General features: G+C 47.4%; 51 protein-coding genes and 1 tRNA gene. 19 read left to right on the forward strand and 33 right to left on the reverse strand.

The window, feature by feature from the left end:
* Positions 1 to 163: 163 nt before the first annotated feature.
* The 3 genes from ACTTKA_RS05665 to ACTTKA_RS05675 all read right to left on the reverse strand — a co-directional run bounded on the left by ACTTKA_RS05665 (position 164) and on the right by ACTTKA_RS05675 (position 1,984).
* Positions 164 to 517, reverse strand: a complete 354-nt coding sequence (locus ACTTKA_RS05665; protein ID WP_442724271.1) for a hypothetical protein — start codon at positions 515 to 517, stop codon at positions 164 to 166.
* 45 nt (positions 518 to 562) lie between these two features.
* Positions 563 to 985 (reverse strand): hypothetical protein, encoded by a 423-nt coding sequence (locus ACTTKA_RS05670; protein WP_442724272.1) that lies wholly within the window; start codon positions 983 to 985, stop codon positions 563 to 565.
* A gap of 261 nt (positions 986 to 1,246) precedes the next feature.
* Entirely contained in the window at positions 1,247 to 1,984 is a 738-nt protein-coding gene (locus tag ACTTKA_RS05675) for a DNA alkylation repair protein (RefSeq protein ID WP_442724273.1), read from the reverse strand.
* Between the two features lie 345 nt (positions 1,985 to 2,329).
* Here ACTTKA_RS05675 and ACTTKA_RS05680 point away from each other — a divergent pair, with 345 nt between their 5' ends.
* The 8 genes from ACTTKA_RS05680 (at position 2,330) to ACTTKA_RS05715 (ending at position 16,784) form a co-directional block, all read left to right on the forward strand.
* Positions 2,330 to 3,007, forward strand: coding sequence for a GOLPH3/VPS74 family protein (locus ACTTKA_RS05680; RefSeq protein ID WP_442724274.1), 678 nt, complete (start codon positions 2,330 to 2,332; stop codon positions 3,005 to 3,007).
* Positions 3,008 to 3,235: 228 nt separating this feature from the next.
* A complete protein-coding gene (locus ACTTKA_RS05685) occupies positions 3,236 to 4,063 on the forward strand; it encodes a CPBP family intramembrane glutamic endopeptidase (protein ID WP_442724275.1) in 828 nt (275 codons plus the stop codon).
* Between the two features lie 411 nt (positions 4,064 to 4,474).
* Positions 4,475 to 7,129, forward strand: a complete 2,655-nt coding sequence (locus ACTTKA_RS05690; protein ID WP_442724276.1) for a glycoside hydrolase family 2 TIM barrel-domain containing protein — start codon at positions 4,475 to 4,477, stop codon at positions 7,127 to 7,129.
* 225 nt (positions 7,130 to 7,354) lie between these two features.
* Positions 7,355 to 10,183, forward strand: coding sequence for a TonB-dependent receptor (locus ACTTKA_RS05695; protein ID WP_442724277.1), 2,829 nt, complete (start codon positions 7,355 to 7,357; stop codon positions 10,181 to 10,183).
* A 41-nt stretch (positions 10,184 to 10,224) separates the two neighbouring features.
* Complete coding sequence (locus ACTTKA_RS05700) at positions 10,225 to 11,826, forward strand: hypothetical protein (protein ID WP_442724278.1); 1,602 nt, start codon at positions 10,225 to 10,227, stop codon at positions 11,824 to 11,826.
* A 37-nt stretch (positions 11,827 to 11,863) separates the two neighbouring features.
* The gene (locus ACTTKA_RS05705; protein WP_442724279.1) at positions 11,864 to 13,411 is read left to right on the forward strand and encodes a hypothetical protein; all 1,548 of its coding nucleotides are present in this window, start codon (positions 11,864 to 11,866) and stop codon (positions 13,409 to 13,411) included.
* A 71-nt stretch (positions 13,412 to 13,482) separates the two neighbouring features.
* Entirely contained in the window at positions 13,483 to 14,742 is a 1,260-nt protein-coding gene (locus ACTTKA_RS05710; protein ID WP_442724280.1) for a metallophosphoesterase, read from the forward strand.
* Between the two features lie 2 nt (positions 14,743 to 14,744).
* Positions 14,745 to 16,784 (forward strand): alpha-galactosidase, encoded by a 2,040-nt coding sequence (locus tag ACTTKA_RS05715; protein WP_442724281.1) that lies wholly within the window; start codon positions 14,745 to 14,747, stop codon positions 16,782 to 16,784.
* A gap of 105 nt (positions 16,785 to 16,889) precedes the next feature.
* Here ACTTKA_RS05715 and ACTTKA_RS05720 read toward each other — a convergent pair whose 3' ends face one another.
* Complete coding sequence (locus tag ACTTKA_RS05720; protein WP_442724282.1) at positions 16,890 to 17,723, reverse strand: alpha/beta fold hydrolase; 834 nt, start codon at positions 17,721 to 17,723, stop codon at positions 16,890 to 16,892.
* Between the two features lie 253 nt (positions 17,724 to 17,976).
* Here ACTTKA_RS05720 and ACTTKA_RS05725 point away from each other — a divergent pair, with 253 nt between their 5' ends.
* From ACTTKA_RS05725 to ACTTKA_RS05740, 4 genes are all read left to right on the forward strand, one after another.
* The gene (locus tag ACTTKA_RS05725; protein WP_442724283.1) at positions 17,977 to 18,501 is read left to right on the forward strand and encodes a TetR/AcrR family transcriptional regulator; all 525 of its coding nucleotides are present in this window, start codon (positions 17,977 to 17,979) and stop codon (positions 18,499 to 18,501) included.
* Positions 18,502 to 18,516: 15 nt separating this feature from the next.
* A complete protein-coding gene (locus tag ACTTKA_RS05730; protein WP_442724284.1) occupies positions 18,517 to 19,227 on the forward strand; it encodes a hypothetical protein in 711 nt (236 codons plus the stop codon).
* 206 nt (positions 19,228 to 19,433) lie between these two features.
* Positions 19,434 to 20,273 (forward strand): CPBP family glutamic-type intramembrane protease, encoded by an 840-nt coding sequence (locus ACTTKA_RS05735; protein ID WP_442724285.1) that lies wholly within the window; start codon positions 19,434 to 19,436, stop codon positions 20,271 to 20,273.
* Positions 20,274 to 20,306: 33 nt separating this feature from the next.
* Entirely contained in the window at positions 20,307 to 21,287 is a 981-nt protein-coding gene (locus tag ACTTKA_RS05740; protein WP_442724286.1) for an alpha/beta hydrolase, read from the forward strand.
* Between the two features lie 298 nt (positions 21,288 to 21,585).
* Here ACTTKA_RS05740 and ACTTKA_RS05745 read toward each other — a convergent pair whose 3' ends face one another.
* From ACTTKA_RS05745 to ACTTKA_RS05755, 3 genes are all read right to left on the reverse strand, one after another.
* The gene (locus ACTTKA_RS05745) at positions 21,586 to 23,106 is read right to left on the reverse strand and encodes a DUF4301 family protein (protein WP_442724287.1); all 1,521 of its coding nucleotides are present in this window, start codon (positions 23,104 to 23,106) and stop codon (positions 21,586 to 21,588) included.
* 105 nt (positions 23,107 to 23,211) lie between these two features.
* Positions 23,212 to 24,522 carry an LVIVD repeat-containing protein gene (locus tag ACTTKA_RS05750; protein ID WP_442724288.1) on the reverse strand — a complete coding sequence of 437 codons (1,311 nt, stop codon included), beginning with the start codon at positions 24,520 to 24,522 and terminating at the stop codon, positions 23,212 to 23,214.
* A gap of 13 nt (positions 24,523 to 24,535) precedes the next feature.
* Positions 24,536 to 25,339 (reverse strand): hypothetical protein, encoded by an 804-nt coding sequence (locus tag ACTTKA_RS05755; RefSeq protein WP_442712931.1) that lies wholly within the window; start codon positions 25,337 to 25,339, stop codon positions 24,536 to 24,538.
* 291 nt (positions 25,340 to 25,630) lie between these two features.
* Here ACTTKA_RS05755 and ACTTKA_RS05760 point away from each other — a divergent pair, with 291 nt between their 5' ends.
* Together ACTTKA_RS05760 and ACTTKA_RS05765 are read left to right on the forward strand one after the other, a co-directional pair.
* On the forward strand, positions 25,631 to 26,707 hold the full coding sequence (locus ACTTKA_RS05760; RefSeq protein WP_442724289.1) for a C40 family peptidase: 1,077 nt from the start codon (positions 25,631 to 25,633) through the stop codon (positions 26,705 to 26,707).
* A complete protein-coding gene (locus ACTTKA_RS05765) occupies positions 26,704 to 27,858 on the forward strand; it encodes a dipeptide epimerase (protein ID WP_442713017.1) in 1,155 nt (384 codons plus the stop codon). The genes ACTTKA_RS05760 and ACTTKA_RS05765 overlap by 4 nt, the downstream gene beginning before the upstream one ends.
* A 159-nt stretch (positions 27,859 to 28,017) precedes the next feature.
* Here ACTTKA_RS05765 and porE read toward each other — a convergent pair whose 3' ends face one another.
* The 14 genes from porE to ACTTKA_RS05835 form a co-directional block, all read right to left on the reverse strand.
* Complete coding sequence (gene porE, locus ACTTKA_RS05770) at positions 28,018 to 30,009, reverse strand: PorE family type IX secretion system protein (RefSeq protein WP_442724314.1); 1,992 nt, start codon at positions 30,007 to 30,009, stop codon at positions 28,018 to 28,020.
* A gap of 36 nt (positions 30,010 to 30,045) precedes the next feature.
* Positions 30,046 to 31,266 carry an S-adenosylmethionine:tRNA ribosyltransferase-isomerase gene (locus ACTTKA_RS05775; RefSeq protein ID WP_442724290.1) on the reverse strand — a complete coding sequence of 407 codons (1,221 nt, stop codon included), beginning with the start codon at positions 31,264 to 31,266 and terminating at the stop codon, positions 30,046 to 30,048.
* Positions 31,267 to 31,638: 372 nt separating this feature from the next.
* On the reverse strand, positions 31,639 to 32,268 hold the full coding sequence (locus ACTTKA_RS05780) for a hypothetical protein (protein ID WP_442724291.1): 630 nt from the start codon (positions 32,266 to 32,268) through the stop codon (positions 31,639 to 31,641).
* 1 nt (position 32,269) lies between these two features.
* The gene (locus ACTTKA_RS05785; RefSeq protein ID WP_442724292.1) at positions 32,270 to 33,199 is read right to left on the reverse strand and encodes a hypothetical protein; all 930 of its coding nucleotides are present in this window, start codon (positions 33,197 to 33,199) and stop codon (positions 32,270 to 32,272) included.
* Positions 33,186 to 34,160 carry a hypothetical protein gene (locus ACTTKA_RS05790; RefSeq protein WP_442724293.1) on the reverse strand — a complete coding sequence of 325 codons (975 nt, stop codon included), beginning with the start codon at positions 34,158 to 34,160 and terminating at the stop codon, positions 33,186 to 33,188. Before ACTTKA_RS05790 ends, ACTTKA_RS05785 begins: the two co-directional genes overlap by 14 nt.
* Positions 34,157 to 35,149, reverse strand: coding sequence for a hypothetical protein (locus tag ACTTKA_RS05795; RefSeq protein ID WP_442724294.1), 993 nt, complete (start codon positions 35,147 to 35,149; stop codon positions 34,157 to 34,159). Before ACTTKA_RS05795 ends, ACTTKA_RS05790 begins: the two co-directional genes overlap by 4 nt.
* Positions 35,150 to 35,153: 4 nt before the next feature.
* Positions 35,154 to 35,624 (reverse strand): type VI secretion system tube protein TssD, encoded by a 471-nt coding sequence (gene tssD / locus ACTTKA_RS05800; protein ID WP_442724295.1) that lies wholly within the window; start codon positions 35,622 to 35,624, stop codon positions 35,154 to 35,156.
* 5 nt (positions 35,625 to 35,629) lie between these two features.
* A complete protein-coding gene (tssD, locus tag ACTTKA_RS05805) occupies positions 35,630 to 36,073 on the reverse strand; it encodes a type VI secretion system tube protein TssD (protein WP_442724315.1) in 444 nt (147 codons plus the stop codon).
* Positions 36,074 to 36,389: 316 nt separating this feature from the next.
* Positions 36,390 to 36,836 carry a hypothetical protein gene (locus ACTTKA_RS05810; protein ID WP_442724296.1) on the reverse strand — a complete coding sequence of 149 codons (447 nt, stop codon included), beginning with the start codon at positions 36,834 to 36,836 and terminating at the stop codon, positions 36,390 to 36,392.
* A 357-nt stretch (positions 36,837 to 37,193) separates the two neighbouring features.
* Positions 37,194 to 37,712 (reverse strand): ClbS/DfsB family four-helix bundle protein, encoded by a 519-nt coding sequence (locus ACTTKA_RS05815; protein ID WP_442724297.1) that lies wholly within the window; start codon positions 37,710 to 37,712, stop codon positions 37,194 to 37,196.
* A gap of 14 nt (positions 37,713 to 37,726) precedes the next feature.
* On the reverse strand, positions 37,727 to 38,569 hold the full coding sequence (locus tag ACTTKA_RS05820; protein ID WP_442724298.1) for an AraC family transcriptional regulator: 843 nt from the start codon (positions 38,567 to 38,569) through the stop codon (positions 37,727 to 37,729).
* Positions 38,570 to 38,782: 213 nt separating this feature from the next.
* A complete protein-coding gene (pfkA, locus tag ACTTKA_RS05825; RefSeq protein WP_075588946.1) occupies positions 38,783 to 39,766 on the reverse strand; it encodes a 6-phosphofructokinase in 984 nt (327 codons plus the stop codon).
* A gap of 109 nt (positions 39,767 to 39,875) precedes the next feature.
* Positions 39,876 to 41,282, reverse strand: coding sequence for a glucuronate isomerase (uxaC, locus tag ACTTKA_RS05830; RefSeq protein ID WP_442724316.1), 1,407 nt, complete (start codon positions 41,280 to 41,282; stop codon positions 39,876 to 39,878).
* Positions 41,282 to 43,087, reverse strand: a complete 1,806-nt coding sequence (locus ACTTKA_RS05835) for a Na/Pi cotransporter family protein (RefSeq protein WP_075588947.1) — start codon at positions 43,085 to 43,087, stop codon at positions 41,282 to 41,284. The genes uxaC and ACTTKA_RS05835 overlap by 1 nt, the downstream gene beginning before the upstream one ends.
* 65 nt (positions 43,088 to 43,152) lie before the next feature.
* Between ACTTKA_RS05835 and ACTTKA_RS05840 the strand changes: the two genes are divergently transcribed.
* Positions 43,153 to 44,832 carry a nucleoside kinase gene (locus ACTTKA_RS05840; RefSeq protein WP_442724299.1) on the forward strand — a complete coding sequence of 560 codons (1,680 nt, stop codon included), beginning with the start codon at positions 43,153 to 43,155 and terminating at the stop codon, positions 44,830 to 44,832.
* Here the strand turns inward: ACTTKA_RS05840 and deoC are convergent.
* The 3 genes from deoC to ACTTKA_RS05855 all read right to left on the reverse strand — a co-directional run bounded on the left by deoC (position 44,829) and on the right by ACTTKA_RS05855 (position 48,066).
* Positions 44,829 to 45,743, reverse strand: coding sequence for a deoxyribose-phosphate aldolase (deoC, locus tag ACTTKA_RS05845; RefSeq protein WP_442724300.1), 915 nt, complete (start codon positions 45,741 to 45,743; stop codon positions 44,829 to 44,831). The two genes, ACTTKA_RS05840 and deoC, sit on opposite strands and share 4 nt — an antisense overlap.
* Before the next feature lie 6 nt (positions 45,744 to 45,749).
* Positions 45,750 to 46,088: a nucleotide pyrophosphohydrolase gene (locus ACTTKA_RS05850; RefSeq protein ID WP_442724301.1), complete on the reverse strand. Its 339-nt coding sequence runs from the start codon at positions 46,086 to 46,088 to the stop codon at positions 45,750 to 45,752.
* Between the two features lie 424 nt (positions 46,089 to 46,512).
* Complete coding sequence (locus ACTTKA_RS05855) at positions 46,513 to 48,066, reverse strand: sulfatase (protein ID WP_442724302.1); 1,554 nt, start codon at positions 48,064 to 48,066, stop codon at positions 46,513 to 46,515.
* A 77-nt stretch (positions 48,067 to 48,143) separates the two neighbouring features.
* Here ACTTKA_RS05855 and ACTTKA_RS05860 point away from each other — a divergent pair, with 77 nt between their 5' ends.
* Entirely contained in the window at positions 48,144 to 48,533 is a 390-nt protein-coding gene (locus ACTTKA_RS05860) for a rhodanese-like domain-containing protein (RefSeq protein WP_442724303.1), read from the forward strand.
* A gap of 28 nt (positions 48,534 to 48,561) precedes the next feature.
* On the opposite strand, the gene ACTTKA_RS05865 is transcribed toward ACTTKA_RS05860, so the two are convergent.
* The gene (locus tag ACTTKA_RS05865) at positions 48,562 to 49,572 is read right to left on the reverse strand and encodes an aspartate-semialdehyde dehydrogenase (RefSeq protein WP_442712916.1); all 1,011 of its coding nucleotides are present in this window, start codon (positions 49,570 to 49,572) and stop codon (positions 48,562 to 48,564) included.
* A gap of 163 nt (positions 49,573 to 49,735) precedes the next feature.
* Here ACTTKA_RS05865 and ACTTKA_RS05870 point away from each other — a divergent pair, with 163 nt between their 5' ends.
* A complete protein-coding gene (locus tag ACTTKA_RS05870; RefSeq protein WP_442724304.1) occupies positions 49,736 to 51,178 on the forward strand; it encodes a lamin tail domain-containing protein in 1,443 nt (480 codons plus the stop codon).
* On the opposite strand, the gene dusB is transcribed toward ACTTKA_RS05870, so the two are convergent.
* From dusB to ACTTKA_RS05905, 7 genes are all read right to left on the reverse strand, one after another.
* Positions 51,172 to 52,176 carry a tRNA dihydrouridine synthase DusB gene (dusB, locus tag ACTTKA_RS05875; protein ID WP_442724305.1) on the reverse strand — a complete coding sequence of 335 codons (1,005 nt, stop codon included), beginning with the start codon at positions 52,174 to 52,176 and terminating at the stop codon, positions 51,172 to 51,174. The two genes, ACTTKA_RS05870 and dusB, sit on opposite strands and share 7 nt — an antisense overlap.
* Positions 52,177 to 52,262: 86 nt before the next feature.
* Positions 52,263 to 52,997 (reverse strand): RDD family protein, encoded by a 735-nt coding sequence (locus tag ACTTKA_RS05880; RefSeq protein ID WP_442724306.1) that lies wholly within the window; start codon positions 52,995 to 52,997, stop codon positions 52,263 to 52,265.
* A 23-nt stretch (positions 52,998 to 53,020) separates the two neighbouring features.
* Entirely contained in the window at positions 53,021 to 53,374 is a 354-nt protein-coding gene (locus tag ACTTKA_RS05885; RefSeq protein WP_074451669.1) for an EamA family transporter, read from the reverse strand.
* The gene (locus ACTTKA_RS05890) at positions 53,368 to 54,396 is read right to left on the reverse strand and encodes a beta-ketoacyl synthase N-terminal-like domain-containing protein (protein WP_442712913.1); all 1,029 of its coding nucleotides are present in this window, start codon (positions 54,394 to 54,396) and stop codon (positions 53,368 to 53,370) included. The genes ACTTKA_RS05885 and ACTTKA_RS05890 overlap by 7 nt, the downstream gene beginning before the upstream one ends.
* A 6-nt stretch (positions 54,397 to 54,402) precedes the next feature.
* Entirely contained in the window at positions 54,403 to 55,602 is a 1,200-nt protein-coding gene (locus ACTTKA_RS05895) for a beta-ketoacyl-[acyl-carrier-protein] synthase family protein (RefSeq protein WP_074451667.1), read from the reverse strand.
* Positions 55,603 to 56,014: 412 nt separating this feature from the next.
* On the reverse strand, positions 56,015 to 56,122 hold the full coding sequence (locus tag ACTTKA_RS05900) for a hypothetical protein (protein WP_442712912.1): 108 nt from the start codon (positions 56,120 to 56,122) through the stop codon (positions 56,015 to 56,017).
* 210 nt (positions 56,123 to 56,332) lie between these two features.
* Positions 56,333 to 56,665: a hypothetical protein gene (locus ACTTKA_RS05905; protein ID WP_442724307.1), complete on the reverse strand. Its 333-nt coding sequence runs from the start codon at positions 56,663 to 56,665 to the stop codon at positions 56,333 to 56,335.
* Between ACTTKA_RS05905 and ACTTKA_RS05910 the strand changes: the two genes are divergently transcribed.
* A complete protein-coding gene (locus tag ACTTKA_RS05910; RefSeq protein WP_442724308.1) occupies positions 56,664 to 57,026 on the forward strand; it encodes a hypothetical protein in 363 nt (120 codons plus the stop codon). The two genes, ACTTKA_RS05905 and ACTTKA_RS05910, sit on opposite strands and share 2 nt — an antisense overlap.
* A gap of 8 nt (positions 57,027 to 57,034) precedes the next feature.
* Positions 57,035 to 57,193: a transposase gene (locus tag ACTTKA_RS05915; protein ID WP_442724309.1), complete on the forward strand. Its 159-nt coding sequence runs from the start codon at positions 57,035 to 57,037 to the stop codon at positions 57,191 to 57,193.
* A 320-nt stretch (positions 57,194 to 57,513) separates the two neighbouring features.
* Here ACTTKA_RS05915 and ACTTKA_RS05920 read toward each other — a convergent pair.
* Positions 57,514 to 57,587 (reverse strand) — tRNA-Arg (locus tag ACTTKA_RS05920).
* Between the last annotated feature and the right edge of the window lie 84 nt (positions 57,588 to 57,671).

Consider the following 57,671-nt stretch of genomic DNA (forward strand, 5'->3'; position numbering starts at 1 on the left):
AGGGCTTCGAGTAAGATGATTTTGTCTTTTTGAGTTTTACCGGACAGCAATAATCAATATTCATTCAGGCTTTCAGCCCTCCACTGAGAGGATAGCTTGTTTTTTCAATCTTCCGATTTAATTACTGAAAAAATTAGGAACTGTTGTTGTTGCCAAGTAACGGTTACTTCTTCAATCGTTTTAACAGAACGTACCGCATGGAGTTGTAGAAAACAGCGGTAGATAGATGTCCCGTGTTCCAGATTTCTACTTCCAGATTTCCATAGGCGGGAGCGTGCTCGTGAAGTGGTAAAAACGCGTCGTAGCGAGCCATAACCAGAAACGCATTGGGAGATTGATTTTTTTGCCATTGGGCTGAGAAATTTAAGTGTTGTGTAATGATTTTGTTCCGTTGGATTTCGTTTTCGGTAGTATTTTTCTTTGGGAAAATAAAAAACTTTTCGTGAGCCACCGTTCCTACTATCGGGACATAAAAGTCGGCCGAATTATACGTTACCCGATGTCTGTTTGCTATCACAGCTCCCAAGCTGAATCCGCCAATTTCAACGATCTGTACTCCTTTTTATCGTAAAGTACGGATCAGCATTTCGGTCAGTTTTACACTTGTTGCCATCGTTGCCATAAAGGTCGATAGGGTTGTCGTTCCCTGTTTCAATGCTCCTCTTTGCTTGTGAAAAGGAGTTCGGATTGCAATCAGGTTTACTTCCAAATCATTGAGTTTTTCTTTTTTGAAGATGTTCGAAAAAATTCCGTAAAAGGGATGTTCCGATGCTCCATGGTGGAAAATAAGAGTGTTGGAAGTGTTTGAATGCCATTTGTATACTAAAAATGCAGGGTCTAAAGTACCTGCTTTGGTAGAAGCCTTTACCTCGTATAATCCTTCGCTGTCCCAGTCGGGAATTTCCAAGTTTATGGCCTCCACATGTTCCGTAAAATCGACCGTTTCCACTCCATCCGGGAAATAAACAGGTTCGGAATAGGCCACTCTGTCTGCCCAAAAGGATAAATTAAACGCCGGAATTTCTTTTTTAATTGCGGGATCCGATGCTCGTACAACTGTTTTATCTATTCTTTCGTAAGGCGGATTCTGAAAAAGCCATAGGAGACCGATTGCGAAGCAAATAACAATTGGCAACAAGAACAAATAAGCCATTTTTTTGATTTTCATTTTTTGTAAGTTCTGAACTTTTAAGCAAAGTTAGCGCAGGAAGTCAAGCCCGGACAGGAACAAAGGGACAAGGAGAACTTATTGTATTTTGCGTGTGGCTCTTTTTATAATCCATTGAGTATGCGGATTCGCGGAGGTTTTCCAGCGTTCAATCAGAGGCAGAACAGCTTCTCGATTCACTTTCAACCAGTCGGTGAGATGGTTGGCAACCGATTTTTTCACGAAGAGTATTTCGTCTTCTTTCAGCCATTCCAAAATCCGGAAGACAGGTGCAGGATTTTCTATAAACGTATCCAGTTTAGTTGCCCAGGGCAATTTCGGGCGAAGTCCTTCACTGGCCAACCTGCGTAAATGGAAATTGGGCGATTTTGCCCATTTTTCGATGATTTTGAGCGAAGCTTCGGGATATTTCCGGATGTAAGGCCGGACGGCGTACTCTCCCGTATTCCTTTTGGTTATCTCTTCGATGGCTTTCATTGAAAGCTCGAAATGCTCGATGCCGTATTCCTGCACAAATTTTCCAATGGGCAAAATCCAATAATAGTGGGTAAACATCCCTGTTTCGTTGGGGTTTTCCTTGCCCAAAACAGCCATCAGGAGAGGCAAAGCCTTTTTGTAATCTGCCGGGAGGTAGTTTTTCAGAAGCTCGGCAAACGTAGCTACCCGTTGGGTGTAGGTTTGTCCAACGGTTCTTTTGTCGGTGTCTTGTATAAAACGGTCTGCATTAAACTCAGGATAAGCCTTGCCGATTTTTTCGGCTAACAATTGAGCGAGGTTTGCTCCGAACTTTTCAGTAATGCTGTAATCGGTTCCCATTTTTTTCGGTTTTTGAGACAAAAGTAATCTATTTTTTTAAGAGGAGAGAGAGGATTGTATTATGGCATTAGTTCTCTAATGTATTAAGCATAAAAAGGATTTGTCATAAACTTTTAAATGAATGTCCGCATATATGTCTAAAATTAATTATATATTACTGATATACAGAAATTTATTTCTTACTCCAATCCATACATCCAAATTATTGTTATTAAATAGTTTAATGGAGCTTTTAGATAAAAAAACGGATCCTCATAAACTTTTAATTAAAAAATAGATGAAAGAATCATGTATTAAATAAATAAAATGCGTATATTTGCCCGTGTATGGCATAAATAAACGACCATGAAACAAAATACAGCGGAACGATTTCTGATTTTAATTCAGCATCCTGAAAAATCACGATTTTTAGTTTCAGATCAAGTTAAAAATGTTGGCTTAATAGAGGCAATTTTACTTGACTTATCACTTGAAGGCACAATTAATCTAGAAGCAGGGAAATTGATACTTAAATCGACTGAAACGAAATTATCACTAGTGCATAAGAAGGTACTTAAGCAATTTGAAAAGTCCACAAAAACAAGAAAAATAAAAACGTGGATTTCAAGGTTATTAAAGTATAGTACGAGATATCAAAAAGAGATATTGTTGGCGCTTGAAAGAAAAGGATATGTAAAAATAGAGCAAAGGAAGTTCTTGTTTTTCAACTATTATAAAACACGTCTGACCAATACTACAGTTAGAGAGCAAATTATTAATGAGGTTAGAGATGTAATTTTTTATGCGAAACAAATAGATCATGATAAATCAATGATTATAGGCTTAATCAACGCGTGCAAAATGTATAAAGTCATTGGTAGAGATAGAAGAGAATTAAAAATTTGTAAGACAAAATTGCGAGAGATGATCATTCAAGCCAATTTGATATTCCAAGGAGTTGACAAGGTGATTAAAGAAATGGACGCGGCTATTCTTGCAGCTGTAGTTGCATCGACTGTGGCTGCTACGTCAACTTCAAATTAATTGATTTTTAATAATTAAATACGCTACAGAAAGCATTTGTGAAATATTACACCGATTGAAGATGAATAATTTATGTCATAAGACATAGGGTGTTTACCAGATGGGGTTCAGAGCAATTGGTAAGTTCATCGCTAACTGACAAGGGCAAAGACGTTTGACAATAGGCAAGCAAGAAATCCCATACGGCATATACCTTCACCGTTGTGTATTACCAAAAAAGTAAAACAAATGATAGAGTCGACAACAAAAAGTTATCCGAGCGTATCTCAAAGTTTTGGAATTACAGGAATACTCATCTTAGGAGTATTATTGTTTAGTCCTGTAGATTTACTATTAAACAAATTTATCGGAAAAGAAGCTTCAATGCTAATCTGTTATCTTTTATCCATTGGAATACCTTCCTGGATAGTGTATTTAATTAGAAAAAGAAAGACCGATGCTCATTCGTTTAATTTGACCGTTAAAAACAAGCGAATAATTCCATTCATAATTATAGCAGCAATAGTATTGCTTATGGGAGTAGTCGGACCAATTACGAGTTTAATACCGATTCCGGAAAGTTTTAAAAAGGCACTCATAGGCCTTGTAAGCCAGAGAGGCGTTTTTACTTTCATGTTAATGGTCATTGCTGCTCCGGTTTTAGAGGAATTCATATTTAGAGGAATAATCTTAGACGGGTTATTAAAAAGATATTCTCCAACAAAGTCTATTTTAGTTTCTAGTTTGCTTTTTGGATTGGTACATTTGAATCCTTGGCAATTTGTAACCGGATTCATAATAGGAATTTTTTCAGGATGGGTTTATTACAGAACCAGAAGTTTATCGTTTTCTATTATAATACATGCTGCAGCCAATTTGACTGGATTCTTGATGAGATTCTTTATAGATGTCGACTCATCCATGAATGCAAGCTTATTGGATATGTATAGTAGATTGATAAACTTGATATTAGTAATTGCAGGTTCGGTATTAATTGTGTCAGTCTGCGTCTATTTCTTACGTAAGGAATTTGAGAGATTAAAAGATAGGAATGGATGCATAGAAGATACAATATAGAGCCAATAGGTTTCAGTGGTATGCAAAGGTTTTTCGTATACCTTGGCGAGAATCGCCCAGATGGTGATTCTTCAAGCTGTTTCCACTTCCCTTAAACAATCCATCAAATAAAGTATATCACCTCCTGGTCCGTCCGAAGAGAGGTGCATTTTTACTCATTGGAACTTCCGTTTTGTTTGGATAAAACAAAGCGACAATATAGAGCTGATTCCACCTTCCGGAATCAGCCCTTACTTTTATCCTACGAAAAAAGTTTTATCGGACAACGATGAATTCTCTGATAGCTTTTTGTACCGCCCCTTTCTGCCCCATTTCATCCGAAAATGTAACATAATCGCTCTTTTTCGTAACATCGAAACAAGCAACTGTTGAATGGATCATCTAATTTCGCATCCGAAAAACAGATTGGATATGATACGTCGTGCATTGCTTCTTTTTGCTCTTGTTTATTGTTTGCCGGATGTAGTATTGCCTGCAGGTCAATCGACCGACGGGGGGCGCTGCCAAATCTCGTTCAACTCCGGATGGTTGTTTTCGAAGAATGAAGCCGACGCCGCCTTGCCGGATAGAACGACGGCCGGATGGCAAGCAGTACAGCTTCCTCATACCTGGAACGATAAGGATGTGCTGGCCGACGGACAGAGAGGGTACTACCGCGGCGTCGGCTGGTACAAAAAAAGATTTCGTCTTGTTCCCGAAAAGGGGAAAAGGTATTTCCTTCGGTTCGAAGGAGTAAATCAAACGGCCGAAGTGTTTGTAAACGGGAAACCAGCCGGAGAACATACGGGCGGTTACACCGCTTTCAACATCGATTTAACACCTTTCCTCGAGGCGTCGGGAGAGCAGTACATCGCCGTAAAAGCGGACAACAGCCATCGAGACGACGTGCCGCCCCTGTCCGCCGATTTCACTTTCTTCGGTGGCATATACCGGCCGGTACATCTGATCACCACGGGCGAACAGCATTTCAGCATGTCGGACTACGGAGGCCCCGGAATCTATATCACCACTCCCCGGGTAACGCCTCACAGCGCCGACGTAACCATCGCGTACCACCTGCAAAATCGCAGCGACGTGCCTCAAGCTCTGACGCTCGAGACCGTCGTCCGAAAAGACGTCGCCTCCGTCTTGGCGACGAAAACCACCGCGGTAACCATTCCCGCCTCCGGGGATACGGTTGTAACGGTAACCTGTTCGGACGTGCGGAATTTCGATCTGTGGAGCCCCGATCATCCGGCTTTGTATTACGTGGAGAGCCTGCTGGAACAATCGGGCAAACGAGTCGACAACCTGTCGCAGCCCCTCGGGTTCAGATGGTTTCGTTTCGATCCGGAAAAAGGCTTTTTCATCAATGGGAAAAACATCAAGCTGATGGGCGCGAACCGCCATCAGGACAGGATACCCTACGGCAATGCGTTGAGCAACGACATGCACCGGCAGGATCTGCGCCTGCTCAAAGAGATGGGAGGCAACTTTCTGCGCAACGCGCATTATCCGCAGGCTGATGAAGTGCTGGATCAGGCCGACCGGCTGGGCTTTGCCGTATGGGAAGAGATTCCTCTTGTAAACGAAGTGACCGTCGGTCCGCAACATACCGAGAACGCGACCGTGATGCTCAAAGAGATGATCAAGCAGCATTACAACCACCCTTCGGTAGTGATCTGGGCCTATATGAACGAGATCTACTGGGCGCACCGGTTTAAGCCGCAGGAGGAGATTGCCGGAAGGAACCGGGCGACGCTCGAACTGGCGCGGCATCTCGAAAACGTTGCACGGGAACTCGATCCGCATCGATATACGGCCATGGCGATGCACAATTATCCCGCCTACGAGGAGACCGGGCTGGGAGATATCCCGATGATTGCCGGCTGGAACCTGTATCACGGTTGGTATTACGGCAAATACGAAGATTTCGGGACGTTTATGGACGAACAGCGGCGCAAATACCCGAAGCGCATTCATTTGATCAGCGAATACGGGGCAGGCTCCGATGTGCGGTTGTATTCCGAAAAACCGGAGAAGTTCGACTTCACGATCGAAGAGCAGATCCGTTTCACCCGTTCCATCACCACGCAAATCCTCGACCGGCCTTATATTGCCGGAGGCGCGCTGTGGAATCTGATCGATTTCAGTTCCGAAAGAAGGGTGGACGCCACTTCCCACATCAACAACAAAGGATTGGCAACGGCCGACAGAAAACCCAAAGACGCCTATTATCTGATGCAGGCGTTGCTGTCGGAAAAGCCGGTAGCGCGATTGGGATATCCTTTCCGCAACCGGTGGCTACACGCCGCGGCCTCGCCTTCCGACACGCTGGTGCCTGTGCGAATGCACGCATTCTCGAATCAAAAGAGCGTATCGCTGTATGTAGACAACCGTCTCTTCGGAGAAGCGGAAGTGAAAAACGGGATGGCGGAGTGGGAGATGAAGCTCGCTCCGGGGAAGCATCTGTTGTCTCTCGCGCCGAACAGTCCCGACACACCGGAGAAGCAGATCGAGGCTCGGCTGATTCCGTTCCGTCCGGATGGAAAGACGCCGGAGCTGGCAATGAATGTCGGATCGAATTATGCTTTTATCGACACTCGCACAGATCTCTACTGGCTTCCCGAACGGATGTACGAAAAGGGCAGCTGGGGCGTCGTGGGCGGAGAACCGCTTTACGTGGGAGGCAAAGTGGGAACCAAGGAGGACATCCTCGCCGTGGACGAAGAAGACCCTCTCTACCAGACGATGCGTGTAAACCCGGAGGGATTCGGAGCCGACCTGCCCGACGGAACGTACGAGATCGAGCTGTTGATGGTGGACTACGTAAAAAAATCGCGGCGCTTTGCCGACGAGGACAAAGAAATTGCCTACGAACCGGGGCAGAGAGTCTTCGGAATATCGGTCAACGGAACGTCGATTCTTCCCGAAATCGATCTGGGCGGCAGCTACGGTCTGAATGTGCCGTGCAGGCTCACCTTCAGATACACGGTAACAGGCAATGCCGGATTATTGATCAAATTTCATCCCGTCGGCGGAGAACCTGTATTAAGCGCCGTTCGCATACGGGCTGTCGGATTTTAGCGGATATGGATGTAACAAGGGTCTGTGTAACATAATTCCTCTTTTTGGTAACCGTATAAATGATAGATATCGATAAATTAAGATTAACTTCGCAAAACGAATCATGAGAAAGTGCGCGTAGATTTATTCGGGATTCGGCTTTAAGAAGAACATACAACATGATTAGATGACAAACAATTAGACACTTTTATTTTCTAAAAAGACAATCATTGAAAAACAGAACGAATGAAAAGACTCTTATTTCTTACAGTTACAGCCCTCTGCTTTCTGGTCGCAGGGATGTCGACACAAGCTCAAACCTATGAGATACAGGGCACAATTGTCGATGCCGATACGCAGGAGCCTCTTCCCGGAGCAGCGGTGTACGATCAGGCCAATTACAACGGCACGGCCACCGATCTGGAAGGGCATTTCCGTTTGACCGGTCTGAAAAGCGGAAAAACCGTGCTTACCTTTTCCTATCTGGGGTACAAGACCGAAGAAAAAACCGTGAACATGCCTGCCGACCATCATCAGGTGATGACGATCCGTTTGTCGCCGGCAGACAAGATGCTGGCCGAAGTGGTCGTCGTGGGCAGCTTCGAAGGTCAGCAGCGGGCGCTCAACCAGCAACGGGCTGCCGATAACATCAAGAACGTCGTTTCGGCCGACCTCATCGGAAAATTTCCCGATAAGAACGTGGCGGAGGCATTGCAGCGACTGCCCGGCATCAACATCGCCCGCGACAAAGGCGAGGGTTCTACCGTCTCCATACGCGGTACGCCGCAGCATTTCACCAACATCAGCATCAACGGCGAGCAGCTCGCGTCGGTACAGCAGAGCGGAACGAGAACCGAATCGCTCGATCTGATTCCCGCAGACCAGCTCGGTTCCATCGAGATCACCAAAGCATTGACGGCCGATATGGACGGCGATGCGGTGGGCGGAAACATCAACCTGAGAACTCCGACCGCCAGATCGGATAAATTCCGCATCAAGGGAGACCTCGGGATGGGATTCAACGACCTCTCCGGGAAGCTGAACTACATCGGCAAACTGCAATTCAGCCGGCGCTTCTTCCGCGACGCGAACACCTCGCAGGGACGTTTCGGCGTGCTGATCAGCGGGAGCTATTACGGCAACAACAACTCCGAAGACCGCATGGATGCTTCCTGGTCGGGCATCAGGAAGCCGGTCGAGATGGTGAACGAACGCCTTATCATGCCGGAAGATTTTCAGTTCCGAAAGACGGAGAACAAACGTACACGCGTAGGCACGACCGTTACCCTCGACTACAAGGTGAAACATCACGAAATCGTCTTCAACTATATGTACAATTACCGGAAAGACGACGACGTGCGCAATCGTCTGCGATTCGATTTCAACAGAAACGGGTCGGAATGGATTACGCACGACAGCCTGAGACGCGGAAGAATACGCCGCGATATAAATCTTTGGAAAGAGATCAAGTCGAACCACAACTTCAACCTCGAAGGGACCCACCGGTTTGGTCGCTGGACGCTCGATTGGGGTACGTTCTATACCGTTTCGAAGCGAGACCATACCAGTACCCGGGGCGATTTCGCGCGCAACGATGTAACCATCGTAGCCGACAATCCGCGGGGGGTATTGGCCGAGGTGCCTCAGTTCAGACCGATCGTCCCGTTGAATATCAAAAATCCGCTGTTGTTCGATAATTTCAGGAGGTACGAAGAAGATATGGGAACGACCGACGCCTCGAATCTCGTGGGGAAATTCAATCTTCAGAAAAACTACATGCTGAAAGATTACGCGGGGGTCTTCAAATTCGGAGGAAAGGTGAGGAGTGTAACGAACGATAAGTACCGGAACAACCGGGTGCTCTCTTTCTTCGATCCGAATCAGGAGGTAAATCTGGCCGAGGCTTTTGCGCACGTTTCCGGAACTACCGAACCCAAGGAATTTCTGAACGGGAGGTATGCGTTCGGCCCCAGAGTAGATAAAGAAAAGTTTACCCGTTATATGGCTGCGCACCGGCGATTGCTTACCGAGTCGGACGACTCGTGGGATGCTGAACGGCTGTCGAAGAACGATACCTACAACGCGAAGGAGAACGTATACGCTGCCTATCTGATCAACCGCATCCAGATAAAAAAGATTCTGTTAATTGCCGGAGTGCGGTACGAGTACAACGACGTAAATTACAGTGCGTTCGATGTGAAGCGGTCGGGCACGAAGATCGTAGCGACTCCCATCAGCGGCGGAACAAACTACGGCTTTCTGTTGCCGAGCGTACACGTCAAGTACAGCCTCGATGAGCTCACCAATTTCCGGTTTGCCTATACCCATTCTTACGCCAAACCCAACTTCGTGGATATCGTACCGTTTATCAATTACGATGCCGATGCGGCGCGGCTGTTTATCGGGAACACCAACCTGAAACCTTCGCTGTCGAACAACATCGACCTGATGTTCGAGAAGTACAACCGCAGCGGCGGAGTCGTTTCCGCCGGACTGTTCTACAAGAACATGAACCGTTTTCAGTTCACGAGAATCATTCCTTCGCTCATCGAAGACTATCCCGGCTTCCCTCAAACGGCCGGCTTCGAGTTCCGTCAGGAGCAGAACGGCGAAAGAGCGACGGTCTACGGTTTCGAGTTTAATTTTATGCGCAAGCTCAATTTCCTCCCCGGAGCGATGAAAGGTTTGAGCGCCTACCTCAATTATACCTTCACCGGAAGCGATGCCAGCACGCAGGACCGGAGCAACATGCGGCTGCCCGGACAGGCCATGCATACCGGAAACGCCTCGCTTTCGTGGGACTACAAAGGGTTCAGCAGCAAGGCCAGCCTCAACTACAACGGCTCGTACATCCATTCAGTGGCCAGCAACGAGAACGACGATATTATTCAGGACGACCGGTTTCAACTGGATCTGAATCTCTCGCAGCAGATCACGAAGAGGATCAGCCTCTATGCCGAGTTTGTGAACATTACGAACTCACCCGCCCGTCAGTATCAGGGAAACAGCAATCAGATCTCACGCCTTGCCTATTTCGGCTGGTGGACGCGGTTCGGTATCACTTACAGACTTTAATCCCCATGGTTGCAAAAGAAAAACATAAAAAAACAGAGAACATGAAATTCAAATGGGTATTCTTTTTTTTGATGGTTGGGCTGATACTTGCAGGATGCGAGAGGGAGCAGGAGATCGAGCTTCCCGAAGCAACGGTCGTCGTTGAAAATTACGATGGAAACGCCATTGTTCAGGAGCCTGCGGGCGAGGTGGAACTAAGCATCGTCTCCCAGTCGCTGGCCGGAATAAAGAAGCTCGAAGTGCTCGCCAACGAGTCGGTTATAGAGACGCTGGAGACGGAGGAACTGTTCACGCACCGATACGCCTACACCTATCGTGTGGCGAAGGACGCTCAAACGGGCGATGAAGTCAGGCTCGTTTTCAGGATGGAAGACCAGAGAGGACGAACCGTTTCTTCTCCCGCGGTAATCATACGAGTGGACGAGCCGTTCAGGATCGTCGATTTTGTCCGGGGCGGACATACGTTTCGGAAAATTTACGGAAGAATCAACAAAGACCTTACCCTCACGAAGAAAGAAAAATGGCTGGTCGACAGCATTGTGAGCGTGGATCAGGGAGCGACGCTTACGATCGAGCCGGGCACGACGGTCTATTTCCGCACGTTCTCGAACAACGACAAACTCAGCCTGCTTTCCGTGATGCGGGGAGGCAAGATCGTGGCCGAAGGCACACGCACCGAACCGATTGTTTTCACAAGCGATAAAACGCTTTCGGGAAATCCCGTCCGCGGAGACTGGGGAGGCGTATCAATTCACGGGAACGCTCCTACGAATGCAGGGAAGACGGTGCTGCGCGACGGATTCAGGTACGGAGGCACCCACGTTTCGGACAACTCGGGACGCTTGCGCTTCGTCCGGATCGAATACGCGGGAAAGAAACAGTATCACGCCTTGCAACTGTTCGGAGTGGGCAGCGGCACGAAACTCGAATACGTTCAGGTGTTCGAATGTTATAACAACGCGTTCCGGATACGGGGCGGAAGAGTCTCTCTAAAATACATCTCCGGCATTCAACACGGCGGTTACGGCATCTGGGTCGACGAAGGATGGCAGGGCAACGGTCAGTTCTGGCTGTTCCAAACCGGCATCAAGGCCACGCTTATCCCCGTCAATTACTGGAATCAGGCGCGCAGCATCGAATTCCGGAACGACGATTCGTTCTACGAAAAAGAGCCACGCACCACGTTTAAGCTCAGCAACCTTACGCTGATCGGCAACGGATACGCCGAAGGTACCGATCATGGCACGCGGCGCGGCATCAGAATCAGAACGGGAGCGCAAGGGCTTCTGCATAACGCCATCGTTACGCAATTTCCGAGCGATGCCGTGCGTGTGGAAGACCTCCCGATCGAGACGCTGGGGAGCAGCATGCTTATCGACAACATGCGCTCTTACGACAACTTGGCCAACTGGGAGCAGGAGGCAAAAGACTATTTCTTTAAAAGCAATCGCTACAACCTGAAAGAGAAGCCCGTCGGAGGCATCTCCATCGACGATTTTACGGGAGTCGAACTTAGTCCCTACAACCCTACGGCCATGAGCAGCTGGTTTACGAGCGCCCCCTATATCGGCGCGGTAGATCCGAAGAACGACTGGACGGCCGGCGGTTCGTGGTTTAAAAATAAGGATGGTTCCTTCAGATAACCGATATGAATTTATTAACGATAAAACAGTACGTACAATGAAACCAAAAAAACATGAATGGATAATGGCTGCACTGTTTCTGGCAGCAATTATCGGCGGCACATCCTGCAAAGACGACAAGCCTCAGCTCGCTACCCCCAAGATTGCGATAACAGGCGCCGATTCCATCGATCTGGCACCGGGAGAAACAGTAAAGATCTCTCTCGCTCTGGAAGGAGACGGAGGAGCCAAATCGGTGGTTGTTACGAAGAACGGAGGATTCCTCAAGGAGTTTCCGGTACATCCTACGGCAACCCAGTTTGTATATACCACGGAGGCATTGCCTAATAGCCTGAAAGAAGGAGAAATGCTCCGATACGGCTTTATCCTCAGCAACACCAACGACGTTGACAGCAAAGAGATTCCGTTTGTAATCAAAACGGCTCTTTACCCAAAGATTAAGGTTGGTGAAACCGAACTGTACAGCTTGAATGTCGGAACCGACGGCATCGTGCCTTCGGGCAGCGAAATTACCCTGATCAAAAAACGGAATTATCTTGTTCCTTATGCGCTTACCTTCGAGGCCGGCTCGAAGCTGAAAATCGAAGAAGGCGTACATGTGTACATGAATGCGAAAGCGGCGTCACCCGTCAAGATCGAGATTCAGGGCGAGGCGGATATCGTCGGTACGGCTTCGGCTCCCGTCGTATTTACCAGCTCCAAAACGCTGACACCCGCAGAGCCGGCCAAGAGCGGAGACTGGTCGGAGTTCCGCCTGAGCGGTCCGGAGTCTGCCTCCTCGAACGGAAAAGTGAGCTATGTGCGGATAGAGTATGCCGGCGAACGTTCTTTTCGGCTTGCAAACGTAAGCGAAGCGACCCAAATCGACCATGTGCAGGTGTACCGGTCGTCCGGCGAAGGCGTCATGATTACCGACGGAAAAGCCCGGTTGAAATACATCGTAGCTACCGACTGTGAAGGCGGTTCTTACCGGTTGGGAGACAAATACGCCGGGAAGATGCAGTTCCTCCTCTCCGTCAACTCACAATACTTCAAGGAAAACGACGATTTCACCATCCGTGAAAAGGCTTCCCCCGTCGTATCGAACGTTACCCTGTTGGGCCCCGGCGCCGAAACAAAAAAGAATACACACGGCATGCGGATGAGAGGCAGTTCCACCCCGAAAGTATACAATTCGGTTATTGCCGAATTCCCGAGAAGAGGCATCAGAGTTGCCGAAGAAGTAAAAATAACCGACCTCAACGGTTCGGCAGTATTTGCCTATTCCTATGTGTTCAACGTACCCAAAGACCCGTTCCGCGATCTGGCCAAAGCGTTTGCCGGCACTTTCAATGCCGATGGGACCATTGCCTCCAATCCGTTCCATAATAATGCGACCAAGCTGGAAGAAGGGAACTATACGCTCAAACCCATCGGAGGGATCGGTGTCAAAGACTTTGTCCCCGATACCGAACCGAAGAGCACATTCAATCCCGCTTCGTTAGACGCGTTCTTTTCGGCGGCCGAATTTGCGGGAGCAGTGAAGAATGCTGCGGAGGACTGGACAAAAGGTTGGGTGAAAAATCCTGATGGAACCATCAGATAAAAGAACAATCTCCGACAGATGCCTGTTTCTTCACAAAGGAGCAGGTATCTGCCCGATGAAAGACAAGAAAAATGAAAACAGGTCATCTCTTTTTCATCCTCCTACTTCTGACAGGAAGCTGCCGGTTGACGGCACAAGAGGTATCGCCCGAATTGCAGGCTAAATGGGATAAGGAAAGTTCCGAACCTCAAACGCCCCTGTTACGCTATGTTCCGTCGTCGCTGCCCGACCGGATCACGCTCGTTCCTTTATCGGCCGGGGCGAAGGAGATCGCCGTTACGTGGAGAACCGATACCACCGTAAAAAGCGGAACGATAGAAATCATCCCTGGCAACTCGATCACCTTTCCCAAAGATCGGCGCGAACGGATAGAGAGCACTTTCAGCGTCGTTCGATACAAAGACTATCCGATGCACTACCACAAGGCGGTTCTCCGCAACCTGTTCCCCGGCAACATCTATAAATACAGAGTGGGAAACTCTCCGCAGTGGAGTGCCTGGCATACTTACAAACATGAACATTTCACCGATACGATAAGCCTGCTTTATTTCGGCGATACGCAAAACGGCATCTACAATCATGCGGCAAAAATTTACAAACAGGCGATTCGAAAATTCGACCGGGCAAAGCTCGCAGTATACATCGGCGACCTCATCAATCATGCCAACAACGATTACGAATGGACCGAATGGCATACGGCGACCGACGATGTGAACACCTCCATGCCGGTGATCGCCACACCGGGCAACCACGAATATCTGAAAGACTTAAACGGTCGGAAAGTACAGCTCTCCGCCTATTGGACTTCCACTTTCCCATTCTCCTACACGTGGGATGCAGGCCCGTTCTACCTCGATTTCGGCTTTGTCCGCTTTATCGTGTTAAATTCGAACGAGAAGCTCGACGAACAGGGGCGATGGCTCGATTCGGTGTTGAACGAGACCACACAGGACTGGACGGTACTCGTGTGGCACCATCCCGTATTTTCGGGAGCACGGAACCGTGTCAACAAGGGATTGCAGGAGAACTGGCTGCCGGTGATAGAGAAGTACCGCGACAAGATTGGGCTGGTCTTGCAAGGACACGACCATACCTATGCGCGGGGCGGGTTGCCCGAACGCAACAAAAGCCGGACCCATCCGTCGTATCCCGTATTTACCGTTACAGTAACCGGAAATAAATTCTACGATTTGGAAACGCAGCCGTGGATGGACGTGGCCGTTCCCAACGTCAGCTCGTATCAATACATCGAAATCACAAAAGATAAGATCGTTTACAAAGCGTACAGCGAGACCGATCATCTGTTGGACGAATTTGAAATCCGTAAATGAGTATGTGCGCCGGAAAGAACCTTCTCGCCTTCGTCGTCTGTTACATCGTTCTACCTCTAACCCTCACGGCACAAGCCGATTGTTCCTTTAAGTGGCTCGATGAAAAGACCCTTTGTGTAACCGACGGCGTAAGTGAACAGGTCTATCTCTGGGATAAAGGAATGCTGCGGCTTTTACGGGCAAGGCCGTTGTCACGGACAGCGAGCGACCTGTTTCCCACAGCCTCCTCCGACAGGAGCAGCGACGGCGACAGCCCCGTCGCCACATCGTGGGAGATCATCCGGTCGGAGGCAACCGAAAGGCGTTCGGCATATACGCGGATAGACCTGCACGCCGCTTTCAAAGAGTATGAACTGACGCGTAGCCTGTGTATCTACGACGATTGCCCGGGGATTGAATGGCGGCTTTCCATGAAAGGGAAGAACAGCCTGTTCCCGGCTACCTGCTCGACCGACTCCGATCCGGTCGAACATTCCGAACGATTGCAAGGCGACCGGCCGCACTACTTTTTCATGCCTTTCTCCGTGCCGCATTTTGGTGTCCGAGTCGTCTCTTTCCGCGAAGCGACCGACCACCATACCAACATCGTCCGGTCGAGCAGCGAGCTTCCCTACCGCAAACCTCAATATTACAGAGGGTCGATTTTGCTGGCCAATCGTAACGGGCAAAACAACGAGGTGCATCTGGCCGTAAAGATGGCGCCGTTGCAGGAGGCGCAGTCCGCTTACGCGGGCTTCGATTTCAGCACCGATTTCACCGGCTTCAAGGTGCATTCGCCCGGGTTCGACTTTTCCGACGGGTGCGATACCTGCCGACAAGAGGCGTATCCCCTGTTCTCGGTGATGTATGCCGGCAGCGAAGAGGAAGCGCTCGATAGGTACAAAAAATACGAGCTGGCGGTTCATAAATACCTCCCTCATCGTGACAATACGTTGACGATGAACACTTGGGGCGACCGCAACAAGGACAGCCGCATCAACGAATCGTTTATCCTCAACGAATTGGAGGCGGCTGCCGCTCTGGGTATTACCCACTATCAGATCGACGACGGATGGCAACAAGGCTTGTCGAAAAACTCGGCCGAAAAAACCAACCTTTTATGGGACGACTGGCAGGCGTCGGATTGGGAGGTAAACAGCACGCGCTTTCCGCATGGACTGAAGAAAGTGAAAGAGAAGGCCGACTCGTTGGGCATATCGCTCGGACTTTGGTTCAACCCTTCCAAGAACGACCGGTATGCCGCATGGGAGCGCGACCGGAATATCCTGCTCGATTTGCATCGCAAGCACGGAATATCCTGGATAAAAATCGACGGGGTGGAAATCGGAGACCGCCTGTCGGAGAGCCGTGTGTATCGAATGCTGCGCGAAGCTCAGAAGGAGAGCGCCAATCGTTTGCAGTTCAATATGGATGTGACGGCAGGAAAGCGGGGAGGCTTCTTCTACTTTCATCGTTTCGGAAACATCTTTCTCGAAAACCGGTATACCGACTGGGGGAACTATTACCCTCACTTGACCCTCCGAAACATCTGGTCTCTGGCCAAATATGTTCCCGTGCAACGGATTCAGGTGGAATGGCTCAATAAATGGCGCAACGCGAACCGGTATCCGCCGGACGATCCTCTGAGGCCGATGGAGGTACCTTTCGACTATCTCTTTGCCGTTACCATGATGGGGCAACCGCTCGCCTGGATGGAAGCGACAGGCCTGCCCGCCGAAGCTTTTGAGGTCTCCCGACTGATTCGCCTTTGGCAGTCGGAAAGAGGCCGAATGCAGAAGGGCGTTATCCGCCCGATAGGAGAGGAGCCTGACGGATATAGTTTTCCCGGCTTTATGAGCACCTCCGGCCATCGGATCTACGTGCTTTTATTCCGGGAGCACACGTCGCTGCCGGAAGGGAAGTACGACGTATCGCCGGCCGATATCGGAGGAAAGCGTTTTGTGAAGCTCGCCGGTGAAGGTGAAGTCGCTCATGTCGATAACCATACCGTGAAGGTGAACTATCCCCAACCATTCGGCTTCGTCTGGGGCTATTTCGAGTGATAAGGATATGTTTTTTACGCGACTCCGGGATAAAAAACTATCAACCAGTTGTTTGCACTGTTAAAAAACCTGTTTTCATAGCAACGCTGCTTTTACAGACAGATCTTATTTCTTCCATTGTTTTTCTATTTCCGCCAATGGTTCTTTGTATTCTTTACCAAGCCAAAGTAAATGGCCCCAGCGATTGTTGAACATAATTAATTCGGCTTGTTTAATTTTTCTTTTGGCATTCTCAGGATGTTCGAAACTGACAGAATTGTCGTAATTGCTATGTAAAATTAAGGTTTTACATTTTATCTTGTTCAAAATATTTTGTTCTATATCTTGGTCTAAATCGTTGTTAAATCCTTGAAAAGACCGCATTTTTATGGTCATTTCTTTTAATTCTTCGATCTCATCTTTTTCAAATTTAATGGGACGATATTTTGATAATTCCTTGAACATTACTTTTGTCATTAATCTTGAGAAAAACTTGAGTAAGATATTGTAAATAGCCCAGCTAAACTTTTCCATCCTGGGTGAAAAGATTATTTTCCCTTTTCTGTATGTTGGGTCGGCACCCTTAAACCACTTTTTAGTCAAAGCCGAAATGAGAACAAGGTAGTTTATTCTTTCCGGATAATTCGCAGTCAATTCTAACGCGGTCAGGCCACCTGCCGATATTCCAATGACTTTAACCGAGTTAATCTTCAATTTATCTAAGAGTGATATGATCAGTTCAGCGGTTCCTTTAGGGGATTTGTTTTGGAAGTTAAGGGGTGTTTTTCCATAACCTGGTCTTGAAGGTGTTAATAGTTGGTACTCTGTGGTTTTGAAACCTTTTTGGAAAAGTGTTTCGTTACAGTTAGAATGTCCGCCATGAATAAACAAGATTGTTTCTCCTTTTCCAAACATAGAATATTCTATTATTCCTTTTTCTGTTTCTATAGTTGCCCTCATATTTGTAAATTTGCCTGTAATGTCCGAATAAACACGATAAAATCACATCTGTCCAATCTATCAAGTAGTTGCTTGTCAAATTTATTCTTCTCCACAAAGTTACAAAAAATCGTATATCATCAAAATAGTCCTCAATAAACTGCTTTAAACTACATTCTCGCCTTTTATGATTTAAAACTTTGTTGATTCGAAAATAAGTAGTACTTTTGCACCTATAACATGTGTTATATTACAATTGTTATAAAGTGAAATTATGCCAAAATCAACAATAATAACGCAGGAAATGATCATCGAAACCGCTTTCGAGATGGTAAGAAAAGAAGGCTTCTCGGTGCTTTCTGCCCGAAACATTGCCAAACAGATAGGTTGCTCAACTCAGCCCATCTATTGGTGCTATAAGAATATGAACGACCTAAAAGCCGAAGTTTGTAAAAAGGGCCTTCGACTATTGAAAAACACGATATCTGAATATAAAAAAACAGGTAATCCTTTTTTAGATTTGGGCTTGGGATATGTGTACATGGCTCACGCCGAACCCGCTCTGTTCAAGGCGTTTTATATGGATAACATCATGAAGGTGGAAATGACCGATATTCTTGTTGAGCACCAAGACATTGTGGAAATAATGAAAAACAGTGAGGAGTATCGAAAAATGTCCGACAAAGGAATAAACAACTTCGTTGCCAAATCGTGGATGCTGGCTCACGGTATTGCCTCACTGGTGGCCACAGGGCTACTTATATATGATGAAGAAAAGATATTAGAGATATTAGAATAATTAAAAATGACAGAGATGAATAACTTACAAGCACCTGATTTTAATAAAGTAAAAGCGTATGAAACTCGCTTAGACGACGTGATGGAGTTTATTGATACCGAACTGTTGAAACAAAAACTGACCGAAGTGGAAGCTGATTTTAACACAAATCCAACCGAATTCAACAAGGTTAGATTAGGAATAATTTACCACGAAGTTGCTCTCAACTTGGGATTTTTCTCCAAAGAATTTAAAGGATTTGCACAAAAGAGTTATGACACTTTGAGCGAATTTGTTGGGAGAACAGAAGCTGAATTGCAGCCATTCGTCCTATCGTATCGGGCTTCGGCATTGTCGCTTATGGCCTCTGAGAAAAAGAAATTGGCACTTATCTGCAAATCATTTGAGCTCTTTGACCAAGCTATACGACAATACGGGGAAATTCATTATCTTCCTGAATTTATGCGTGGTAGCGTAGCAGAAAACTTGCCGTTCTTCTACTTTTCAAAAAAGAAACTGGCAAAGAAAGATTTTCAGTCTATTATAGATAAAAACATTGAAAATCAAAATTTTGCAAACTGGAAAGTGATGAGTTTTGTCTATTGGGCTTGGGCAAAACAACATCAAGGCAAAAGATATAGAACACAGGCAATCAATTATTTAGATAAGGCCATTGCATTAGACCCTAACTATGAGGCAGGACGAAAACGCAGTGAAGAACTGAAGAATAAACTTCTAAAGAAATAAATGTGTAAAAGACTATCCTTATGAATTGAGGATCATTCAAACTTAAAGAATGAGAAACTACGCGACGATATTCTGACGGTAAAACTATGTGATAAAGTAAAACTGTCACATGATGCGATTTAAGAATATACTCGCTTCGTGGCATGCACAAAGATAACGTTTTCGCTGCAAGCGGCGGGAAATGAAACCCTAAGAGATTCAACAACATGAATAGTAAATCAAATACTTTCAGAAATGTAGCCATATTTAGTTTGGCAGCCATTTCTTGCGGATGGATAGGTGTTGGGTTAAACCAATTACTTGGCGAGCCTTCTAATTTAGAGTCACTTGGATCGTTGATTTTTATTGCTACTCCTCTTGTGTGTATGATTTTGCTTCGCCTTTTTGGTGGCGATGGTTGGAAAGATTTCCCTTTAAAACCTCGTTTCAAGCAAAACTCTCGCTGGTATATCTTTGCTATTGTAGTCTATCCCGTGGTTGTTGGCATAACGCTGTTTGTTGGCAAACTATTAGGTTGGGTAGATGTGAGCAAGTTTAGTGTGGCTGCCTATCTCCCTGTTTTTGCTGCTGCTTTCTTACCCGGTTTTATCAAAAATATCTTTGAAGAATCGGTTTTTCGAGGCTATCTCACAGTAAAAATGGAACAACTCGCCAAAAACGAATGGGTGATTTACTTAGTGGTGGCATTCGTCTGTCAAGTATGGCACCTGCCATACAACCTCGTATTCTTAGACGATGCTTACCAGACAATGTTCTTCCCTTATAGCAAAGAGTTGTTTGTTTTGGTGAGCTTTGTGGTTATTGGTGTTTGGACAATCATGTACACCGAAATTTTCTTCCTCTCGCGTTCACTCTTATTGGTTGTTTTGATGCACTCAATGAAAGACGCTCTTAATCCTCTCATTTCAGAAGGATTTACTGTTATTTCAGTCGATAAAACACTTTTAGTGTCTCCCCTTTTTGGTATCATTCCAACATTAACACACTTGGCTATAGGCTTATATTTAAGAAGAATACGCAAAAGTAAAGGGCGTATTCATGCCTAACGAATAAATCGTATAAACCATAATATTAACAATATGAACAAAAACAATGAAATGCCAGTAAATGCTGGCTGCTGGGATAAGATCTTCCCACAAAGTGATAAGGTAGAATATAAAAAGGTATCGTTCAAAAATCGCTATGGCATCAGCCTTGTTGGGGATTTGTATTTCCCGAAAAACAGCGAAGCTAAGAAGCTCGCAGCCCTTGCCGTTTGCGGTGGGTTTGGAGCCGTAAAAGAACAAGCTTCGGGCTTTTACGCACAAACGATGGCCGAAAGAGGCTTCGTTACTTTGGCTTTTGATCCCTCTTATACGGGCGAAAGCGGTGGCGAACCCCGTAATGTAGCATCGCCCGACATCAATACCGAAGACTTTTCGGCTGCTGTGGATTGCTTAGGGCTTCAACCCTTTGTGGACAGAGAGAAGATAGGCGTTATAGGTATCTGTGGTTGGGGCGGATTTGCACTTAACGCTACGGCTATCGATACGCGTATAAAGGCTGTTGTTACAATGGTAATGTACGATATGACGCGTGTATTTAGCAAAGGGTATTTTGATGCCAACACGCCCGAGATGCGGCTGGAAATGAAGCGTTCGCTTAATGCCATTCGTTGGACGGATGCAGAAACAGGAACCCCTACGCCAGGTTATTCGATGCCAGATACCCCTTCCGATAAGGTTCCTCAATTCTTAAATGATTATATTGAGTTTTATAAAACACCACGAGGATACCACGAACGGTCGATTTCCAATCAGGTTTGGACAGCTACCACGCTGCTTTCATCCCTTAATTTCCCGATTCTGACGTACGCCAATGAAATCAATGTCCCAACGCTTATCGTTACTGGGGAAAACGCCCATTCGCGATATATGAGTGAAGATGCCTACAAATGTATAGGGACTGACAAGAAAGAGCTGCTCATTGTACCAAATGCTAAGCATGTCGACTTCTACGACAACCAGAATGGAGTTGTTCCGTTTGATAAGCTAGAGAACTTTTTTAAGATGAATTTATAATGAAGCAGAATCATTAGTGTCCACTAAAGAATCGAAACAGTTCTTTGAAATTCATTGCTGTCCGATAAATTTTTCCTGCGACTGATGTAAAAAAACGACTTTAAAACGATGATTTGTTGAATTATCCAGTCCTTATTCGTTTTTATCTCAAAAACAAGAGATTTTATAAGGGTTACTATTTGAAACCGATAGGCAAGCCCATACAGGAAGAAAATGCCTGTGATAACGAGGCATAAAGGAATCTGGAGCTTTCAATTTATTTTTATCGGACAGCAATGAAAAAACCGCCAACCCGTCTTTACTGATGTTGCGGACGAAGCAGATCGTTAACAGTCTTAACGGGGTTGAACGTTTCGATCGGCACTTCGACAAACACCGTATTCCAGTCGCTCATGGCACCGTTCCATAAACCCGGCAGTTCGAGTGCTTTCAGCTCGCGTCCGTCTTTGCTTTTCTGCGAGATAAATCCCGTATTCTTGTCGACGAAATCCGGCAGGTTATATTTCGTCCCGTCGGGACTTTTCAGGGCGCAAACAAGATCGACCGGATTAAAATGTGTCCCCTGCTCGAAGAATTGACGGGCTTCGGGTTTCTCCATATCAATCTGTGAGCTTTCGAGAATCTGCAACGAAATAGTCTTATCAGGATTAACGGCAAAGAAAGGCCCTCCACCCGGTTCGCCCACGTTCTTCACCATACCGCACACGCGCAGCGGGCGCAGTAACTTCCTTTTGATGTAAAGGATCACTTCTACATCTTCGAGGTACTCCAACTCAGGATTTTCGATGCACAATTCATCTTCGACAAAGCGTATCATCTCGATCACCTGCTCCGGCGTATAGCAGCCGCTGTCAATCAGTTTCAGGTAGTCGGCAATCCGGGATTGCAGATCGACGAGTATTCCGGCCAGAAGCTGTTTGTACGTAACCGTAGCATCTTTGAAATGGTCGGGCACCACATTGTCGATGTTCTTAATAAATACGACATCGGCATCCATCGCATTCAGATTGCCAATGAGTGCCCCGTGCCCTCCCGGACGGAATACAAGCTGTCCGTCGGCATCGCGGAACGGCTGGTTCTTCGTATCTACAGCCACGGTGTCGGTACTGGGTTGTTGCGTACTGAACGATACCGAATAATGTACCCCGAACGCTTTCTCATAGACCGGTGTCGTCTCCTTGACTAATTGCTCAAACAACGGCTGATGTTCGGGCGAAACGGTCAGATGGATATTCACCTCGCCCGCATGGTTTTTCGCATATAGCGCTCCTTCGACGAGATGTTCTTCAAGTGCCGTCCGCACACCGTCCGTATAAGTATGAAATTGCAGCAAGCCTTTCGGCAGTGCTCCATAATTCAGTCCTTTTTCTTCGAGCAGATTACTTACGATTGTCTTGTATTTACCCGCAGCCAGCAGCGATGGAATATCTTGCCCTTCGTTTCGTTGGCAACAGGTATCGAGTGATTTATAAAAGGCAAATCGTCCGATCTCCTCGAAAAACTTTTTCTCAAAAGGTGTTGTGGGGACCTCGTACGAGGCGGACAGGAAACTAAACAAGTCTTTAAACATGCGACTGGCTGCCCCCGAAGCCGGTACGAATTTGAGTATTTTCTTGTTCTGCGCCAGATACGCATTCCAGCGGTCGGTGTATTGTTGGCGTGCCTCGTCCGAGATCGCGCGGATTCCTTTCGCGATCGATGCCGATGCTTTGATCTCCAGAAATGGAAATCCCTGCACAAAACGATCCAGTTGTTCCTGTAAACCGGTTTCCGAAATCTTCTTTTCAGTCAGTAACTGAAGATCATTAGATGTTAACATATTTCTTCTTGCTATATGATTCGCTCACAAATTTACATAGAAAATCCGATTTCGGATGTTTGTGCAAGGATTTTTCTTTTCAGACCGTGTCTTTTTTCGGCCTATTTACTTTTCTCCTTTTTTGACGACCGGAATCTTTCCTGTCAACTTAATTTGTTTCGGATTTGAATAGTCGTAAAGATAGAAGCCGTCGTTGCCAATCATAAACAGGTAACCGTTGACGGGGATAACGTCGAAAGCCTGAATCGACGGAAATTCCGCGATCAGGTTGTTGCCGATCTTCGCTTTGTCTTTAGTATCGAACACTTTCAAACCGGCTTTTCCGTCACAGATAAACAGCATCTCTTTGTCGATTCCCAAACCGTAAGGCTCGGTCATATTGACCATATTTACAGGGGTGATCGTCCGGTAGTCGTCCGACAGTTTGAGTACATCTAACCGATTGATGCTTTGATTCCGACATTGCACTCCCGCGCGAAGCGTGACATAGGCATATCCGTTTTCGACCACCACGGGATCGCAAGCTGTGATATGCCAATAATTCGCCTTACGTTGTAATATGGCCGGATTCTCAAGCGAATAGACCAGCATACCCGTGCTGGTTCCGAAAAACATATGCTTGTCGTAAATAAACATCGTTTCGATACCGCCTCCGACATGTTGGGGAGTCCCCTGTTTTTTCGGAGAGCGGTCTTCCGAGACATCGAACAGTTGAACATTCGTGTTGTCGACGGCATACAGATATGAGTCATACAGCCCGAAGCGTGCCATAGAGCCGGCTTTCCCGAAGGTTGAACCGGTCGAACCCGGAGACCCGGAACTTCCTCCCAAGTTCATAAACCCGTTCTTTTCGGCCCAGCCGTCCCACGGACGCATGGGATAGTTAATGCGGGGTCTCTCTTCGACCTTACGGGAAATTTTCTGTTCCGTCCAGTCTATTACAACCCCCTTTTCTTGATCGACACGGTCGATGCGTAACGGACGTTCGGTTGGAGGTATGGTGTAGGGAAAGGCATCCTTGAGGCGCGCGATTTCTTTCACTTGCTTTGGATCGGAAATATCGAGCGTCACGAGGTCAACGTAACTGTCGGCATAAAGTGTATTGTTCTTAACTGCCAGATCAACACAGCCCGGCAGTTCGATAAATCGCACGTTTTGCGGATGAGATCGATCGGATACATCGACCATGTGAATGCCTTTTAAACGCTCGACGATATATAATATCTCTCCCTTGAAGTAGATCTTCCCGGGTTTCTCGATCGGACGGGGAGATGATGGCTTAACGGCGCTTCGCAGATCGCCGTATGACAGATACACCGGAGTATAGGCCGTGTACGTTTCGGAATATTGGTCGACACATGCCGACAGCAGAAATATCGAACAAATTACAGATAAAATAAGATGAAAACGTTTCATAAAGCAGCTGTTTTTAATTAAAGATAAATCCTAATTTAATCGATAGTCGATCGTAGTTCACATCCATCGAATAATCATCATTCGCTCTGTAGCGGAGCGAATGGTGGCGGTATCCCAGCGACAGCCCCATGCCAAATCCTTCGCTCAGCTGATAAATAAACCCAACAGAAGGATGAATGAGCCAGCCTCCTTTAGCTTTCGTATCGGTGATTTCCGGCGGAGGCCCGATCCAATCATATCTTCCCGGACGGATATCGACGTACTTCAGACGAGAACCTTCGAGCGGAATCTCATATCCTCCCTGTAACGATACAAAAGGCGAAACGCGTCGATTCTCCCCGAACGTATACATCACATGCGCAAAAACGGGTAGATAAGTTTCCTTATAAATCTCCACACCCGTACCCGCACCAGCCGCCAGCCCTCGCCAAAGGCGGTAATGAAGAGAAGTGTTGAAAATAAAAGGTGCTTTCAGTTCGTTGTCCGCATTGCCGATCAGAATTCCCAGTTCATTCAGACTGAACAACCGCCGAGGCTTGTAACAGAATGGTACACCTTCTTCCGTCTTGATAATATTTGCTCCTTTTCCGTTCGATATTTTCTCGACTTCGGTCATGGAGAAAACGAGTGACTCGCCGCCACTGATCACCCTGACTCTATCGAGGGTCGGAGCATAGATGTACTTTCCTTTTAATACAGTTCCGTTCTTCAGATGCACGTAACCCTTTTTGGGTCTGTAATCCGGTTGTGCCTGCAGGAGGTGCATCGCTCCGGCTAGTGCGGACACAACAAACAATAAAAGTAATTTTTTTCTCATGATACAATTGTTCTTAAACACAGTGTTCTATTCTTTACATAAAGCATGATGTAAAAAACATCAAAAACGCTGCATCACGAGCAAAAAAAAGATTGGCTGTTATGGTACGAATATCGTATTATATATCTGATTATCTTTGGAGATTGATAGAAAAACAATCGCTTTTCTGAAAATTTATGATCTTTTCTTCTCCATTTATTTACGATTATATAGTCAAAAGAGGGGCGAAGTTTCATTTTTTATATTTGTAAAATATGCCTTATCTTTAGCCGGTTTTTTATGGATTATATCATGAAACGATTTTTATATTTTGTTCTCGTGCTTCTATGCTTCGCTTCGCTGACAACAGCGGGGGAAAGTCTCCTCGCAATCAAAGATACGGTACGGTCAACGTCTCAAGACACGGTTCCCGTGCGCCGACTAAGCCTTCAAACATTGCCTGTTCCACTCGAACCTTCCGAGGCGGTAGGCGAACAGACGTATGGGGTGGTGACACTTTCGGTCGCCAGCATTCGTACGCAGGGCAGGTATCCTGCCGAGATGGCGACACAGGCCCTGCTGGGCACCCCTGTCCGTATCATAGAGCGGCACGACGGCTGGTTACGTGTTCAAACGCCCGACAATTATACGGGATATACGAAGTCCGGCAACGTGACAGAGATGAATGCCGCCACATTTACTGCATGGACAGATGCTCCGAAAATCATTTTCTTGGCTCATCACGGCTTCGCCTATTCACGTGCCGATCGAAAGTCACCTCCTGTTTCGGACTTGGTGGCGGGCAATATGCTCCGCCTCGAAGGTAAAAAGGGAGCATTCTACCGCGTCTCGTATCCCGACGGGCGAACGGCTTTTGTCCTGAAAGCCGAAGCGCAGCCAATCGACGAATGGCTAAAACGTATCGACCTGACGGCAGAAAGCATCCTTGCTACTTCACAGTCGTTTATGGGTGTGCCTTACCTCTGGGGCGGCACGTCGTCGAAAGCAATGGATTGCAGTGGACTTGTCAAGACCGTTTTCTTCCTTCACGGACTTATTCTGCAACGGGATGCGTCGCAGCAATGTGTCACAGGGGAGCAGATCGATATCACGAACGGATACGGGAATCTCCGTCCAGGCGATTTGCTTTTCTTCGGAAAGAGCCGAGACCGCATCCGTCATGTCGGGATATATATGGGCAACGATGAATTTATCCATGAGGCTACACAAGTAAAGGTCGGCAGCCTTAACCCGTCGGCTCCGAACTACGATGCACTGAACGCGTCGGAGTTTGTACGTGCCTGTCGTATCATCGGTGCTCGCGAATGGCCCGGAATCAGCACGATTAAAAATAATCCGTATTACCAAAACACATGGAACAAACAATGAAACAGAATCGCAGGAATTTTCTGAAAACGGCAGCGCTCGCAGCAGCGGCAGGCAGCCTGTCTCTCGACTCATCGCATGCCGCTCCGTTCACCCTGATGAAGTCGGCAGCACTCGACGGCAAAATGAAACTGACATTCGAGCCGGTCGATTTACAACTGAGATATACGTTCACCGTATCTACTTATTCGCGCACCATGACGCCGACTGTCCGTACAAAGATCGAATACAACGGTGTGACGGGATACGGCGAAGCCTCCATGCCCCAATATCTGGGTGAGTCGCAAGCTTCGGTATGCGCTTTTTTGAAACGGGTGGAGTTAGACCGCTTCCGCAGTCCGTTCGAGATGGAGGACATCCTAACGTATGTCGATCGTCTCGGCGAAAATAATACGGCCGCGAAAGCAGCCGTCGATATTGCCTTGCACGACCTCGTGGGCAAGCTCATGGGGCAGCCCTGGTACAAAATCTGGGGGCTAAATCCCGATCATATCCCTCCGACGACGTACACGATCGGAATCGACCAGCCTGATGTCGTTCGCAAAAAGACGAAAGAGTACCTCGATGATTTCCGTATACTGAAAGTCAAGCTCGGAACGGAACATGATAAAATGATGATCGAGACAATCCGCGAAGTGACCGATATTCCACTCGCTGTCGATGCCAATCAGGGCTGGACAGACAAACATCAGGCGCTTGATATGATTCTGTGGTTGAAAGAAAAGGGTATTGTGATGGTTGAACAGCCCATGTCGAAGAAGAAACTCGATGATAATGCGTGGGTCACGGAACATAGCCCGCTGCCTGTCTTTGCCGATGAGGCCGTGCAGCGGCTGACGGATATCCCGCGATTGAAAGGCGCTTACAGTGGTATTAACATCAAGCTGATGAAATGCACCGGGTTGCGTGAAGCATGGAAGATGGCCAACCTGACCCGCTCGCTCGACATGCGGGTGATGATCGGCTGCATGACCGAAAGCTCATGCGCCATCTCGGCGGCGACCCAACTCGCTCCGGCCGTTGATTTCTGCGACCTTGACGGCAGCCTGCTTATCAAACCCGAATCGGACTGGTGCCGCGGTGCAACATTGCAGGACGGCATCATGAAACCTGCCGATAGACCGGGCATCGGCATCGACGTTCGGAAGAGGTAGTTTGTCTCTCTTTCGGGCGTTTGTGAGTTGTTGTGTGTAGTGTGAAAAACGAAAAAGACTTCTTTACCGGAAAAATTTCGCTTTCACTCTTCTCTTTTTCTCTGTTTTTATTTTGTCTTACGCAGCAAAAAATTGGTGGAGAAATAATTTTGTAATTGCTCATCGGAGTTCGTAATCGAGTCCGGTCACTTGAAATTCGGTGCGGCGGTTCAGCTGATCGGCCACTTCCTGCTGATCCGGCGAAAGGGCATTGACAAAGGCTTCATTCAGAACGGTTCCTTCGGGCAGAAAGGGATATTTCTCCGCAAGTTTTGCGGTGATTGTCTTAGGTACGGTCTCGCCGTATCCTTTAGCGGTAAGTCTATCGGGATCAATACCTGATTCAATCAGGTAGTCGACGACGGATTGGGCGCGGCGCTGTGCCAGATTTTCGTTGTATGCCTCCGTACCTTTGCGGTCGGTATGAGCTCCCAGCTCAATCGTGACGTTCGGATTTTCGTTAAGGATTTTGATAAGCTGGTCGAGTGCTTCTTTCGACTCGGGACGGAGGGTGGCCTTGTCGAAGTCGTAAAAGATATTTTCAACCACCACGGGCTTGTCGACAGGAGAGAGAAAGAAATCGACATAATACGTTTCGTTTTTCTCTTCGTCGCTTGTTTTGAGTTCGAAGTACTGGTTCAGGAAATTGGGTGCTTCGGCCATCATCACGTAGCTGACGTCGCGCGCCAGCTCTACTTTGTACGACCCGTCGGGCTTAACGGGTACCTTCACGTTCAGACCGTCTTTCCCCACGATACGCACGACAGCGTTCTCAATCGCGTATTCTTCGACATCGGACACGTAACCCTCGATTTGTATCGTAATCGTTGGATATTCGAACGAGTAGATATGATCCCATCCACGGGCATCGCCCCGGTTCGAGGAAAAGAAGCCGCGTTCTTTTTCCCCTTCGAAGGTGATGCCGAAATCGTCGGCTGATGAGTTGATGGGGGTACCCATGTGAGCGACGTGCCATTGCCCCGTGCTGTCGAGCGAGGCCTTGAACAAGTCCAGTCCACCCATGCCGGGATGACCGTCGGAAGCGAAATAGATCGTCGCCGAATCACGCACGTAGGGGAACAACTCGTTGCCCTCGGTATTGATGGCAGGGCCGAGGTTTTCCATCCCGCCGAAGTCGCTTTCTCCGACGATCCGCGTGCGAAACAGGTCTTTTCCTCCGTATCCACCTACCGCGTCAGCTACGAAATAGAGATATTTACCATCGGGCGAGACGGCCGGATGCGCCAGCAACGTGATCGAGTCTTTGACGATGTTGGCACGTTGCCCCTTGCCCCAGGCCGCTCCACTGCGCGAAGAAACGTAAATCTCGGAGGTACGTGGGTCAACGGCATCTTCGGAACAGTAGGTGTAGTACATTGTCGATCCGTCTTTTGAGAACGAGGGCGTACCCTGATCGTACGCCGTCGTAACAGGGTCTGTTACCTCAACGGGTTTCTGCCATGTACCGTTTTCATCCTTGCCTGAAACGAAAAGGGCGTTGTTCTTCAGTCCGGTGATACCGTTGACGGAGTCTTTGTGTACAATCCCGCGCGACGAACAGAAATAAAGCTGGTCGTACTTTTCGCCGTAGAGCATGGGGCTGAATTCGCTGCGGCGTGAGTTAAAGATATCCATCCGTACCACCTGATAGAGTGTCGGTCGTTCGCGCCATCCGGTTGCCATTTCGCATCCTGCGATGCCGTTAGCGGCGCGTGTGTCGGACGAGTCGAGTGCTAAATACTCGCGATAGTATTGGATGGCGTCGCTGTATCGTCCGTCTTTTTGATATGCTTGTCCGAGGTAAAGGAAGAGCATGCTGTCCGGATAATCGTAACGCAGTGCATTTTGGTAGGCGCTGATGGCGCGTGCCGTGTTACTGATGCGCTGATTGCAGTATCCCATGCGAAAGGCGATGTAGGCACGCAAGTCTTTCTGTTCGGGCTTCGATTTCGTGTAGAGCTTGCGATACATTTCGGCCGCGCTGTGGTATTCGCCGAGGCGCTGTTTCTCTTCGGCATCTTTGAGCTTGACCGTCTTGCACGAGATAAGTATCCCGAGAAGCAGGCATCCCAGCCCGAGTGGCACGTTATATCTTTTGAAAAAGCGAATCATCTTAATGGGTAACGGATCAGCATGCATCTTATTGTGTTATAACAGCAGCGAACTGTCGCCATAGCTGAGGAAACGGAAGTCGTGGTCGAGCGCATAGTCGTAGATCGCTTTCCAGTCTCCTTTAACAAAGGCTGAGACGAGCAGCAGCAACGTGCTTTGCGGCTGGTGGAAATTCGTAATCATTCCACGTACGATCTTAAACTCATAACCGGGCGCAAGGATGATCCGGGTAGCGGCAACGAGTCGGTCGACTCCTTGGTGATCGAGATGATCCAGAAGATGTTGCAGCGCTTCGCGAGCGGAGATGCCAGGCACCTTATCTGTATAGGGGGTCCATTGTTCGACGGTCGGAAGGTCGGCGTGGTCGGTCAGCCCTGTCATTGAGAGTCGGGCGCCGAGGTAGTAGAGGCTTTCGAGTGTGCGTACCGACGTAGTACCGACAGCAATTACAGGCCCTGACGCGGTTATGAGGCGTTCGATTGTCCGGCGACTGACGGCGAAATGCTCCGTGTGCATTTCGTGCGATCCGATCGTCTCGCTCTTGACCGGCTTGAACGTGCCGGCTCCTACATGCAGCGTGACCTCTTCGCGTCCGATGCCCCGAGCATCCAACTCGGCCAGTACCTCGGGCGTGAAGTGCAACCCTGCCGTAGGAGCGGCCACCGAGCCTTTGATGCGCGAATAGACGGTCTGATACGTTTGCAGGTCGGTCGGTTCCGTCTGGCGCCGCAGGTAGGGAGGGATAGGCAGTATCCCGACCGCTTCGAGCACTTCGGCAAACGTATAGCGCGAATCATCCCACCGGAAAGTCACGAGGTGACTCGTGCCGTGTGTCTCTTCCCGCTCGGCTGTCAGTCGAACGGATTCCTCGCCGAGGTGTACCGTACAAGTCAGCGTGCCGTCTTTCCACTTCTTCAGATTCCCGATGAGGCAATGCCAGCTGCACTGTTCCGTTTGTTGAAAGATCTGCGCATAGTCGGCCGGTTCGGCCGGTTCGAGGCAAAAGATTTCGATCTGTGCGCCCGTCGTTTTATGGAAGAGCAGCCTTGCCTGTATGACGCGCGTATTGTTGAAAACAAGCAGAGCGTCGGACGGCAGCTCATCGGGCAACCGATTGAAAACCGTTTCGCCGATCTGTCCGCCGCGGTAGACGAGTAACTTCGACCGGTCGCGCTGCGGCAACGGGTATCGGGCTATCCGCTCGTCCGGGAGCGGATAGGCATAATCGTCGATATGTATGTGTTGAGGTGTTATCATTCCGGGAGGCAAAAGTACGAAATTCTTTGTGGCTTCATTTATTTTTGAAACGTATGGTTTGAATAATCCTTTTGAATTCCGGCAGGAATTCATTATATCGTTCCGGATTGTAAATTCTACCACAAACATATAAAGATGTCATTCCATTCCCGAAGATAACCGAATAAGCCTTTGCCGTCTTTCCTGACACCGACCCTTCACTGTAAAATTCTACACCTGAATAGTCATTTACTATTTTTTTTTGAATTTTATACGGGTAAAATGTTTTGTCTTTGATGTATTTCACCATTTTTTCCGGAGGAGAGTCGTAAGGCATTGTGGTTACTGATATTGAGAAGTCGAGATGAGGGCCAGGAGTTGGATCAATGCCGTTTATTGTATAAATATATATGTATTATTCGAATAATAGGCGAGTTTAAAATCTGTGCCTGATAAATCAATCGTATAATAGGCCATATCATCTATAGCCAGCTCTTTAAATACTGTGTCAACATATACTGTCAGCATCGATTTCAAGAGTATTTCCTGTAAAGATGGATATGCTAACGGATATCTGCATTCCACCTGAGCCGAATAAAATTGATTACCGAATATCACAGAAAGTTCAGCTTCCTCATTCTCACATTTAAGGTGGGTAGCAAGTGCTTTATATCCGTTTAATTCAAAGATTTTCCAGTAACCATCTTTTTCGTATGTGTATAATTGGCGAAGCCTCTCTAAGACGACATCGATCGTATGGTTCACATTTTGTTTCTCTGCTTCGGAAAAATAGATATAAAGAGTTTCGTTGTATGTTAAAGCATTTTGTTTTTCCGCCTGAACGAAGCCTTGAGGTGGAATTACAAAAAGACAAGTTCCTTTGACTCGGACAGATTGATACCTGTCTGCTTTAGCTGTTTCAATTTTATCCGGTATGTCTAAGACATAGGGACTGCTCTGCTTTACACACGAGGTGAATATACAGCCCGTCCATACAATGAACAACGATTTAATTTGCTTCACCTTATTCTTCCTTAAAACGTATTGTCTTAATAATCTTTTTGAACTCATCCATATACTCGTCATATTGCTCCATATCATAAATCATTCCGCCGCAATTCAAGGAAGTCTTGCCATTTCCGAAGATAACCGAATACATTTTATAATTTCCCGATAGAAACCCCTCGCAATAATATTCTACTGCGGGAAACCCGTTCACTTCTGTTTTCCGAACGTTATAAGCCCGGATAGTCGTATCTGATTTGATACCGAATTCCACCAATTCTCCCGGGTCGTTATAAGGTAATGGCATTATCATGAATCGGTCGATATCAGGTTTCTCTGTGATTTTTTTTCCACCTAATGTGTAGCAATAAAAGCCATTGGAGTAATGTGCCAGTTTAAAATCAGTATCTGAGGTATCTACTGTATAGCAAGCCCAATCTTCCATTGCTAATACCCGATATGAAGTATCAATATAGGCTGTTAATATCGATTTTACAAGTGTATCGCGCCATGCTCGATTTTCTGTTAAATATACGCAGCTTATAGTTGCCGTATGCCTTTGATTTCCGAAAACAAAGGCTAAAAAGTTTTCCTCGTTTATTATAAGCGCTTTATTTTCTGTGTATTCTAGTAATTTATGATATTTATATTGGTTTGATTCCGTGTTATTTTTTAAAATCGAATCAATAAAATTATTTATAGGCCTATCAAATTCTCCAAAATGGATATACCAACTATCTTTATATGTTAACGCACATTTCATCGGGGCCTGTACATATCCTTCGGGCGGAACAATAAAGATGCAAGTACCTTTAATCCGTAGATGCTTATCCGTTTTAACAACGGTTACCTTATCCGGCACATCCAGAGCATATGGGTTGCTCTGTCCGGCACATGAGCAGAGCAGGCAAGCCGATAATACGATGAGGATATAGTTATGGGTTTTCATCGATCTCCTTAAAACGTATGGTTCGGACGATTCGTTTGAATTCCGCCAAGTATTCGTCATATTTCTCCGGATTGTAAACCGTACCGGAAAAATGAAGAGACGTCTTTCCATTTCCGAATACAACCGAATATCCTTTTCCCCTTTCTCCCGAAACGACTCCTTCACTGTAGCACTCTACTGTAGGATAGCCGTTTATCTCTGTTGTATGAGTTTGCAGAACGTGGAAAATGGTATCTTTATCGATTGCAAACTTCATGATCTTTTCCGGATCTTCGTAAGGAAGAGGCCTGATTGTAAAGAGTAAATCGATATCGGAATCGGGTGCCGGATCCACTCCGTTTATCGTATAATAGTAGATATTGGCTCCATAATACGCCGGCTTAAACTCCGTATCTGACAGGTCTACCGTAAAACAGGCAAAGTCTTTTATGGATTCTGCGCGATAAGTAGTATCAATATATGCTGTTAACATTGATCTAAAAATGGCATCACGTAATAATCTATCTCCGATAGGGTATCTACATCCTATCATTATGGCATATAATTGATTACCAAATGAAAATGACAGTCGATTCCGGTTGTTATCCCATGTGGTATGGATAAAAAACAACCTGTTCTTTCCAGTTTTGAAAGATTTCCAATAACCGGTTTTTCCATAAAGATATACTGTAGGGAGTTGTTCCAAAAGAGGATTAATAACTTTATCCACATCTCGATCTATAGTTTCCATAAAGCGTATAAGTGTTCCTTCCCGATTGATTAATACACTTTCCATTGGGTCCTGCACAAATCCTTCGGGCGGAACAATAAAGATGCAAGTACCTTTAATCCGTAGATGCTTATCCGTTTTAACGACGGTTACCTTATCCAGCACATCCAGAGCATACGGGTTGCTCTGTCCGGCACACGAGCAGAGCAGGCAAGCCGATAATACGATGAGGATATAGTTATGGGTTTTCATCTGCTTTTGGGGTGATAAGGTGGAAATAAATAGGAAGTTGGGTCCTGCTCGGCAGAGGTTGCGAAATAACACACCCCCTGCCATGTAAACGGGGTGAGTATATCGCTGTTCAGCTTTGCTGCCCTGTGCATGCTTATCATTGTAGTTGTGGCCGGCTTAAGCAGCCATTTATTAAATGTAGAGGCGTAGGTGCCCACCGCGATAGCATCCATAGCCGCCTTTTTATCGCTCTTAACCGGAAGTTTGGTCTTACTGCTTACTCCGGCGGTTGCTCCGGCGATGACTCCCTGAAACGCATCGCCGGTTCGGATAGTTTCGCTAATGCCGGTATAAAGTGTTTCTGCAGGCCATTTCCCAACTCCAGATAGTATGGCATCCCATTCATCTATATTTTTCACTCCATAATCGAGTGATTGTTTCCAGTCTTTTGTCTGTTGGTATTCGCGCAAGCCGTGTCCTGCTATTTGAGCGCCTACGTTTATCATTACATTCTGACAGAGTGTGCGCATGGTGGCATTGTTGTCAAGCAGTATTTTCTGTGTGATACGGAGTGCGGATACGGTATTGGGTATCACCGTATAGGTAGCATAATCGCACGCGCGCAGATAAGTGTAGAGCAACACTTCATTCAGGTAAAGATAAGCCGCGGAGGCTTTTCCGTATGCCGCCACAGCTGCAGAAGCTACTTCAGGCGCTGCTAACAGTATCCCTTCGAATGCGGCCAGACTGCCAATAATCAGTGTACCTGTCACAAATATACGCCCGGCCTTGTGATAACTGTGATGAAAGGCCAGATTGAAAAGGAATTTCTGCTCTTCCGTACTTTTGGCCCTTCTCATCAATCGATCGTATATCCACGGCTGTTGATCCATAAGCTCGGCGAGTAGCATACGCTCTCCCGGCTTCAGACGTTTGTACCAGGGATCGGAGAAAACCCATACAGGGGGTAACGGATACGGGCCGTATGTTTTATCGTCATCTTGTTTCATAAGCTTAATGCCATTCCGGCTGGTTTTTTTGTTTGATCACTTGGCTGCCTACATCAATTTGAATACTCTCGGGAGAAAGAATGATACGGGTTGTTCGCCCATACGGGGTAGCTACCCGCTCGTAGGTAATGCATCGCGCGGCACAGAAGCTAATCACACACGGTACTTCCTTAAACAGTGTCTCATGGCGAAATTCAATGAGGCCATCATATTCGACAGCATAGCGATTGAGCATGGCATCCAATAACGTAGTGCTTACCTCACCGCTCATCGTACACACCAACAATCCTCCTTTCTTCATGTGACTGGGTTGCCCCTTTTGATCGACATCGGCAATCACCTCCGTACTGAAGGCATCCAGACGAAACGACTTCTGTCCATCCTCGCCGAACAAACGAAGATAAGTTTCGATATCGGCAGGATTGCTGCCTTGCAACCATTCCGTGACTTTACCAATTATGTTTTTTGCATCCATCGTATTCAATATTTAATATTATCATTCCATTCTTCGATCCACTCGCCACCTTCGGTACGGATGTTCTCAGCTTGAATCACGAACCGTATCGTCGTATATCGATCTCCGTAACGGGTATAGTTGATGTGCATATGAACACACGCGGCACAGTCGAACGTAATCGTATCACCGGCAACAGGCTCTCCTCCATCGGCCGCCACATAAATTTTTCCGCAACGAAGTTCATGCTTGCCGAATCCCCATTTCATCAGAGGGGCATTCGGAATACCCGCATATACGGCATTAATGGAGCCTCCCATCGGAACTCCCGCGTCTGCTACTTTTCCATCACGGTCTATCCGGTGATCGAACGAATACGAGAAACTCTCCAGTTCGAACTTGTCGGTGTAAACATGCGTGGGTATGCTTCCATCGGCATTTTGTTTCAGAATAGCATTTCCGATACACAGAAATTACTTGGTTGCTGCAACTTCAGACATAATGTTGTATTTTATGGTTGGATGAATCTTCTTAATTCTTTTTTGCTCGAGCGTTTCGCTGCAAACTTAGAGATAATTTTTAAATTCAGAATAAAATATCTTTCAAATATTGCTAAAAAAGTAAAATCTACACTTCTGTTTTCAGAAGAGCCTGTATCCGGATCATTGGTAGGCATAGAGAGTAAGTTGCATTGCTGCCTTGCAGCCACTCCGTGACATTACCGATTATGTTTTTTGCATTCATCGTATTCAATATTTACTAATGTGAATCCAGAGTTGAAAACTCTCAATTCAGCGTCAAATCAATTTGCTTATAATGAGCAGCCCCCACCATTTGTTCATTCCCTTGAAAATCATTCTTTAGAAGAAAAATTCCACTAATTATTCTAAGCATAACTTCCAAGGAAAAAGAGCTAAAATTAATCTCCATATATTTTTCGTGGCGCGTCTCGTACATCAAGAGCGGAAGCTCTTCTTTCCAAAAGAGCAGTATGCGGGATCGTTTCTCTTTCTTATTTTTATACAACACATTGTGAAGCGTCGATGCCAGATTGTTCAGATATGTTGTGATGTGTAACCGTGGGTAATGGCTACGTAAGAAGGAAAGATCGGTCGTGATTTCGGTATAAGGATCGTCATGACATCCCTCGTCTTGCGTGTCGGTGGATGCTACCGCCTGCTCCAGCCGTTCCCACTTGGCGATGTTTTGCCGTATAAACGAAATCTCTTTCAACTGCTAACTGTTTATTGCTGATAAAAACAGCACAAAAATAAACCTTTTCATGTGTTTACGCAAAACAGAGACACGGAGATTCCCCACAGCGTTCGGAATGACAATGGAACAATGTTGTAGGGACACAATGAATTGCGTCTCTACAACAGCTCGTATATCGGGCGTATTGTACCTTATCCAACACTCAAAATCATGTATTTGCGGTTATTTGTGTCATTCGCGCCATTTACGTTCTAACATCGTCATTTGGTATTCGTAATTGTACTATGTACCCAGGAAAGAATTACAACCTCTGACAACAAGCTGTTTATCGTCAACAAAAAGTCCTTTCGGGGCACAAGGGCTGCAAGTCCGGGGTTAAGGTTCAGCAGAGCCTGCAGTCTTTTTATGTTTGCGGATTTTCTTTATCGCCCAATCGTAATGGCTCGACGTAGCCGAAACACAATAACTACCCAGTGTCGTACTGCCTGTCCAGGCAAAAACGTCTTTTCGGAATAAAGCTTCGTTGTTAAAAGTCTCGATCAGGGCCATCACCTGTGCGTGACTTTCCAAAAGCATTTCCGTGGCTTGATCCAAGGCAGTGGTTTGATGCTTTTTCCAGAACTCGAGGTTCATCTGAGGGTAAGTGCGCCAGTTGTAGGGTGCGGGCAGGAAAGTCACACTTTCGCCGGCCGTATTGCGCTTTACCCAGTTGAGCAAAAGCTGATGCCACTCGTAGAGATGAGTCAACACATCGCGGATGTTACGATCGCGATCGTCGAAAGCAAAGGTCATCTCCTGTTCTTCTCTTGTCATCGACGTGATGAGGTCGAAGAGTTTTTCAAAATTGCTTTGGCTTGCCTGAAGCAGGTCTTCTTTTGTTGTCGGTCGTGCCATGGGTTCTGTCTATTTTAAAGTTTGATTGGAATATAAATTTTAGTGCTGCCTGATTCGGGATTTTCCTCTGAGTAGTCGATATATTCCTCAAAGGGCATGGCAAAACGAATCGGATAAGGGATGTTGGCCATGATTTCGTTGTAAGCCGCCTGCAAATCGTTGTAAGAGCCTTGTAATGTATAGACCGCGTATCTACCTGCAGGCAGAAATAGCCTCCCGATTTCTCCACGGGCAGGTAGCAAACTGGAAACGGAAGCACACGCATAAAACCGGCAGTGTTCGGCCGCCGTTACATTCGGGTCGTCGAAACTTAATCCGATAAAGCGAGTCGTTTCGTTCGGTTTCCGACTGTCTGACAGGTATTGCAGGAGTTTCTTCCAGCCTGTTCTGTAAGCTTCGGATGCCCCGTATCTGTCAGCGATGCGGATATACGCCAAGTCCAAACCCTCGAAATCAACGACCTCGGCCGGAAAAGAAAGCGCGTTGCCTTCGTTGCGGAAAACCTGCAAGTGTTCTTCCAATCGTGCAAGATAGGTTTTGGGTGCAATCCCGAAATGCTTTTTGAAGGCTTTCGAGAAGGACTGCGCATTATCGTAACCAACCTTTTCGGAAAGTTCGGTCAGCGTCTGTGCTTGTATCTGCATATACAAAACGGCTTTCTCCAGCCTTTCACGAAGGATATAAGTCGATAAAGGTTCGCCGAAGACGGAATAAACGATGCGCGAGAGCTGCCTTTGCGACAGATTCAGCTCCTCCGCAATTTGCTCCGTCAACAAAGGCTCATGCAGATGCGTATGGACGAAATCCATGATACGGTTTGCCGTTTCCTGATAGAATTCCTGGGTGTCTTGTTTCATTGCCTTTCCTCTTTCTTTTCCGCCTGCAAAGTTAGGTCGATAAAATGAAGCGGAGATTGTCCGATCTCGCCAATTTTGTTTTCCTTTATAAAGATTGTGAGAGTGAACGAATCTTCTTAAATCAAAAACGGCAGAAGAGGATCGTGTAAGCCATCCCTCTTCTGCCGTATATAGATATGATTCCAGAAGCCGCCGCAACGATTCCCGGTTGTGTTAGGTTGAAACGATCCGGAGCACGTTGAGCAGATCGCGGTTAATCGGTTTATCTTTTTTGATGGCCTTCATGAAAGGAACAAGCGTCAACTCTTCATTTTGAATACCTACCATGGCATTTCGCTGTCCTTCGATCAAGGCATCAACGGCTGCCACTCCCATACGGGTAGACAGGATACGATCCTGTGCCGTCGGTGAACCTCCGCGCTGCAAATGACCGAGAATAGAGACACGCACGTCAAATCCCGGATATTGCTTCTTCACCCGTTCGGCCACGCCCATCGCTCCGCCTGTCACCTCGCTCTCAGCCACCAGCACGATGCTACTGTTCTTCGACTTCCGAAAGCCCATCCCAATCATTTCGGCCAATTGGTCTTTCTTCAAAGAGATTTCCGGAATAATCGCAGCCTCCGCACCTGATGCAATTGCGCCGTTGAGTGCCAGAAACCCTGCATCACGCCCCATTACTTCGACAAAGAACAAACGCTCGTGCGACGATGCCGTGTCACGTATCTTATCGACACATTCCATAATCGTATTCAGCGCCGTATCATAGCCGATCGTCGTATCCGTTCCGTTCAGGTCGTTGTCGATCGTTCCCGGCAACCCGATAATAGGGAAATCATATTCTTGTGCAAAGTCGCGAGCTCCGCGAAGACTGCCATCTCCACCTATGACAATCAGAGCATTGATGCCGTGCTGAAGGATAACGTCATACGCCAGCTTTCGTCCTTCGGGGGTTTGAAACTCGGCACATCGGGCCGTCTTCAAAATTGTTCCGCCACGTTGTATGATATTGCTGACGCTCTGCGTCTTGAAATCTTCAATCTCGTTTGTGATAAGTCCCTTATATCCTCTGTAAATCCCTTTTACCGCCATTCCGTTATAAATCGCAGCACGTGTCACCGCACGAATGGCCGCGTTCATGCCGGGAGCATCTCCTCCCGAGGTCAATAGACCGATACACTTGATCTTTGTCGACATATTGCTTATTATTTAAAAACCCAACCGGGGGGCAAAGATAATGATTAACGCCGAATCAGGGAAACGGGATAAAATAATCACATGAAGCAACAGCGAACAAGCTGCCGCGTTACCATCCGAAGTAACGCTTGGCATTGTAATAACAGATATCCTCGACCATCTGATTGATAAATGAAAATTCGGAAGCAGGTAACAGGCCGCGCTCTATCTCATTCCCGATGATATTACACAGAATACGGCGGAAATATTCATGACGCGGATATGACAGGAAGCTGCGCGAATCGGTCAGCATACCAACAAAACGGCTTAACAGACCAAGTGACGAAAGACTGTTCAACTGGTTCTCGATTCCTTTATATTGATCAAGAAACCACCATGCTGCACCGTATTGCATCTTGCCGGGAACAGACCCGTCGTTGAAATTATAGAGGTTAGTTACGATCAAATCATTATCACGCGGGTTCAGATTGTATACAATCGTTTTGGCCAGATGTTCTTCTTCGTCAAGACGGCTGAAAAAGCGATTCATCGGAACGGCTACCGTTACATCATCGATCGAGTCGAAGCCTGTATCAGGTCCAATCTTCTTGAACATGCGGGCATTGTTGTTACGGATCGCTCCGATATGAAACTGTTGCACCCATCCGGAGCGACAGTCCATCACAGCCAGATCATACAGCAAGGCGGAGCAAAAGCGATCATGTTCATCTTTTCCGACCGTCTGTCCGGAACGTACCTTTCCGAAGGTCGTTTCGATCTCGGCATCAGTGTACGGCTCGGCGTAGAATGTCGTCAGCCCGTGATCGGACAGCGAGCAGCCTTCCCGCTCAAAATAATCGTGCCGTTTTTGCAATGCATCGATAAGCTCCTTATAAGAACCGATGGATTGGTCGGCTACGGCCGATAGCTTGTCGAGGTATTCGTTATACGCTTTCGGATTTCCGATTGCCATCGCTTTATCGGGTCGCCATGCGGGCAGCACTTTAACCCCGAAGCTGTTTTCGCGGATCTCCTCGTGATATTCGAGCGTATCAGCCGGATCGTCGGTCGTAGCAACAACCTCGACGCGCATCCGCCGCATAATCGCTTGCGGACGATATTCCGGTGTTTGCAACTTAGCCGTACACTCTTCGTAAATATGACGTGCATTTGAAAGTTTCAACGTCTCCTGAATGCCGAAGATACGGTTCAGCTCCATGTGCGTCCAATGATAGAGCGGATTCCGCATGGTGTAGGGGATTGTTTCCGCCCATTTCTCGAATTTCTCATACGAGGTTTTGTTACCGGTGATGTATTCTTCGGGCACCCCGTTCGCACGCATGGCGCGCCACTTGTAATGATCGCCGGCCAGCCAGATCTCAGTCAGGTCGGCAAACTGGTAGTTCCGGGCAATCATTTTGGGATCGAGGTGACAATGATAGTCTATAATCGGCAGTTTTTCGGCATGTTTGCGAAAAAGCTCGGCAGCCGTATCGGTCTGCAGCAGAAAATTGGCATCCAGAAATGTTCGTCGCATCATAATCTTTTCTCAATGATAGCTTGTACCACATTCAATACATAGTCTCCCAACTTCTCACATTCGGAGATAATATCCATGTAGAAGATGGCATCGGAATACTTATACAACTTATTGTCTATGTTATCTATATTGTTGTTTTTTAATAGATTTCGATAAGAGTTGATTTCGTTCTCCATATTGTAGGAGAGCGCCATGTCTTCGCGGGTACCGGTCTGACGGAGCAGGATGTCGTTCATATGAACGATTGCAGCATCGGTCAGGGCCAACATGTGTTCAATATTATGATTTTGCTCGTCGGTAAAGTGTCCTTTCGCATCGTTACGCCGCTTGATGGTTTTCGCGATGTTGTTGCATGAATCGGCGATACTTTCGATTTCGGACACGGCGCGAAGCATCACGCGGATATTATTCTTTCCTTCGGCGCTGAGTCGTCCTTCGAGCACACGGGTCAAGTAGTCCGCAATCTCAACCTCCATGCGGTCACTGATCTGTTCGTATTTCTCGATGCGGTTATATGTTTTCAGGAATTTTTCATCATCCGTCTCATAGAGGATCTCTTTAACCATGCCCATCATTCGGTACACACGCTGTCCGTAGACAGCCATCTCTTTCTTAGCCTGCAAGAGCGATAACTCGGAAGTCGAAAGCATTCCGGATGAAATATATTTGAGCTGGAACTCTTCTTCTTCCGTTTCACGCGGCGATTTGATGATGGCCGAACAAATACGGACATAAAGATTCGTGAACCAGATCATGATGGCAATATTGCACAGATTGAACAACGTATGGAACAGTGAAAGACCGTATGAAACAGAAATCTGCAATGAGAAGAGGTGGGTCTGCAAGGCGATCAACCTCGGGTCTGTCAGTTCCTGACCGGAAGTAATTTGTTTCACGGTTTCCGGATCAAGGGAAGTGATGAAATTCGTTATTTCGTGCGGATCGCCCGGACCAAACTTCGTAACGACTTGAGCGACCATATCGGAGAAGGGATAAAAGAGGAGCATCATCCAGCAGACTCCGAACAGGTTAAACATCAAGTGCGCCAAGGCTGCACGGCGGGCCGATGTATTGGCCGAGATTGCTGCGATATTGGCAGTGATCGTCGTTCCTATATTCTCGCCCAATACCATGGCGGCAGCCATCTCGAAAGGGATCCATCCCTGAGTACACATGATCAAGGTAATGGCGACTGTGGCGCTCGAAGACTGCACAATTACAGTAAGTACCGAGCCTAAAAGCATAAAGAGAAGCAATGAACCATATCCCATGGAAGTGTAGTCACGGATAAACGAGAGTACTTCGGGATTGTTTTGCAGGTCAGGTACCGAATCTTTCAGGTAAGCGAGTCCGAGGAAAAGAAAGGCAAAACCGAGAATAAACTCTCCCCACGATTTCCGGCTGCTCTTTTTGGCGAACATGAGTGGAATAGCCACACCGATGAGCGGCAGGGAGAGGATGCTGATGTCAACTTTGAATCCGAAGATCGAGATGATCCACGCCGTAATGGTTGTTCCGACGTTGGCTCCCATGATGACACTGATGGATTGCCCCAGCGTAAGCAGCCCCGCATTGACGAAACTGACAACCATCACTGTCGTAGCACTCGACGACTGGATCATGGCTGTGATGAGAAGCCCCGTCAAGACGCCGGTGAAGCGATTCGTCGTCATGACGGAAAGAATGTTTCTGAGTTTGTCTCCGGCCACTTTCTGAAGACCTTCACTCATCGTTTTCATTCCGTAGAGGAACATACCCAATGAGCCTATGAGGGTTAGAAAGTCCAAAAAAGAATAGTTCATAGAAAGGATTGACTTGTGTAAAATTTTTGTTACTTTGCGGACAAAAATACAAAAAAAACGGAATTATGACAAAAACAGATAAAGAATCGATTACCGTCTACTGCAAAAATAACGATTTGTACAAAGAAGTCCCGATTGGCTCGTCTTTGAGTGAGATCTACGCTATGCTGGGGGCTCCGCTGCGTTACCGACCGCTGGGGGCAAGGGTTAATAACCGGGTCGAAAGTTTGACATACCGTTGCTGGAATCCGAAAGACATCGATTTTGTCGATTATACCCATCCATCTGGCTATCGTATTTATTTGCGTTCACTCTGCTTCATCCTTGTCAAGGCGGTATACGATCTTTATCCCGATACGCCGTTCAACCTTGAACATCCTGTATCGAAAGGGTTTTATTGCGCGTTCGAGAATCGCCGGAAGTTGACACAGGAGGATGTTACACGGATCAAACAGCGGATGCAGGAACTGATCAACGCCGATCTTCCGTTCAAGATGCGCAATGTACGGACATCCGACGCGATGGCGACCTTCTATGAACGGGGGATGAACGACCGCGCCCTGCTGATCGAAACGGCCGGTATGGCTTACACATCATATTACGAGTTGGACGGTTATATCGACTATTTCTACGGCAGTCTGGTGCCTTCGTCGGGTTATATTCATCTGTTCGATCTGGTGCCCTACTCCGATGGGATACTGTTGCAGATACCGCAGCGCGACAACGTGCACGAGCTTTACCCGATGGTTCGCCAAGATAAAATGTTTCATGCCTATAAGGAGCATCTCGAGTTGCAGCGTACGATCGGTGTCAACTATGTGGGCGATCTGAATCGCGCCATAACGATAGGAGAAGCTCGCAAGATTATCATGGTGTCTGAGGCAATGCAGGAGAAACAAATTGCCCACATCGCCGAAGAGATTGCATCGCGTTACAAGGACGGAGTACGCGTGGTCCTGATATCCGGCCCGTCCTCGTCGGGAAAGACGACCTTCTGCAAACGTCTCGAAGTGCAACTCATCACGAATCTACTACATCCGGTCGGCGTTTCGCTCGACGATTATTATGTGAATCGAGAAGACACCCCAAAAGATGACGAGGGAGAGTATGACTTCGAGTCGCTCTACGCGATCGATCTTCCCTATTTTCACCGCGACCTGCGCAAGCTCATCGCAGGGAAAGAGATCGAGATTCCTTCGTTCGATTTTGAACAGGGGCGACGGGTGTTTCGCGGAGACAGATTGCAGATGCAGAAGAACTCTGTCCTGATTCTCGAAGGGATTCACGGGCTGAATCCCGAACTGACATCACACATCCCGCCCGAAAATATTTACCGCATCTATGTCTCGGCTCTGACGACGATCTCGCTCGACGGGCACAACTGGATTCCCACGACCGACAACCGCCTTCTGCGACGTATCGTGCGTGACTACCGCTCACGCGGTTACTCGGCGCGCGAAACGATTGCCATGTGGCCGAAAGTGCGTCACGGAGAAGACAAATGGGTATTTCCGTATCAGGAGAATGCCGATGCAATGTTCAACAGCGCCATGATTTATGAGCTGGCCGTATTGCGTAAGTTCGCCGAACCGATCCTCAGCGAAATCCGTGAAAAAGATGCGGAGAGCGCCGAGGCTTATCGGTTGTTGCGATTCCTTCGCTATTTTAACTATATCCCGCTCGAAGAATTGCCCGTGACTTCGCTTCTGCGCGAGTTTCTGGGCGGGGGAATCTTCCGGTATTAACGTGAGGCGATTCCCAGCCGATGTTCGATGTCGGCTACAAGGCTGCTGGCACCGATGCGGAAGTATTCCTTCGTCAGCCATTCGTCGCCCAGCAGTTCTTTTACCAGCGTGTAATACTTCACCGCGTCTTCGGCCGAACGTATGCCGCCCGATACTTTGACGCCCGCCTTCCGTCCGCTCAACTTGTGGTATTGTTTGATCACGCGGCAAATGGTGTATACGGCTTCGAGCGTGGCGCCGGGATAACCTTTACCCGTCGACGTCTTAATGAAGTCGGCACCCGAATACAGGGCGAGGATCGTAGCCCGCCGTATGTTGTCCGGGGTCGACAAGGCTCCTGTTTCGAGGATGACTTTCAGCTTGGCGTCGCGGCAAGCATCTTTGATCTCGGCGATTTCGTCAGCCACCTCTTCACAGGCGTCTTCCATCAGGCAGCCGAGGTTCATCACGATATCGATTTCGTCGGCGCCGGCCATCACGGCCAAGGCTGTTTCGGCCACCTTAACTTCCGGGAATGTCTGAGACGAAGGAAAACCGGCCGATACCGCGGCAATTTTTACGTCGTGCGCTGTCAGGGCCTGCTTCACCGTCGCGGTAAAAACCGGGTAGGTGCAGATCGCTGCCACGTTCGACATGTCGGGTGACACTCCTTCAAAGGCATTTACTTTTTCGACCATCTGCCAAACGGTTTCTTTTGTGTCGAGGGTGGTCAATGTCGTTAAGTCGATCAATCCGTAGACTCGTTTCAGGGTTTCGCTGTTGAAATTCTTCTGATAAGACTTTTCGAGTAGATTGTTCACTTTTTCCGCGACGGTATCCGCCGAAAGCGCCGGATCGAAACGTTCTATACATTCGTGATACTTGTCGGCATGCGAATGATTGCAGGCATGCCCGTGTTCATGTTCTTCCATCTTATGTTATTCTTTTAGTTTTTGATTGTTCTTATGTCGTTCGAAGTCTCGTTCCGTTTTTTTGCGCAGGTTTCTTTCGAAAGCATCCGTCAGATCGACTCCCGTCTGATTAGCCAGACAGGCGAGCACCCATAACACATCGGCCATCTCATCGGCCAGATGACGCGTCTTGTCACTCTCTTTAAACGATTGATCGCCATACTTACGGGCAATGATACGAGCAACTTCACCGACTTCTTCCGTCAGGATCGCCATATTGGTCAACTCGCTGAAGTAACGTACACCGTATGTCTTGATCCAGTCGTCTACCCGCAGCTGTACGTCTCTTAGTGTTAAATCGTTCATTCGATAATATATTGAAACGGCCGCCTGAACGGCCTGAATGTTTTACGCAAAAGTAAACATTAAAAACGAAAAGGAGAATATAAATGACGAATGACAAATTGCGATGTCCGAACGCGAATAACGCAAACGACGCGAATGAACGCAAATACATCATTTGGAGGGCTTGGCGGGCGAACACAGAGGTTCGCCCCTACACGGCGTCCGATGGCTGAACGCTGATTACTGAATGCTGAATGACAATTAATCATTGACAATTAATTAACGTGGCTATTAACTATTAAAGGAGGATTTTTTTACCTCGCATGGTGTGTGCGACCTTCCTCGCATAATGTATGCGCAGGTTGAACGCGGGTGGCAGACGTCGTCCATGAGAAAGGGTTTGTTTTTCAACCTCTTTTATCCCGCAAGGCATCGTCACTCGTAATTATTCGTTCGCGTTTCGTTTTTCATCGGGCCAGGGACACGGTTTACCGGTGGCCTTGAACGACGGACGTTGGGCATCGACACTGCGTAGATAGGTGCCGAGCTTTGCTGATAAGTCTGTGACACGTTCCGGATAAGAGGCGGACTGTTCGTGGTTTTCACCGATATCTTCAGATATATTAAATAACTCCTTCTTGCCGGTTTCATAGAAATAAATGAGTTTCCAGTCTCCCTCGCGAATGGTACATGAGGGACCTACTCCGGGGCCGCTTCCGTCCCACAAGTTCGGGCAGTTCCAGAAAAGTGCGCGACCGTCGGAAGGATTTTTGCCTTTTCCGGTGAGGAGGGGGATGAAGCTTCGTCCGTCGATGGGTTGTACGATTTCATCGTTCTTTATTCCGGCCATTTCGAGGATGGAAGGAAAGAAATCTTCGATGATGACGTAATCATTGCAACGGGTTTGAGGTTTTACGTGTCCTGGCCATGCAACGATCATGGGCTCGCGTATCCCGCCCTCGTAAGCAGAACCTTTCCCGCTTGTGAGGGGAGCGTTATGGGTGTGCAGCGTTCCACCCCGCCATTTTGATCCGCAACTAAATCCACCGTTGTCGCTCATAAAAAGGATGATGGTCCGGTCGGCTTCGCCATGCGCTTCGACCCAGTCCATCAGATCGCCGAGGCTCTTGTCCATCCCTTCGATCAGGGCGGCATAGGCCGCCTCTCTGGGATCTAATCCCTTGTCGAGATATTTGGCATAGAAGCGGATGTCTTTATCGACGGGGATATGGATGGCGTAGTGTGCCATATAAAGGAAGAACGGCTGTCCGTATTGCTTCGCCTTGTCGAGGGCGCGGATGGCTTCGAGCGTAAGCGCCTCGGTCGCGAAGATGTCCTTGCCGTGATATTTTTCGAGTCCCGGGATTGCAAAGGGCGATTGCGCACCGCCATCGGTACGGTTTCCGAAGTTCTGTTCGCCGAGGTAACTGGCCAGGCCTCCCGCGGCATGTCCCGCAATGTTGACTTCGAAGCCGAAATGTGCGGGGTTTTCGCCCGGCGTATTGATGGCACCGAAGTGTGCCTTTCCGCAATGAATGGTATGGTATCCGTGCTCTTTGAGCAACTGTACGAACGAGGTCGCGCAGTAAGTTTGTTCAATACCCGGCACCTGGCAGATTCCGTTCACATTCCATTGCGGAAAAGTAAGGGCATCACTTTGGGCATCGGTCGATTGGTCGCGATGGAGCGTCCAATTCGTCACCCGGTGTCGTGCTGCGTTGGCTCCGGTGAGCAGGCTGCATCGCGTGGGAGAACTGATGGCCGAGGCATAAGCCTGCGTGAACATCATCCCTTGCCGTGCAAGGCGTTCCATATTCGGCGTTTCGTACGTGTCGTTAAACGGCGTACGCTGTGTCCAGAAAGGCAGTGAGGTATCCTGCCAGCCCATATCATCGACCATAAACAAAATGATATTCGGACGACGGACGGTATCCTGTGTTTCCGCTCCCTGTGCGACAACCGGAAGCAGGGCAAACGGAATGAGACATGTTGTTTTCATTGTTATCATGCGTATATGGGCAAAGGTAGCGACATTTTCCGGTTTTTCGTTATCTTTGCCACCCTATTTTTTGCATTATGACGAAATTTATTACAGTTATATCATTGTTTGTTGCGCTTTGCTGTACGAAGAAAGCAAGCGGAGGTGATTTTATATCGTATTCAGTCGCTGAGTTCGATGCTTTGCTGAAAGGGAATAAGTCGATTCAGTTGTTAGACGTTCGTCGTCCCGACGAATTTAAGGCCGGACACATCGAAGGAGCAATCCTGATCGACGTTACGGAAAAAGACTTTCTGGCAAAGGCCGACTCGTTGCTCGACAAGTCGCGGCCTGTGGCGGTATATTGCCGGAGCGGCAGGCGTAGCCGAAGAGCGGCCGAGATGTTAGTCGAAAAAGGCTATACGGTTCATAATTTAAACGAAGGCTATCATGAATGGCGTCTTTATCAGGAGGGGAAAAAACCATGAGGATTTTCCCCTCCTCTTTTTTTTAGCCTTAGCCGATGGCTCCGGCCTTGAGCAGGTATTCGGCAATCTGTACGGCATTCAAAGCCGCCCCCTTTTTAATCTGATCACTGACCGCCCAGAACGTTAATCCGTTCGGATGGGTAAGGTCTTTGCGGATACGGCCTATGTAAACGGGATCTTTCCCGGCTACGAAGAGTGGCATCGGATAATCTTTCTTAGCCGGATCGTCCTGCAAGATGACCCCTTCGGCTCGTGCGAACGCTTCTTTTGCCTCTTCGACCGAGACGGGACGCTCCGTTTCTAACCAAATGGCTTCGCTGTGCGCACGCATCACCGGAACACGTATGCACGTTGCACTCACCTCAATGTCGGAATGCATGATTTTGCGGGTCTCGCTATACATTTTCATCTCTTCCTTCGTATAACCATTGTCGGTGAATACATCAATTTGCGGAATCAGATTGTAAGCAAGTTGATAAGCGAATTTTTCGACCGTCGGCTCTTCGCCTTTGAGAAGCTGCGCGTACTGTTTCACCAGCTCGTCCATCGCTGCCGCTCCCGCTCCGCTGGCAGCCTGATACGTGGCTACATGCACCCGTTTGATATGCGAGATTTTTTCGATGACATTCAACGCAACAACCATCTGAATCGTCGAACAGTTCGGGTTTGCGATGATTCCTTTGGGGCGTGTCAGCGCATCTTCGGGATTGATTTCGGGCACGACCAGAGGGACGTCTTCATCCATCCGGAAAGCACTTGAATTGTCAATCATCACCGTGCCGTGTTTCGTGATGGTTTCGGCATATTCGATAGAAGTACCGCCTCCGGCCGAAGTAAAGGCCACATCGATGTCCTTGAAATCGTCATTGTGTTTCAGTTCTTTGACGATGTGCGGTTTCCCTCGAAATGTATATTCACGTCCTGCGCTACGCGACGAACCGAACAGTACCAGCTCATCCATCGGGAAATTTCTCTCTTCGAACACACGAAGGAACTCCTGTCCCACCGCACCGCTTACTCCAACAATTGCTACTTTCATCTTTTTCGTTTTTAAAGAATATGGAATATTTAATATTTTTCGTTGTATATTTGTAACAGAAATCTTCAAATATGGCTGCAAAGATAGAAAAACAAATGCGGCAAACGGTATCCGCTTTACATTTTTCATCCGTTGCAGCCAGAGAAACAAGGAGGGAAGTACGATGAAACACATGATGCTACTCGTCAATTTGATACTTATGCCGGTCTTCTTGCGGGCACAAACGTCTGATCCATCAAAGCCGGGCGATGTATTGCTGAACGAAGTGATGGCCAATCCCAAAGGACTGACGGCTTTGCCGGAAACAGAATATATCGAAATCTACAATGCTTCGGGCAAAACTCTTTCACTGAAGGGATGGGCTTTTATCTATGATAAAACGACGGTTGCCCTGCCCGATGTTACGCTGCCTGCCGCCGGATATGCGGTGCTTTATCGCGAAGGGCGGGAGATCGTGATCCCTGTTGAGGCGCTGGGATTAGGTTTAAAGAAGTTCCCTGCGAATCTGGCAAATGGCGGTAAGCATATCGCCTTAAAAAACTCGGATGGGCATCTTATTTATGCCTACGACTACCCGAAAGCCGTAGCCGGAAAATCGCACGAACGCGGGTCGGATAATACGTGGCATCTCTGTACCGATCCTCGCGGAGGTACTCCGGGTGCAGTCAATTCGTCGCCCGCTTCACCACCCGGTCCAACACCTCCCCCTGAACCTCCGACACCCCCTCAACCCCCAGTCCCTCCGGTCCAGCCTGATCCGACACCTGAAGAGCCGATAAAAATCGAACCCGGTGAAATCGTCGTGAATGAGATTTTATTCGATCCATTCGTCGGCGGAAGCGAATTCATCGAGCTCTACAATCGTTCGGGACGGACATTGCCGGTAAACGGCCTTACTCTTGCAATCCGAAAGGCAAACGGTGAAATCGGTACGCGGTATCCTCTGACATCGGTCAAAGACTCTCTTGCGGCCGACGAATATCTCGTACTGACCTCAAGTCGTAGTGGTGTGATCGGGTTTTATACGACTCCTTTTCCCGAACGGATCCATGAACTCAAATTACCTGTCCTGCATAACAATGAAGCCACGATCATTCTGCTGCGAAAGTTCGACTCTCTCATTATTGACGAGGTCGCTTACTCATCGAAGTGGCATGATGCAGCGATCAGACATATGAAAGGCGTGTCGTTAGAGCGTATCCGTCCCGATGGAGCGTCGGAAGAGGCTTCGAACTGGACTTCGGCGGCTTCGGAAGCAGGTTACGCGACGCCCGGCTACAGAAATTCACAGTTCAGGGATACGCAGGCCGACTATTCGTTTTCCATCCAACCTCCCGAATATCTCCATACTACCGATCGTTACGTTATATCTTACCGAACGGATGAAACGGGTTATCGTTGCCGGATCGAGGTATATACACCCAATGGGAAGAGAGTGGCGGAAATAGCAAACAACCAGTTGCTAACGCCTAACGGCGAAATCTTGTGGGATGGTACAGGAACAGACGGAAGCCGCCTGTCGTCTGGTGTATATATCTTTTTTGCCGAGCTTTACCACTCTGACGGCAACCGCCGGCGTGTCAAAAAAGCCTTTCTGGTTCACTGATCCGCTGTGGGGTGCTTATCGCGGATGATCTCCTCAACTCCGTCCATGATTTCGAAAAGTTCCGACACAGTTTCGGCACGCAACATCGCGACCCGTGTCGGTTTGAAATCGGGGATGCCTTTAAACAAAGGGGTTACGGCCAGATGTCGACGGATATGAAGGATGCCGCGCCGTTCGTCGAGCCATTCCACGCTTTGTCGCACCTGTCGTTTCAGGATATTGAGATACCATGCGAACGACTCAGGGCGGAGCGGTTCACCTGTCTGTAAAAAATGTTTTACTTCGCGGAAAATCCACGGCCGTCCGATACTCGCGCGTCCGATCATCACACCGTCTACCCCGTAACGCTCAAAAGCATCCCTGCATCGTTCGGCTGATGTGATGTCGCCGTTGCCGATAATCGGTATGTGCATGCGCGGATTTTCTTTTACGGCACCGATGAGCGTCCAGTCCGCTTCGCCGGTGTACATCTGTGCCCGTGTGCGTCCGTGAATCGTGAGAGCTGCGATGCCGCAATCCTGTAGTTGCTCGGCCAGTTCGACGATGATGCGATGATCGGCATCCCAACCGATTCGTGTCTTTACCGTTACGGGGATATTTACGGCTTTCACTACGGCACGTGTTATCTCAAGCATCAGCGGAATATTTCGTAACATCCCCGCACCGGCACCCTTATTTGCCACTTTCTTGACCGGGCAACCGAAATTGATATCGAGTACATCGGGACGTGCGACTTCACAAATCCGTGCGGCTTCGACCATGGGCATCACTTCGCGGCCGTAGATTTGTATCGCTACGGGACGTTCTTCGTCCGAGACCTTAAGTTTCTCTTCCGTCTTGCTTACCTGACGAATCAGCGCATCGCTCGATACAAATTCGGTATAGACCATGTCTGCTCCGAATTGTTTACACATCAGACGAAACGAAATATCCGTCACATCTTCCATCGGTGCCAGCATGACCGGCCGTTCTCCCAAATCTATTGTTCCGATTTTCACCTTTTCTTTCTTAAACAGTTGTGAAAGTAATGATTTTAATGTCTCCGAATAAAGCGGATCACAGAGTAGGCGTTCGTCATCATCAATCAGATTTCTTCCAGTGTGTAATATTGATAATCGCGCATGAGAGTGCGGAGGAAATGCTCGTCCGGGATTGTTGTTTCAATCTTCAGAAAACTGCGGGCCTGTAACGCTAATTGATGAATACGCTGCGAGCGTTTGTTTGTCTTGTCCGATAAGGTTTCAGCTATCAGATTCATTTGTTCGAGCGAAAGATTTTCGGCCTGAGGAAAGACCGGATGATAGTCTTCCGTCAAATGACGAAGTTCGTGAAAGATAAGCTGTATTCCTCGAAAATTATTTTCTTTGATCACGAGGGTTCCACCGGCAAGATCACCGAATCGTTGGTTGTTACGGGTCAGAATCATTGGAATCAGACCAATGCATGACATATACAGATCGATGATCAACATCAACCAGCGCAGCAAGTAAGCGGAAAAGGATGGAGTACTTCCATCTTTCATCACGACACGTATGCCTGCCAGCTTTTTACCGGGCGATTGCCCCCGGTTAAATATTTCCCAAAGGAGCGAATAACACAAGGCAGGCAGATAGCATACAATCATCACGAGTGTCAATATGATATCCATCTCTTCTTTTTGCATTAGATTAGTATAAACACCAAATAGCAAAGAGATTAAAAAGCTGTAAGCAGACAGCAAAAGAGCGTCAATCGTCCGTGCCAGCACCCTGTGCCCGACACTGGCCGGCTCCTGATCGATCCGCACATATGAATTCGTGATAATACTTGAGTATGCCATTCGTTCGATTGTTTGTTTTTCTCTTATCTGGTCAGCAGTACGACTCCTCCCATAATCAATAAAACACCAATCCACCGTGTGAAAGGGACGGTTTCGTGAAAAAAGAAAATGGCTGCCAGTGTACCGAAGATATAGCTGATGCTGATCAGAGGATAAGCTAAGGACAGTTCGTAATGTTTAAGTATGTAAAACCAGATGAATGACGCCGCAACCATCGACAACCCCGAAGCGAGAAGCTGCCAGCTGAACATGGCTTGACGAAAGAACTTCCAAGTCCACGAGAAAGTCCCGATTTCGGCCATCGCAAATTTCAGAAAGATTTGTCCCGCTACAAGAAACAGGCATTGAACGGTTGAGCAGCAGAGTAATTTCAGCATGACGACAAGAGAGTGAAAGAATGGGATTTGTTGTTGTAATGGTTATAGACGAGAATCCTCTTAACGTCAGGCAAAGCTTTCGTACCCCCGTAAAGAAAGTATGACGGTACTTCCCGACGATGCAGGCAAGTGGCAGCTACATATACACCCAATGCGGACGAAGTGAACGATTCGCCGAAGAGGTGTTTGTATTGCATCATCGGACAATGTTCGAAAAGGTGTGCCATCACATCGTGATACACTTCATCGTTTTGTTGGTGCGTATTGATACCGGTCAATACGGCATCGATATCCTTCGATTCACAACCGGCCCCGGAAAGCAATCCGGCGAGTGTTTCACGCATCTGTACAGGTGTCGGACGATACATCAGCTCTACGCCATCGATCCGGCAGAGCGTATGGGAGTCTTTCTTGTTGCCGAGCAGCATGCTGACGGCTGTTTCGCCGGCAAAACACTTGCCGGGTTCGAAGTCCCACCTCCCGAGACGATTGAAGAAGCGGTAATAATGCTCTGTCAGTTCATCGTATCCACCGACGAGTGCCGTCCCGATTTTTCCTCTCCCGAATTGCAGGAAAGCATCAAGCAGGGCTTGCTCGAATGACGTGCCACGATGCACATACGTATTGTTGTATCCGTGACATTTCAGATCGATGGCAACCGTTGCGCTCAGGATGTTATGTGTCGACTGCATAAAGAAGGTGGGCTGGAGGAATTGCTCGTTATTTTCCATGATGGAAAGGAGAAACTGCTCCGTATTCGCGATACATCCTAGACCTGTGCCGCTGATGATGGCATCGGGCTTTTCGATGCCCGCGTCCTTAAGTGTTAGACGCGAAACGACAACGGCACGTTTGAGGAGCGTACACATACGGCGCGACATCAGGGGAGATAGATAGTCCGAGAATTGCGGGTCGAGTGTAGACACGTATTTATCGGTGTATATTATGGGATGCTCGAACCAGTCGTCGACGAGAGGTTGTTGCACAGAGATTTGTCGGGCTGATTGAATATAAATTGGCATGAACGGTTAGCTTTTGGACAAGATGATCGAGGAGTCGTTACCTCCGAAGCCGAACGAGTTCGAGAGAACATGACGCAAGGGACGTTCCGGCTCGGGATTCGTTATCGGCATGAAGCTGTGTTCTTCAATTTGATTACGAAAGTTCAGGTTTACCGGCAGAAAGTTGTGCTCGAGGGCTAAAAGAGATACGATGGCTTCGATACTGCCCGCCGCGCTTGTCGTGTGTCCGGTATAGGCTTTGACCGATGAAATCGGAGGTACTTGCTCTCCAAAGAGGCGCATGGCGGCCAATCCTTCGGTTAAATCGTTATTGGGGGTACCTGTGCCGTGCGCATTAAGGTGACCGATGTCTTCAGGCTTTAGTCCCGCATCGTCTATCGCTCCTTTCATCGCCAGATATGCCCCGAGACCGTCAGACGAAGAGGCCGTCGGATGATAAGCATCGCAGGCGTTACTGTAACCCGATATTTTGCCAACAGGTTTCACTCCGCGGCGTAACGCCGTTTCTGCCGACTCCAGCACGAGATACCCAGCGCCTTCGCCCAGATTAATCCCTGCCCGGTCACGATCGAACGGCCGACAAACCTCATGATCGAGAATCATTAGCGTATTGAAGCCATTCACATGATAGCGCGAGAGGCATTCACATCCGCCGGCTACGACGACATCAACCCGCCCATCGCGAATCAAGTCACATCCCATCATCAGCGTATTAGCTGACGACGAGCAAGCCGTCACAACTGTCGAAACCATACCGAAGCATCCGAAATAATCGGCAATCTGCTCGGTACACGAGCCGCAATCGTTCAGTTCGATATAAACATTTTTAGAATCGTTCGTGAGAAAATCATTGTAGTATCGCTCCGCCTTGTCCATCCCCCCGACAGTGATCCCCGAAAGAAAAGCAATACGTAACGCCACAGAACGATTGACCTGTGCTTGTTCCATTGCTTCGCGCACAGCCGGAATGGCCAACAACGACGAGCGTATAAATGCGTCCGAAGGCATCAAATGCAACATCTCGCGCAACTCGCTATTGGAAAACTTCACTTCGCCCACAGGCAAGCCGGTATGTATCGTTTGCAGGTATCGTACGGGAGCAACTCCTGTACGTCGGTTCCTCAGTGCGTCGAGCGTCTCCGCTTTACCGATCCCGATAGCCGAAACAATCCCCGCACCGGTGATGTAGATTTCTTTTCTCTCCATACGTGGATTTATGACTTCATTGCCTGATACCTTGTCATTCTATTACGTAAAAAACACGGCAAAGATACGAAAAGATACGGAAACTCCCGGAAGAGAGGAAGACTGCTTTCTCGTCCCTTCATCAATTTGCGTAAGAAATCGATCTCGGTTTTAAGACACTTCCCCTGATTAAGAAATACTTTGTGAAACAAAAATCACCTTTGCATCCGTTTCCGATACATAGAAACGGGTACGGCAAGTTGTGCTGTTACTGCGGGCGGACATTCAGGTCGGCCCTTATGAAGCCTCTGCAAAATTCACTTATAAAATTGTCCAATCCGTTTTTTTGCTGAATTGGACAATTTAGCATGGAAAATCCCGAAATTTGAAGTTTTATGCCATAAAAAGGCCGTTTATCAGCCCATTTCTCCCTTTATCGGAAAGAATTCCCGGGAGTGCAACATAAACTGTAGGCAATGACCTTCAAGGATAAGCCCCAAAAACGCATGAAAGAAAGACGGTCTTTGATTTGTTCTTCCACTTCTGGGTCGCTCAAACCATACTGGGAGCGCAGAGAAGTTCTATCTTGAAGAGCAGAATGGTATCATAAGAGGGGCACCCCATAGAGGAACTTCCTTTGGTATAGACCTTGTCGATCAAGCCGGAGATAGACTTTCAATCGATGAATTGGTTGATTTGGGCAAAGAACACATCTTTTACTTTGCGCCGAGCTACGATTTGGTCGGCAAAACTAAGTTGAGTACAGGCGGACTTCTTCATGGAGTAAAGAGACGAAAAAAGAGGGAAATGACAAAATAAAAAATGAACATAGTTTTGCAGAGAGCTCACAATAAAAGTCTAATAAAGTCATCTGAGGCAAGGGCGGCATTTGCACGGCATTTAGATGGACATCCGTATTGCCGCACACATCTAAAGCAGCAAATATCGAAGCCTCATTTGCCTTTTTTAGTACATCCCGACCAATAGATGTTTGTCCTAAATATTGATTCTCGACTCTTGGAGATATAACTTGAGTCAAAAGCAATAAGAAAACTCTTTGTTCTATTTTGAAAAACAGTTCCATGTATTTCAACGAATTAAGTTCGTATTTAGTAGCTGATGCCTATTCCTCCAAACCTCGGGTGGTGAAAACCATATTGGATTTAGGCCTGCATTTTATCAGCCGGCTGCGGGACGATATCAGTCTTACGTATATTTATAGGGGCCAACCAATGGGCAAGCACGGTGCGCCCAAAAAATATGATGGAAAGGTTAATCCTAAATCACTCGATATGAACCATTTTTCAAAAGCAGTAGCCTGCAATAAACTGACCATCTATTCAGCCAGGGTGTACTGCGTGGCTTTTAAAACGACCGTTAATTTGGCCATAGCTACATTTAAAAAAACGGGCAAGAAGTTGCAAGAAAGTTATACTTCTCAATAGTCCTCGAGATGGATGCCCCAAAAATTGTCCGTTATTATCGCTCTCGTTTTCAAATCGAGTTTGCTTATCGCTATGCAAACCAGCATTACGGCTTAACGCATTGTCAGGCACGAAGTGAAAACAAACTTCATTTTCATTTTAACGCCGCTCTAACCGCCGTCAATTGAGTTAAGACATAATGGTTGCAGGGCAATCCACGCGCAAACCAATCTTTTTCTATGCAAAGCCATAAAACAATGTATGAAAACGTATTAAAATCAAACATATTTATTCGAAAGTTCGGCATAAACCCAAACACGAAGAAAAACAAGCAAATTATAAAACGACTCAGAAACTACGGTTGGATTGTCCCTTGAAATAGAAAATTTATAACGAACTATTGTACTTGTACTAAAACTATGGAGCATTTAACAATGCTGAAAATCTTTTTCCAGCATGTAAAAAGGCTGCTCCTAAAATATCAAGGGCAGTCTTTTTCAAATGGAAGTGATTCCGGTGCGATTCGAACGCACGACCCACAGCTTAGAAGGCTGTTGCTCTATCCAGCTGAGCTACGGAACCCCATTCTTTTTGAGGGTGCAAAGATAGAAAAGGTTTTTTGTTCTGCCAAAAGAATGTGTCGTTTCAACTAGTAAATGCAACTTT

It is taken from the genome of Tannerella sp. (genome assembly GCF_052170195.1).
Lineage (GTDB): Bacteria > Bacteroidota > Bacteroidia > Bacteroidales > Tannerellaceae > Tannerella.

Bases quoted from the DNA above. Each gene is read 5' to 3' on its own strand.
- ACTTKA_RS05675 (WP_442724273.1), bottom strand. From the start codon at position 1,984: ATGGGAACCGATTACAGCATTACTGAAAAGTTCGGAGCAAACCTCGCT.
- ACTTKA_RS05680 (WP_442724274.1), top strand. From the start codon at position 2,330: ATGAAACAAAATACAGCGGAACGATTTCTGATTTTAATTCAGCATCCT.
- ACTTKA_RS05685 (WP_442724275.1), top strand. From the start codon at position 3,236: ATGATAGAGTCGACAACAAAAAGTTATCCGAGCGTATCTCAAAGTTTT.
- ACTTKA_RS05690 (WP_442724276.1), top strand. From the start codon at position 4,475: ATGATACGTCGTGCATTGCTTCTTTTTGCTCTTGTTTATTGTTTGCCG.
- ACTTKA_RS05695 (WP_442724277.1), top strand. From the start codon at position 7,355: ATGAAAAGACTCTTATTTCTTACAGTTACAGCCCTCTGCTTTCTGGTC.
- ACTTKA_RS05700 (WP_442724278.1), top strand. From the start codon at position 10,225: ATGAAATTCAAATGGGTATTCTTTTTTTTGATGGTTGGGCTGATACTT.
- ACTTKA_RS05705 (WP_442724279.1), top strand. From the start codon at position 11,864: ATGAAACCAAAAAAACATGAATGGATAATGGCTGCACTGTTTCTGGCA.
- ACTTKA_RS05710 (WP_442724280.1), top strand. From the start codon at position 13,483: ATGAAAACAGGTCATCTCTTTTTCATCCTCCTACTTCTGACAGGAAGC.
- ACTTKA_RS05715 (WP_442724281.1), top strand. From the start codon at position 14,745: ATGTGCGCCGGAAAGAACCTTCTCGCCTTCGTCGTCTGTTACATCGTT.
- ACTTKA_RS05720 (WP_442724282.1), bottom strand. From the start codon at position 17,723: ATGAGGGCAACTATAGAAACAGAAAAAGGAATAATAGAATATTCTATG.
- ACTTKA_RS05725 (WP_442724283.1), top strand. From the start codon at position 17,977: ATGCCAAAATCAACAATAATAACGCAGGAAATGATCATCGAAACCGCT.
- ACTTKA_RS05730 (WP_442724284.1), top strand. From the start codon at position 18,517: ATGAATAACTTACAAGCACCTGATTTTAATAAAGTAAAAGCGTATGAA.
- ACTTKA_RS05735 (WP_442724285.1), top strand. From the start codon at position 19,434: ATGAATAGTAAATCAAATACTTTCAGAAATGTAGCCATATTTAGTTTG.
- ACTTKA_RS05740 (WP_442724286.1), top strand. From the start codon at position 20,307: ATGAACAAAAACAATGAAATGCCAGTAAATGCTGGCTGCTGGGATAAG.
- ACTTKA_RS05745 (WP_442724287.1), bottom strand. From the start codon at position 23,106: ATGTTAACATCTAATGATCTTCAGTTACTGACTGAAAAGAAGATTTCG.
- ACTTKA_RS05750 (WP_442724288.1), bottom strand. From the start codon at position 24,522: ATGAAACGTTTTCATCTTATTTTATCTGTAATTTGTTCGATATTTCTG.
- ACTTKA_RS05755 (WP_442712931.1), bottom strand. From the start codon at position 25,339: ATGAGAAAAAAATTACTTTTATTGTTTGTTGTGTCCGCACTAGCCGGA.
- ACTTKA_RS05760 (WP_442724289.1), top strand. From the start codon at position 25,631: ATGAAACGATTTTTATATTTTGTTCTCGTGCTTCTATGCTTCGCTTCG.
- ACTTKA_RS05765 (WP_442713017.1), top strand. From the start codon at position 26,704: ATGAAACAGAATCGCAGGAATTTTCTGAAAACGGCAGCGCTCGCAGCA.
- porE (WP_442724314.1), bottom strand. From the start codon at position 30,009: ATGATTCGCTTTTTCAAAAGATATAACGTGCCACTCGGGCTGGGATGC.
- ACTTKA_RS05775 (WP_442724290.1), bottom strand. From the start codon at position 31,266: ATGATAACACCTCAACACATACATATCGACGATTATGCCTATCCGCTC.
- ACTTKA_RS05785 (WP_442724292.1), bottom strand. From the start codon at position 33,199: ATGAAAACCCATAACTATATCCTCATCGTATTATCGGCTTGCCTGCTC.
- ACTTKA_RS05790 (WP_442724293.1), bottom strand. From the start codon at position 34,160: ATGAAAACCCATAACTATATCCTCATCGTATTATCGGCTTGCCTGCTC.
- ACTTKA_RS05795 (WP_442724294.1), bottom strand. From the start codon at position 35,149: ATGAAACAAGATGACGATAAAACATACGGCCCGTATCCGTTACCCCCT.
- tssD (WP_442724295.1), bottom strand. From the start codon at position 35,624: ATGGATGCAAAAAACATAATTGGTAAAGTCACGGAATGGTTGCAAGGC.
- ACTTKA_RS05815 (WP_442724297.1), bottom strand. From the start codon at position 37,712: ATGGCACGACCGACAACAAAAGAAGACCTGCTTCAGGCAAGCCAAAGC.
- ACTTKA_RS05820 (WP_442724298.1), bottom strand. From the start codon at position 38,569: ATGAAACAAGACACCCAGGAATTCTATCAGGAAACGGCAAACCGTATC.
- pfkA (WP_075588946.1), bottom strand. From the start codon at position 39,766: ATGTCGACAAAGATCAAGTGTATCGGTCTATTGACCTCGGGAGGAGAT.
- uxaC (WP_442724316.1), bottom strand. From the start codon at position 41,282: ATGCGACGAACATTTCTGGATGCCAATTTTCTGCTGCAGACCGATACG.
- ACTTKA_RS05835 (WP_075588947.1), bottom strand. From the start codon at position 43,087: ATGAACTATTCTTTTTTGGACTTTCTAACCCTCATAGGCTCATTGGGT.
- ACTTKA_RS05840 (WP_442724299.1), top strand. From the start codon at position 43,153: ATGACAAAAACAGATAAAGAATCGATTACCGTCTACTGCAAAAATAAC.
- deoC (WP_442724300.1), bottom strand. From the start codon at position 45,743: ATGGAAGAACATGAACACGGGCATGCCTGCAATCATTCGCATGCCGAC.
- ACTTKA_RS05850 (WP_442724301.1), bottom strand. From the start codon at position 46,088: ATGAACGATTTAACACTAAGAGACGTACAGCTGCGGGTAGACGACTGG.
- ACTTKA_RS05855 (WP_442724302.1), bottom strand. From the start codon at position 48,066: ATGAAAACAACATGTCTCATTCCGTTTGCCCTGCTTCCGGTTGTCGCA.
- ACTTKA_RS05860 (WP_442724303.1), top strand. From the start codon at position 48,144: ATGACGAAATTTATTACAGTTATATCATTGTTTGTTGCGCTTTGCTGT.
- ACTTKA_RS05865 (WP_442712916.1), bottom strand. From the start codon at position 49,572: ATGAAAGTAGCAATTGTTGGAGTAAGCGGTGCGGTGGGACAGGAGTTC.
- ACTTKA_RS05870 (WP_442724304.1), top strand. From the start codon at position 49,736: ATGAAACACATGATGCTACTCGTCAATTTGATACTTATGCCGGTCTTC.
- ACTTKA_RS05880 (WP_442724306.1), bottom strand. From the start codon at position 52,997: ATGGCATACTCAAGTATTATCACGAATTCATATGTGCGGATCGATCAG.
- ACTTKA_RS05885 (WP_074451669.1), bottom strand. From the start codon at position 53,374: ATGCTGAAATTACTCTGCTGCTCAACCGTTCAATGCCTGTTTCTTGTA.
- ACTTKA_RS05890 (WP_442712913.1), bottom strand. From the start codon at position 54,396: ATGCCAATTTATATTCAATCAGCCCGACAAATCTCTGTGCAACAACCT.
- ACTTKA_RS05895 (WP_074451667.1), bottom strand. From the start codon at position 55,602: ATGGAGAGAAAAGAAATCTACATCACCGGTGCGGGGATTGTTTCGGCT.
- ACTTKA_RS05910 (WP_442724308.1), top strand. From the start codon at position 56,664: ATGTATTTCAACGAATTAAGTTCGTATTTAGTAGCTGATGCCTATTCC.
- ACTTKA_RS05905 (WP_442724307.1), bottom strand. From the start codon at position 56,665: ATGGAACTGTTTTTCAAAATAGAACAAAGAGTTTTCTTATTGCTTTTG.
- ACTTKA_RS05915 (WP_442724309.1), top strand. From the start codon at position 57,035: ATGGATGCCCCAAAAATTGTCCGTTATTATCGCTCTCGTTTTCAAATC.